This is a genomic window from Azohydromonas aeria (assembly GCF_009760915.1).
Lineage (GTDB): Bacteria > Pseudomonadota > Gammaproteobacteria > Burkholderiales > Burkholderiaceae_C > Azohydromonas > Azohydromonas aeria.
Genome location: NZ_VIDQ01000028.1, coordinates 1 through 54,448, shown reverse-complemented (window position 1 = coordinate 54,448; position 54,448 = coordinate 1). Strand labels below are relative to the sequence as shown.

Annotated in this window: 55 protein-coding genes (1 of these 55 cut by a window edge); 23 read left to right on the top strand and 32 right to left on the bottom strand. The window is 71.5% G+C overall.

Going from position 1 to position 54,448, the window contains the following annotated elements:
- The 3 genes from FJ694_RS17385 to FJ694_RS17375 form a co-directional block, all read left to right on the top strand.
- Positions 1-839, top strand: the 3' portion of a protein-coding gene (locus FJ694_RS17385) for a flavodoxin family protein (RefSeq protein ID WP_157268511.1). The gene continues 235 nt to the left of window position 1, outside the view; only the last 839 of its 1,074 coding nucleotides appear in the window; its start codon lies off the left edge, out of view; its stop codon occupies positions 837-839.
- 369 nt (positions 840-1,208) lie between these two features.
- A complete protein-coding gene (locus tag FJ694_RS17380; protein ID WP_157268510.1) occupies positions 1,209-1,412 on the top strand; it encodes a hypothetical protein in 204 nt (67 codons plus the stop codon).
- 155 nt (positions 1,413-1,567) lie between these two features.
- The gene (locus FJ694_RS17375) at positions 1,568-2,002 is read left to right on the top strand and encodes a hypothetical protein (RefSeq protein ID WP_157268509.1); all 435 of its coding nucleotides are present in this window, start codon (positions 1,568-1,570) and stop codon (positions 2,000-2,002) included.
- Between the two features lie 12 nt (positions 2,003-2,014).
- Here the strand turns inward: FJ694_RS17375 and FJ694_RS17370 are convergent, their stop codons facing one another.
- Together FJ694_RS17370 and FJ694_RS17365 are read right to left on the bottom strand one after the other, a co-directional pair.
- On the bottom strand, positions 2,015-2,479 hold the full coding sequence (locus tag FJ694_RS17370) for a DUF2269 family protein (RefSeq protein ID WP_157268508.1): 465 nt from the start codon (positions 2,477-2,479) through the stop codon (positions 2,015-2,017).
- The gene (locus FJ694_RS17365; protein WP_157268507.1) at positions 2,479-3,807 is read right to left on the bottom strand and encodes an SDR family oxidoreductase; all 1,329 of its coding nucleotides are present in this window, start codon (positions 3,805-3,807) and stop codon (positions 2,479-2,481) included. Before FJ694_RS17365 ends, FJ694_RS17370 begins: the two co-directional genes overlap by 1 nt.
- A 131-nt stretch (positions 3,808-3,938) precedes the next feature.
- On the opposite strand from FJ694_RS17365, the gene FJ694_RS17360 reads away from it, so the two are divergent.
- Both FJ694_RS17360 and htpG read left to right on the top strand, forming a co-directional pair.
- Complete coding sequence (locus tag FJ694_RS17360; protein ID WP_198320875.1) at positions 3,939-4,433, top strand: hypothetical protein; 495 nt, start codon at positions 3,939-3,941, stop codon at positions 4,431-4,433.
- A 123-nt stretch (positions 4,434-4,556) separates the two neighbouring features.
- Positions 4,557-6,428: a molecular chaperone HtpG gene (gene htpG, locus FJ694_RS17355; RefSeq protein ID WP_157268505.1), complete on the top strand. Its 1,872-nt coding sequence runs from the start codon at positions 4,557-4,559 to the stop codon at positions 6,426-6,428.
- A 244-nt stretch (positions 6,429-6,672) separates the two neighbouring features.
- Here the strand turns inward: htpG and FJ694_RS17350 are convergent, their stop codons facing one another.
- Both FJ694_RS17350 and FJ694_RS17345 read right to left on the bottom strand, forming a co-directional pair.
- Complete coding sequence (locus tag FJ694_RS17350; protein ID WP_157268504.1) at positions 6,673-7,695, bottom strand: serine/threonine protein kinase; 1,023 nt, start codon at positions 7,693-7,695, stop codon at positions 6,673-6,675.
- 73 nt (positions 7,696-7,768) lie between these two features.
- Positions 7,769-8,446 carry a GNAT family N-acetyltransferase gene (locus tag FJ694_RS17345; RefSeq protein WP_157268503.1) on the bottom strand — a complete coding sequence of 226 codons (678 nt, stop codon included), beginning with the start codon at positions 8,444-8,446 and terminating at the stop codon, positions 7,769-7,771.
- A 313-nt stretch (positions 8,447-8,759) separates the two neighbouring features.
- Here FJ694_RS17345 and rplM point away from each other — a divergent pair, with 313 nt between their 5' ends.
- From rplM to erpA, 3 genes are all read left to right on the top strand, one after another.
- Positions 8,760-9,188, top strand: coding sequence for a 50S ribosomal protein L13 (gene rplM, locus FJ694_RS17340; protein ID WP_157268502.1), 429 nt, complete (start codon positions 8,760-8,762; stop codon positions 9,186-9,188).
- A gap of 9 nt (positions 9,189-9,197) precedes the next feature.
- Complete coding sequence (gene rpsI, locus FJ694_RS17335) at positions 9,198-9,590, top strand: 30S ribosomal protein S9 (protein WP_157268501.1); 393 nt, start codon at positions 9,198-9,200, stop codon at positions 9,588-9,590.
- 245 nt (positions 9,591-9,835) lie between these two features.
- A complete protein-coding gene (gene erpA, locus FJ694_RS17330; RefSeq protein ID WP_157268500.1) occupies positions 9,836-10,216 on the top strand; it encodes an iron-sulfur cluster insertion protein ErpA in 381 nt (126 codons plus the stop codon).
- A gap of 137 nt (positions 10,217-10,353) precedes the next feature.
- Here erpA and FJ694_RS17325 read toward each other — a convergent pair whose 3' ends face one another.
- The gene (locus FJ694_RS17325; RefSeq protein WP_157268499.1) at positions 10,354-11,490 is read right to left on the bottom strand and encodes an anhydro-N-acetylmuramic acid kinase; all 1,137 of its coding nucleotides are present in this window, start codon (positions 11,488-11,490) and stop codon (positions 10,354-10,356) included.
- Positions 11,487-12,770 (bottom strand): M23 family metallopeptidase, encoded by a 1,284-nt coding sequence (locus FJ694_RS17320; protein ID WP_232540085.1) that lies wholly within the window; start codon positions 12,768-12,770, stop codon positions 11,487-11,489. Before FJ694_RS17320 ends, FJ694_RS17325 begins: the two co-directional genes overlap by 4 nt.
- Before the next feature lie 303 nt (positions 12,771-13,073).
- Between FJ694_RS17320 and tyrS the strand changes: the two genes are divergently transcribed.
- From tyrS to dtd, 3 genes are all read left to right on the top strand, one after another.
- On the top strand, positions 13,074-14,315 hold the full coding sequence (gene tyrS, locus FJ694_RS17315) for a tyrosine--tRNA ligase (RefSeq protein ID WP_232540084.1): 1,242 nt from the start codon (positions 13,074-13,076) through the stop codon (positions 14,313-14,315).
- Positions 14,316-14,419: 104 nt separating this feature from the next.
- Positions 14,420-15,325 carry a cation diffusion facilitator family transporter gene (locus tag FJ694_RS17310; protein WP_157268496.1) on the top strand — a complete coding sequence of 302 codons (906 nt, stop codon included), beginning with the start codon at positions 14,420-14,422 and terminating at the stop codon, positions 15,323-15,325.
- Positions 15,322-15,762 carry a D-aminoacyl-tRNA deacylase gene (gene dtd, locus FJ694_RS17305; RefSeq protein ID WP_157268495.1) on the top strand — a complete coding sequence of 147 codons (441 nt, stop codon included), beginning with the start codon at positions 15,322-15,324 and terminating at the stop codon, positions 15,760-15,762. The genes FJ694_RS17310 and dtd overlap by 4 nt, the downstream gene beginning before the upstream one ends.
- A 128-nt stretch (positions 15,763-15,890) precedes the next feature.
- Here the strand turns inward: dtd and FJ694_RS17300 are convergent, their stop codons facing one another.
- From FJ694_RS17300 to FJ694_RS17260, 9 genes are all read right to left on the bottom strand, one after another.
- On the bottom strand, positions 15,891-16,859 hold the full coding sequence (locus tag FJ694_RS17300; protein ID WP_157268494.1) for a tripartite tricarboxylate transporter substrate-binding protein: 969 nt from the start codon (positions 16,857-16,859) through the stop codon (positions 15,891-15,893).
- Positions 16,860-16,958: 99 nt separating this feature from the next.
- Positions 16,959-18,224 (bottom strand): phenylacetate--CoA ligase family protein, encoded by a 1,266-nt coding sequence (locus tag FJ694_RS17295; RefSeq protein ID WP_157268493.1) that lies wholly within the window; start codon positions 18,222-18,224, stop codon positions 16,959-16,961.
- Positions 18,217-18,510, bottom strand: a complete 294-nt coding sequence (locus tag FJ694_RS17290) for a hypothetical protein (protein WP_157268492.1) — start codon at positions 18,508-18,510, stop codon at positions 18,217-18,219. Before FJ694_RS17290 ends, FJ694_RS17295 begins: the two co-directional genes overlap by 8 nt.
- Positions 18,511-18,559: 49 nt before the next feature.
- Positions 18,560-19,366, bottom strand: coding sequence for an ABC transporter ATP-binding protein (locus FJ694_RS17285; protein WP_157268491.1), 807 nt, complete (start codon positions 19,364-19,366; stop codon positions 18,560-18,562).
- Positions 19,367-19,451: 85 nt separating this feature from the next.
- Positions 19,452-20,804, bottom strand: coding sequence for an ABC transporter substrate-binding protein (locus FJ694_RS17280; RefSeq protein WP_157268490.1), 1,353 nt, complete (start codon positions 20,802-20,804; stop codon positions 19,452-19,454).
- A gap of 74 nt (positions 20,805-20,878) precedes the next feature.
- Positions 20,879-21,955, bottom strand: coding sequence for a branched-chain amino acid ABC transporter permease (locus FJ694_RS17275; RefSeq protein ID WP_157268489.1), 1,077 nt, complete (start codon positions 21,953-21,955; stop codon positions 20,879-20,881).
- 27 nt (positions 21,956-21,982) lie between these two features.
- Positions 21,983-22,912, bottom strand: a complete 930-nt coding sequence (locus FJ694_RS17270) for a branched-chain amino acid ABC transporter permease (protein WP_157268488.1) — start codon at positions 22,910-22,912, stop codon at positions 21,983-21,985.
- A 60-nt stretch (positions 22,913-22,972) separates the two neighbouring features.
- Positions 22,973-23,830: an ABC transporter ATP-binding protein gene (locus FJ694_RS17265; RefSeq protein WP_157268487.1), complete on the bottom strand. Its 858-nt coding sequence runs from the start codon at positions 23,828-23,830 to the stop codon at positions 22,973-22,975.
- Positions 23,830-25,776 (bottom strand): AMP-dependent synthetase/ligase, encoded by a 1,947-nt coding sequence (locus FJ694_RS17260; RefSeq protein WP_157268486.1) that lies wholly within the window; start codon positions 25,774-25,776, stop codon positions 23,830-23,832. Before FJ694_RS17260 ends, FJ694_RS17265 begins: the two co-directional genes overlap by 1 nt.
- Positions 25,777-25,906: 130 nt before the next feature.
- On the opposite strand from FJ694_RS17260, the gene FJ694_RS17255 reads away from it, so the two are divergent.
- From FJ694_RS17255 to ydiK, 3 genes are all read left to right on the top strand, one after another.
- Positions 25,907-26,635: a Crp/Fnr family transcriptional regulator gene (locus tag FJ694_RS17255; RefSeq protein WP_157268485.1), complete on the top strand. Its 729-nt coding sequence runs from the start codon at positions 25,907-25,909 to the stop codon at positions 26,633-26,635.
- Between the two features lie 132 nt (positions 26,636-26,767).
- Positions 26,768-27,718: a hypothetical protein gene (locus FJ694_RS17250; protein WP_157268484.1), complete on the top strand. Its 951-nt coding sequence runs from the start codon at positions 26,768-26,770 to the stop codon at positions 27,716-27,718.
- An 84-nt stretch (positions 27,719-27,802) separates the two neighbouring features.
- Positions 27,803-28,915, top strand: coding sequence for an AI-2E family transporter YdiK (gene ydiK, locus FJ694_RS17245; RefSeq protein ID WP_157268483.1), 1,113 nt, complete (start codon positions 27,803-27,805; stop codon positions 28,913-28,915).
- A 19-nt stretch (positions 28,916-28,934) separates the two neighbouring features.
- Here ydiK and FJ694_RS17240 read toward each other — a convergent pair whose 3' ends face one another.
- From FJ694_RS17240 to gspG, 12 genes are all read right to left on the bottom strand, one after another.
- The gene (locus FJ694_RS17240; protein ID WP_157268482.1) at positions 28,935-29,939 is read right to left on the bottom strand and encodes an AAA family ATPase; all 1,005 of its coding nucleotides are present in this window, start codon (positions 29,937-29,939) and stop codon (positions 28,935-28,937) included.
- 208 nt (positions 29,940-30,147) lie between these two features.
- Positions 30,148-31,368 carry a type II secretion system inner membrane protein GspF gene (gspF, locus tag FJ694_RS17235; RefSeq protein WP_157268481.1) on the bottom strand — a complete coding sequence of 407 codons (1,221 nt, stop codon included), beginning with the start codon at positions 31,366-31,368 and terminating at the stop codon, positions 30,148-30,150.
- Between the two features lie 33 nt (positions 31,369-31,401).
- Positions 31,402-32,823 (bottom strand): type II secretion system ATPase GspE, encoded by a 1,422-nt coding sequence (gspE, locus tag FJ694_RS17230; protein WP_157268480.1) that lies wholly within the window; start codon positions 32,821-32,823, stop codon positions 31,402-31,404.
- Positions 32,824-32,874: 51 nt separating this feature from the next.
- Positions 32,875-35,334 carry a type II secretion system secretin GspD gene (gene gspD, locus FJ694_RS17225; protein WP_232540083.1) on the bottom strand — a complete coding sequence of 820 codons (2,460 nt, stop codon included), beginning with the start codon at positions 35,332-35,334 and terminating at the stop codon, positions 32,875-32,877.
- A gap of 2 nt (positions 35,335-35,336) precedes the next feature.
- Positions 35,337-36,221 carry a type II secretion system protein N gene (gene gspN / locus FJ694_RS17220; RefSeq protein WP_157268479.1) on the bottom strand — a complete coding sequence of 295 codons (885 nt, stop codon included), beginning with the start codon at positions 36,219-36,221 and terminating at the stop codon, positions 35,337-35,339.
- Positions 36,221-36,748: a type II secretion system protein M gene (locus tag FJ694_RS17215; protein WP_157268478.1), complete on the bottom strand. Its 528-nt coding sequence runs from the start codon at positions 36,746-36,748 to the stop codon at positions 36,221-36,223. Before FJ694_RS17215 ends, gspN begins: the two co-directional genes overlap by 1 nt.
- Positions 36,745-37,980: a type II secretion system protein GspL gene (gene gspL / locus FJ694_RS17210; RefSeq protein ID WP_157268477.1), complete on the bottom strand. Its 1,236-nt coding sequence runs from the start codon at positions 37,978-37,980 to the stop codon at positions 36,745-36,747. Before gspL ends, FJ694_RS17215 begins: the two co-directional genes overlap by 4 nt.
- A gap of 95 nt (positions 37,981-38,075) precedes the next feature.
- On the bottom strand, positions 38,076-39,083 hold the full coding sequence (gene gspK / locus FJ694_RS17205) for a type II secretion system minor pseudopilin GspK (protein WP_157268476.1): 1,008 nt from the start codon (positions 39,081-39,083) through the stop codon (positions 38,076-38,078).
- Positions 39,080-39,715 (bottom strand): type II secretion system protein GspJ, encoded by a 636-nt coding sequence (locus tag FJ694_RS17200; protein WP_157268475.1) that lies wholly within the window; start codon positions 39,713-39,715, stop codon positions 39,080-39,082. The genes gspK and FJ694_RS17200 overlap by 4 nt, the downstream gene beginning before the upstream one ends.
- 5 nt (positions 39,716-39,720) lie before the next feature.
- The gene (gene gspI / locus FJ694_RS17195; RefSeq protein WP_157268474.1) at positions 39,721-40,092 is read right to left on the bottom strand and encodes a type II secretion system minor pseudopilin GspI; all 372 of its coding nucleotides are present in this window, start codon (positions 40,090-40,092) and stop codon (positions 39,721-39,723) included.
- Positions 40,089-40,541: a type II secretion system protein gene (locus tag FJ694_RS17190; RefSeq protein ID WP_157268473.1), complete on the bottom strand. Its 453-nt coding sequence runs from the start codon at positions 40,539-40,541 to the stop codon at positions 40,089-40,091. Before FJ694_RS17190 ends, gspI begins: the two co-directional genes overlap by 4 nt.
- A 67-nt stretch (positions 40,542-40,608) precedes the next feature.
- The gene (gspG, locus tag FJ694_RS17185) at positions 40,609-41,043 is read right to left on the bottom strand and encodes a type II secretion system major pseudopilin GspG (protein ID WP_157268472.1); all 435 of its coding nucleotides are present in this window, start codon (positions 41,041-41,043) and stop codon (positions 40,609-40,611) included.
- A 42-nt stretch (positions 41,044-41,085) separates the two neighbouring features.
- Between gspG and FJ694_RS17180 the strand changes: the two genes are divergently transcribed.
- Positions 41,086-41,751 carry a type II secretion system protein N gene (locus FJ694_RS17180; protein WP_157268471.1) on the top strand — a complete coding sequence of 222 codons (666 nt, stop codon included), beginning with the start codon at positions 41,086-41,088 and terminating at the stop codon, positions 41,749-41,751.
- A 16-nt stretch (positions 41,752-41,767) separates the two neighbouring features.
- Here the strand turns inward: FJ694_RS17180 and ilvA are convergent, their stop codons facing one another.
- Positions 41,768-43,336 (bottom strand): threonine ammonia-lyase, biosynthetic, encoded by a 1,569-nt coding sequence (gene ilvA / locus FJ694_RS17175; RefSeq protein ID WP_157268470.1) that lies wholly within the window; start codon positions 43,334-43,336, stop codon positions 41,768-41,770.
- Between the two features lie 365 nt (positions 43,337-43,701).
- Between ilvA and FJ694_RS17170 the strand changes: the two genes are divergently transcribed.
- Positions 43,702-44,124, top strand: coding sequence for an OsmC family protein (locus FJ694_RS17170; protein WP_157268469.1), 423 nt, complete (start codon positions 43,702-43,704; stop codon positions 44,122-44,124).
- A 28-nt stretch (positions 44,125-44,152) separates the two neighbouring features.
- On the opposite strand, the gene coq7 is transcribed toward FJ694_RS17170, so the two are convergent.
- Positions 44,153-44,800: a 2-polyprenyl-3-methyl-6-methoxy-1,4-benzoquinone monooxygenase gene (gene coq7, locus FJ694_RS17165; RefSeq protein ID WP_157268468.1), complete on the bottom strand. Its 648-nt coding sequence runs from the start codon at positions 44,798-44,800 to the stop codon at positions 44,153-44,155.
- A gap of 241 nt (positions 44,801-45,041) precedes the next feature.
- Here coq7 and FJ694_RS17160 point away from each other — a divergent pair, with 241 nt between their 5' ends.
- Entirely contained in the window at positions 45,042-46,133 is a 1,092-nt protein-coding gene (locus tag FJ694_RS17160; RefSeq protein WP_157268467.1) for a porin, read from the top strand.
- Between the two features lie 176 nt (positions 46,134-46,309).
- On the opposite strand, the gene lysA is transcribed toward FJ694_RS17160, so the two are convergent.
- On the bottom strand, positions 46,310-47,593 hold the full coding sequence (gene lysA, locus FJ694_RS17155) for a diaminopimelate decarboxylase (RefSeq protein ID WP_157268466.1): 1,284 nt from the start codon (positions 47,591-47,593) through the stop codon (positions 46,310-46,312).
- Positions 47,590-47,793, bottom strand: coding sequence for an LPS translocon maturation chaperone LptM (gene lptM / locus FJ694_RS17150; RefSeq protein WP_157268465.1), 204 nt, complete (start codon positions 47,791-47,793; stop codon positions 47,590-47,592). Before lptM ends, lysA begins: the two co-directional genes overlap by 4 nt.
- 21 nt (positions 47,794-47,814) lie before the next feature.
- Here lptM and cyaY point away from each other — a divergent pair, with 21 nt between their 5' ends.
- Positions 47,815-48,168 (top strand): iron donor protein CyaY, encoded by a 354-nt coding sequence (gene cyaY / locus FJ694_RS17145; RefSeq protein ID WP_157268464.1) that lies wholly within the window; start codon positions 47,815-47,817, stop codon positions 48,166-48,168.
- 102 nt (positions 48,169-48,270) lie between these two features.
- On the opposite strand, the gene FJ694_RS17140 is transcribed toward cyaY, so the two are convergent.
- Positions 48,271-50,646: a penicillin-binding protein 1A gene (locus tag FJ694_RS17140; RefSeq protein WP_157268463.1), complete on the bottom strand. Its 2,376-nt coding sequence runs from the start codon at positions 50,644-50,646 to the stop codon at positions 48,271-48,273.
- Between the two features lie 202 nt (positions 50,647-50,848).
- Here FJ694_RS17140 and pilM point away from each other — a divergent pair, with 202 nt between their 5' ends.
- The 5 genes from pilM to FJ694_RS17115 form a co-directional block, all read left to right on the top strand.
- Complete coding sequence (gene pilM / locus FJ694_RS17135) at positions 50,849-51,943, top strand: type IV pilus assembly protein PilM (protein ID WP_232540082.1); 1,095 nt, start codon at positions 50,849-50,851, stop codon at positions 51,941-51,943.
- Positions 51,943-52,575, top strand: coding sequence for a PilN domain-containing protein (locus FJ694_RS17130; RefSeq protein WP_157268462.1), 633 nt, complete (start codon positions 51,943-51,945; stop codon positions 52,573-52,575). Before pilM ends, FJ694_RS17130 begins: the two co-directional genes overlap by 1 nt.
- A gap of 11 nt (positions 52,576-52,586) precedes the next feature.
- Complete coding sequence (pilO, locus tag FJ694_RS17125) at positions 52,587-53,249, top strand: type 4a pilus biogenesis protein PilO (RefSeq protein WP_157268461.1); 663 nt, start codon at positions 52,587-52,589, stop codon at positions 53,247-53,249.
- Positions 53,246-53,794 (top strand): pilus assembly protein PilP, encoded by a 549-nt coding sequence (locus tag FJ694_RS17120; RefSeq protein WP_157268460.1) that lies wholly within the window; start codon positions 53,246-53,248, stop codon positions 53,792-53,794. The genes pilO and FJ694_RS17120 overlap by 4 nt, the downstream gene beginning before the upstream one ends.
- A 32-nt stretch (positions 53,795-53,826) precedes the next feature.
- Positions 53,827-54,448 (top strand): secretin and TonB N-terminal domain-containing protein (locus tag FJ694_RS17115; protein ID WP_232540081.1); only part of this gene is annotated, 622 nt, incomplete at its 3' end.

Below are 54,448 nucleotides of genomic sequence, written 5' to 3'. Positions count from 1 at the left end.
CCGCGCACGAGCGGCTGCGGGCGGCGCAGGCGCGGCAGCAGGACGCGGCCACGCCCTCGCGCGTGCTGCTGGTGTGCGGCTCGCCGCGCAACGACGGCACCTGTCCGGGCGAGCGCTCCAAGACGCACCGGCTGGTGCTGCTGGCCAGCGAGGCGCTGGCGCGGGCCGGGCTGGAGCCCGACGTGCTCGACCTGAGCCTGCTGACCTCGGCGCCGCACTTGCGCATCTTCCCGTGCAAGGGCTGCGTCTCCACCGCCATGCCGCTGTGCCACTGGCCGTGCTCGTGCTATCCAAACCACTCGCTGCAGCAGACCGGCGACTGGATGAACGAGATCTACGAGCGCTGGGTGGCGGCGCACGGGGTGATGCTGGTCACGCCGGTGCACTGGTACCAGGCGACGAGCCCGCTGAAGCTGATGATCGACCGGCTCGTGTGCGCCGACGGCGGCAACCCGGACCCGACCAGCACCGGCGGCAAGGACGCGGAAAAGGCCAAGGCGCTGGAGCTGAAGGGCTGGTCCTACCCGAAGCACTTGGCCGGGCGCGCCTACGCGGTGGTGGTGCACGGCGACGTGGAGGGCGCCGGCGGCGTGCGCGACGCGCTGGCCGACTGGCTGGACTGGATGGGGCTGGTGGATGCCGGCGCCTTCGCCAAGCTGGAGCGCTACATCGGCTACTGGGAGCCCTACGCCACCAGCCACGACAGCCTGGACGCCGATGAGGCGGTGCAGGAGGAGGTGCGCAACGCGGCGCGCGCGCTGGCGCAGGCCGTGGCCGAGCTGCGCGCCGGACGGCTGGCGCAGCCGGGCTCGCAACTGCAGCGCCCGCGGCAGAAGTGAGCGTCCGACGAGGAGGGAAGTGACCCCGGAAGAAAAGAACCCCGGGCCCGAAGCCGCCATATTGGGGAAGGAGGGGAGGGAGACTGGCGGCGACGGTGGTGTGCCCGGGGCTGCGGGCATCGGAGCAGGGCGCGTGCCCGCGGTGGCGCTGCCCGCCGACAGCGGCCCTGTCGCGTGGGCGCCGGGTCCCGGCCACGACGCCGCGCGCCGGGGGCACGTCCCGGGTGAAGACCGGCACGCGCCCCGGTAGCGGCGCTTACCGGCGCTTTTTGCCGGCGTCGGCAAAGGCGGCGGCGTCGGGGCGGGGCGGGCCGGTCGGGCGCGTCGCTTGCAGCGCGGCGCGTCCGTCCTGGATCGGAGAGCGCCCGCATGAATGCCGCTGACATCCTCCCGCCGCCGTGCTGGCGGCTGCATGAGCTGCCGGTGACGCCGCCGCCCGAAGCCCCGCCGCGCGGGCCGGCCGGGCCGGCCGAGGCGCCCGAGCCCGACGAGGTGCCGGGCGAGATCAACGACCCGCCGCCGGGCGACGTGCCGCTGCAGGACCCGCATCCGCCGCGGCCGATGCTGCATTGACGGCCCCGCCCGCGCCGGCGTGGCGCGGGCAGATTTCACGCACTGGGACCAAACGGTGAACAGCGCCCCTGCAGGGCGGTTGTTGTTCCTACTGCCGTGCGGCAGCGGAGGGCAGACTGGCGCATCGAGTTGTCAAATTTCTGAAGTAGAGCGCGATGCAACTGCCTGCCCTGCAAGTGGACTGGGAAAGCGGCGAAGGCGAGGTTCACCTCGGCCGCCTGGAAGACATGCCCGCGGCCTTCCGCCGCGACGTGCTGCGCGACTGGCAGCGCCAGATCGAGCAGGCGCTGTTCCGCGCCGAGGACGAGCTGCAGCCCGAGAAGCGCCAGGACGCCGTGCACGACCAGCGCTTCCAGAACGCGCGCCGGCGCGCCATGTGCGAGCGGCTGTCCGGCGCCAAGGTGCTGCTGGCCGAGCCGCTGGTCAACGGCGACGTGCTGCTGCACCTGCACGGCGGCGACACGGTGGTGATGTTCGCGCGCCACGAGGACGTGAAGTTCAACGTCGTGCGCGACGCCGACCGCGCCCGCCACTTCGCCTCCACCGACAACACCGGCGACTACTACGTGCGCGAGGACTACGCGGCCTGATCCCGCGGCGCTTCAGGTCGGCTTGGCCACCATCAGGTAGAAGACGACGACCAGCGCCACGAAGGCCGGCACGCCCAGCGCGGTCCAGACCTTTAGCAGCTGGAAGTAGCGCGGCGGCAGCGGCTCGTTGTGCGTGACGGCGGCCTGCGCCAGGGCGCGCATGCGGATCTGGATCCACACCACCGGCAGCCAGCAGGCGCCGGCGACGAAGTACAGCACGAAGCTCCAGAAGATCCACGGCGTGGTCAGCGGGATGCCGGCCAGGTGCGCCAGGTACCAGCCGCTCAGAGGCTGGAAGATGATGGTCGTGGTGGTGAACAGCCAGTCGGCCAGCACCACGAAGCGCACCACCGTCGCCACGGCGCGCGGGTCGCGCGTCAGGCTGGTGAAGAACATGTAGTAGGCCGAGCCCAGCCCGGTGCCGAACAGCAGCGTGCTGGAGAGCACGTGCAGCCATTTCACGACGATGTAGTCCATCAGCGGCCCTTGGTGTCGGCGGAGTGAACGGGCCGGGCGGGTGCCGTGTGCGGCTCCAGCGCCGCCAGCAGCGCCAGCGCGGCCAGGATGGGCAGGTTCTTGCTCAGCGGCCCGTAGGGGTGCAGCCAGAACTCGGGCAGCCGCCACGTGATCAGCACGGTGTAGAAGCCGATCAACAAGGCCTGCGCCGCCCACAGCCGGCGGCGCCAGTGCGGGCGCAGCGGCCACAGCGTGAGCACGCCCAGCAGCAGGTCGAGCCCGGCGGCGCCGTAGAGCATGAGCGGCTGCAGCGCCGGCGGGATGCCGGTGCGCGCCAGCAACTCGTAGCTGCGCTCCACCGGGTACAGGCCGAAGGAGACGGCGGCCGTGATCAGCCACACCAGCGCCAGCGACAGGCGCAGCAGCGGCAGCGCCCAGCCCAGGCGGGCGCGGGTGCGGGCCGCGTCGGCGTGCGCGGGCGCGATGAACTCGCGCGGCGGGCGCGGCGCGCGGCCCAGCAGCGCGGTGACGGCGTCGGCCGGCGCGGCGTTGCCCTGCTGCAGCATGGTCCAGCTGTCGGCGTCCAGCAGCGTGCTGCCCAGGCGTCCGGCCACGCGCGCGCCCAGGGCGCCCAGCGGCGCCGGCACGGGGACGACCGGCGCGCGGCGCAGGCCCTGCGCGGCGCGCAGCGACTGCAGGTACGCCTCCAGCGGCATCGGCTGCGGGCCGACCAGCGCCACGCGGCGCCCGGCCCAGGCGCCGGGCGGGGCCTGCAGCAGCGCCAGCAGCGCCGCGGCGGCGTCGTCCACGTGCACCGGCTGCAGCGGTCCGCCGCGCGGCAGCGCCAGCAGCGGCAGGCTGGAGAGCATCAGGAAGAAGCGGGCGCTGGGGCCGTCCTCGCCGAACACCAGCGAAGGCTGCGCCACGGTGGCATCCAGCGGCAGCGCCAGCAGGGCGGTGTCGGCGGCATGCTTGCTGCGCTGGTAGGCGGTCAGCCCCGCCTCCACGCCCAGCGCCGACACCTGCACCACGCGCCGCACGCCGGCCTGGGCGCAGGCCTCGAACAGCGCGGCCGGGGCGCGGTGGTGCAGCGCCTCGAAGGTCTGGGTGCCGGACTCGCGAAAGATGCCCACGGCGTTGACCACCGCGTCCACGCCACGCAGGTGCGGCAGCCAGTGCGCGGGCGTGGTGGCCTGGGCGAAGTCCAGCGCCAGCCAGTGCTGCCCGGGCGGGTTGCCCTGCTGCGGCGCGTGGCGCGCCACGCCGACCACCTCGTGGCCGGCGGCCAGCAGGAGCGGGCGCAGGCTGCTGCCGATGAAGCCGGTGGCGCCGGTGAGGAGGACTTTCATCCGGGGTGGAAGCGGGGGAGGCGAGAGGAAGTCGCGGGGGGGTGATCCGGGGAACGGCGCTTGCCGAAACGGGCGTGCCGGTTCGGCAAGCCGCATTCCCCAATCAATCTGGAGAGGTGACATCCATGGGCGTGACCACGCAATTCATCGTCAACACGGCGCAGCGCGCCATCAAGGACGGACTGCTGGCCTCGGCGCTGTCGGGCGGGCTGATGGCCGCGCGCGGCAAGGCCGACACCGGCAGCGCCGTGGCCCCGCTGAACGCGCCCTCGCAGTGGGTGCACGGCCGGGAGGCGGTGCACCGCGAGGACGTGACGGCCAGCCACACGCTGGTGGGCGCGGCGATCCACACCGCCTCGGCCATGCTCTGGGCCGGGCTGTACGAGACGCTGCAGGCGCGGCGCGAGCGCCGCACCGTCACCGGCGCGCTGGTGGACGCCGCCGGCGTGGCGGCGCTGGCGGCGGTGGTGGACCTGAAGCTGACCCCCGAGCGGTTCACGCCCGGTTTCCAGCACCGGCTCAAGACGGAGAGCCTGTGGATGGTCTACGGCAGCTTCGCGCTGGGCCTGGCCCTGGGCGGGCTGCAGCGCCGCCACGAGGCGCCCAGGGTGTCGGACCTGGACTGACGCGGCGCCGGCGCGGCCGGTGCGAGCGGGGAAGGGCGCCCCTTGAAGCCCCGGGGGGGCGGCCCCATCTGCGGGCCGCCCCGCGGTGGAGGCGGGACTTTCTTTTCCTCGACACACAAGACCATGCACAAACAGACCCTCTCGTTCCAGGCTGAGGTCAAGCAGATCCTGCACCTCGTCACGCACTCGCTGTACTCGAACAAGGAGATCTTCCTGCGCGAGCTGATCTCCAACGCCTCCGACGCCTGCGACAAGCTGCGCTTCGAGGCGCTGAACGACAACGCGCTGTACGGCGACCAGCCCAACCTGGAGGTGCGGGTCACCTTCGACGCCGCGGCGCGCACGGTCACGATCAGCGACAACGGCATCGGCATGAGCGCCGAGGAGGCCACGGCGCACCTGGGCACCATCGCCAAGAGCGGCACGCGCGAGTTCATGGCGCGGCTGGAAGGCGACCAGAAGAAGGACGCGGCGCTGATCGGCCAGTTCGGCGTGGGTTTCTATTCCGGCTTCATCGTCGCGGACCGCATCACGGTCGAGTCGCGCCGCGCGGGGCTGTCGGCCGAGGAGGGCGTGCGCTGGAGCAGCGAGGGCGCCGGCGACTTCGAGGTCGAGACCATCACGAAGGACAAGCGCGGCACCGACGTGACGCTGCACCTGCGCGAGGGCGAGGACGAGTTCCTGTCGGCGTGGCGGCTGAAGTCGATCATCAACAAGTACTCCGACCACATCTCGCTGCCCATCCTGATGCGCAAGGAGACCTGGGACGCGGAGAAGAAGGAACAGGTCACGACCGACGAGTGGGAGACGGTCAACAAGGCCGCCGCGCTGTGGACGCGCAGCAAGAGCGACGTGACCGACGCCGAGTACAAGGAGTTCTACAAGCAGCTCAGCTACGACAGCGAGGCGCCGCTGGCCTACACGCACAACCGCGTGGAAGGGCGCACCGAGTACACGCAGCTGCTCTACATCCCGGCCAAGGCGCCCTTCGACCTGTGGAACCGCGACAAGCGCGGCGGCGTCAAGCTCTACGTCAAGCGCGTGTTCATCATGGACGACGCCGAGGCGCTGATGCCGGTGTACCTGCGCTTCGTCAAGGGCGTGATCGACTCGGCCGACCTGCCCCTGAACGTCAGCCGCGAGCTGCTGCAGGAAAGCCGCGACGTGAAGGCCATCCGCGAGGGCTCGACCAAGCGCGTGCTGTCGATGCTGGAGGACCTGGCCGAGAACCAGAAGGAGCAGTACGAGAAGTTCTGGGAGCAGTTCGGCGCCGTGATCAAGGAAGGCGTCGGCGAGGACCACGCCAACCAGGAGCGTCTCGCGAAGCTGCTGCGCTTCGCCTCCACGCACGCCGACTCGGGCGTGAGCTTCGCCGACTACGTGTCCCGGATGAAGGAGGGGCAGGAGGCGATCTACTACATCACCGCCGAGACGCTGGCCGCCGCCAAGAGCAGCCCGCAGCTGGAGATCTTCCGCAAGAAGGGCCTGGAGGTGCTGCTGCTGTCCGACCGGGTGGACGAGTGGATGCTCTCGCACCTGTACGAGTTCGACGGCAAGCCGCTGCAGAGCGTGGCCAAGGGCGCGGTGGACCTGGGCAAGCTGCAGGACGAGGAAGAGAAGAAGCACGCCGAGGAGGCCGCCGAGGCCTTCAAGCCGGTGCTGGAGAAGCTCAAGACCGCGCTCAAGGACCGCGCCAAGGACGTGCGCGTGACGACGCGGCTGGTGGAGTCGCCGGCGTGCATCGTGGTGGAGGAAGGCGACATGAGCGCGCACCTGGCGCGGCTGCTCAAGCAGGCCGGCCAGCAGGCGCCGAAGTCGCAGCCGATCCTCGAAGTCAACGCCGAGCACCCGCTGGTGAAGAAGCTGGAGAGCGACGACGGCCGCTTCGACGACCTGGCGCAGCTGCTCTTCGACCAGGCCTGGCTGGCCGAGGGCGGCCACCTCGACGACCCGGCGAGCTACGTGCAGCGGGTGACGCGGCTGCTGAGCGCCTAAGCGGCCCAGCAAGGAAGCGGCTTTGCTGGCCACCAGCGAAGTCGCCGCGCCCACTACACCGTCATTCCCGCGAAGGCGGGAATCCAGGCAGTCCCCAAGCAGGCCGCAAGCCGATGCGCAGCGCCTGCTGTGTCCCGGCCCTTGGTACGCCGGCCGTCCGGCTTTCGGCGACTTGGGGGCCGCCTGGATGCCCGCCTGCGCGGGCATGACGAACCAGACTTTCAGTCTTGAGTGGGGACTGCAATCAATACAGCTCCAGCGGCGCCTCGCCCATCGAGGCCAGTTGCTCGCGCAACTGCGTCGTCTGCTCCGACCAATAGGCCGCGGTGCCGAAGAAGGGGAAGGCGGCGGGGAAGGCCGGGTCGCTCCAGCGCTCGGCCAGCCAGGCGCTGTGGTGGATCATGCGCAGGGTGCGCAGCGGCTCGACGAGTGCCAGCTCGCGCGCGTCGAAGGGCATGAAGACGCGGTAGCCCTGCAGGATCTGGCCCAGCTGCGCGGCCATGGTGGCCGGATCGCCGGAGAGCAGCATCCACAGGTCCTGCACCGCGGGGCCGGTGCAGGCGTCGTCCAGGTCCACCACGTGCGGGCCCTCGTCGCGCCACAGGATGTTGCCGGGATGGCAGTCGCCGTGCAGGCGCAGCCGGCGCACGGCGCCGACGCCGTCGAAGGCCTCGCGCACGGCGGCCAGCGCCGCGTCGCAGCTGCTGCGCCAGGCGGGCAGCTGATCGGGCGGGATGAAGTCGCCTTCGAGCAGCCGCATGCGCGCGGCCTCGCCGAAAGTGGCGACGTCGAGCGTGCGGCGGTGCTCGAAGGGCGCCTCGGTGCCCACGGCGTGCAGCCGGCCCAGGAAGCGGCCGAGCCACTGCAGCACCATCGGGTCTTCGAGGTCGGGCGCGCGGCCGGCGCGGCGCGGGCTGACGCTGTAGCGGAAGGGCTCGCCGTCGAGGCGGATGCGCGCCAGGGTCGCCGGCACGCCCAGCAGCTCGATCTCGCCCTGGTTGCGCGGCTGCAGCGCCAGGGGGGCGACCACCGGCACGTCGGCGGCTTCAAGGGCCAGCGAGAAGGCGTGCTCTTCGAGGATCTGCGCGTCGCTCCAGCGACCCGGGCGGTAGAACTTGGCGACGACAACGGCGCCGTCCTCCAGGAAGACCTGGAAGACGCGGTTCTCGTAGGAGTTGAGTTGCAGCAGCCGGCCGTCGGGGTCGAAGCCCGCGGCGGCCACGGCGTCGAGCACGGATTCGGGGCGCAGGGCGGCGTAGGAAGTCATCCGCGCATGCTAGACCGGCGCCTGCGGCGCTCCGGGCGGCAGGGCCAAGCCGGGACCCGGGCGGGACCTCGCCTCAGTTGGCCGGGCTGGGCGCGCCGGCGCGGGGCAGCATCATGCGCCACCACTGCTGCAGGCGCAGGGCCTGGAGCTTGAGCTGGTAGTCGAACTCGCCGGCCTGCTGTGCCACCAGCGCGTCCATGCGCGAGCCGGCGTCTTCGGGCGGCAGGCGCAGCATCGCCTGGGCCTCGCCGCCGTCGCGCTCGATGCGCGCGCCGGCCTTGCGCGCGATGCGCAGCATGGGCGTGTTCTCGGTCAGGGCGTGGATCACCATGGTGTCGGCGCCCCAGTTGCGCGCGTGCAGCACGGCGCGCTCGAACAGCCGGCTGCCCCAGCCGCGGCCGCGCGCGCGCGGCAGCACCGAGACGCCGAACTCGGCCATCGGCGCGGCGCCGTTGGCGCTGGCAATGTGCGCCAGGTGCGCCACCGCGACCAGCTCCAGCGCCTCGTCGAAGATGCCCACCACCTCGTCGCGGCCGAAGTCGATGCCGTCCACGTAGCGGCGCACCTGGGCGTCGGAAGCGGCGTAGCCGAAGCGCAGGTAGCGGTCGTTGTCGCCCAGCGCCAGCAGGTGCGCCAGGATCAGCGGCCGGTGCCGCTGCGCCAGCGAGCGGATCGGCACCCAGCCCACGCGCGGCGCGGGGGCGGCGGGCGTGGCGGAACGGCGGATCGGCGTGGAGGGCGGGGCAGACATAAGATGACTCAGGGTTTTCCCGAAAGTGGGGCGGATGTTATCCCAATCAAGGGTTAACCCTGCCTCCTGGTCATGGGGAGTTCACAACGCCGTGACGTTTGCACATCCACACGGTTTTCGCTTTCTGGGCTACAATGTTCGGCTTTCCTGTCAACGGCGGGGAAGTTGTGCCTGTTTCCAGCGCTCTTTGGGCACTGCGGGACATGAGCCTTGAGGCGGCAAGGAGACTTGCGGCACCGGGGCCGAGCGCAACGCATGCAGCCGTCACCGGGTGGCCCGATTCGCGGGTGACCCTCAACCGAAAGACCCCCTCATGAAGACCTTCAGCGCCAAGCCGGCCGAAGTCGTGCACGAGTGGTTTGTGATTGACGCCACCGACAAGGTGCTCGGACGTGTCGCCAGCGAAGTGGCACTCCGTCTGCGCGGCAAGCACAAGGCCATCTACACGCCCCACGTGGACACCGGCGACTTCATCGTCGTCGTCAACGCAGACAAGCTGCGCGTGACCGGCAACAAGGCCAACGACAAGGTGTACTACCGCCACTCGGGCTTCCCGGGCGGCATCTACGCCACGAAGTTCAAGGACATGCAAGCCAAGCATCCGGGCCGCGCCCTGGAAAAGGCCGTCAAGGGCATGCTGCCCAAGGGTCCGCTGGGCTATGCCATGGTCAAGAAGCTGAAGGTGTACGCCGGTGATACGCACCCGCACACCGCCCAGCAACCCAAGGTCCTCGAGATCTAAGGAGCGGTGATGATCGGAGAATGGAACTACGGCACCGGCCGCCGCAAATCGTCGGTGGCGCGCGTGTTCATCAAGCGCGGCACGGGTCAGATCCTGGTCAACGGCAAGCCGGTCGACCAGTACTTCGGCCGTCAGACCTCGATCATGATCGTCAAGCAGCCCCTGATGCTGACGAACAATGGCGAGGCCTTTGACATCAAGGTCAACGTCGAAGGTGGCGGCGAGTCCGGCCAGGCCGGCGCCGTGCGCCACGGCATCACCCGCGCCCTGATCGACTACGACGCGGCCCTCAAGCCCGAACTGAGCCGCGCCGGCTTCGTCACGCGCGACGCGCGTGAAGTCGAGCGTAAGAAGGTCGGCCTGCACGGCGCCCGCCGCCGTAAGCAGTTCAGCAAGCGCTGATCGACTTTCGCTGCCGCTGTTGTCCCGGGGGTTCACTCCGGGCGACCGCGGCGCCAGGGCGGCGTGCCCTGCGACTCCCACGCCGTGCCAAGGCCGCTCCGCACTCCGGGCGGCCTTTGCTTTTTCGTGCCGGATTTGGCCTTTTTCGGGATGGATGAATTGGCGCCGCGATGACGGCGCGCCGTCCGCATCGGGGACAATTCCGGTGTCTTTTTCGTTTCCAAATTCCCTCAGGAGAGCTCCGCATGAGCGCTGTGGCTGAACAAAGCACCGACCTCACCACCGACGGCATGCCCGCGCCGATCATCTTCACCGACAGCGCCGCGGCCAAGGTGGCCGACCTGGTGGCCGAGGAAGGCAATCCGGACCTCAAGCTGCGCGTGTTCGTGCAAGGCGGTGGCTGCTCGGGCTTCCAGTACGGCTTCACCTTCGACGAGCTGGTCAACGAGGACGACACCCAAATGCAGAAGAACGGCGTCACGCTGCTCATCGACGCCATGAGCCTGCAGTACCTGATGGGCGCCGAGATCGACTACAAGGAAGACCTCCAGGGCGCGCAGTTCGTCATCAAGAACCCCAACGCCACCACCACCTGCGGCTGCGGCTCCAGCTTCTCGACGACCTGAAGCCCCCCCGCCCGTCGCGCACCACGCGACACCCGCTCGCGACAAGGCCGCCCCCGGGGCGGCTTTTTCATGGGCGGCGCCGGCGTGCGGCGTTCGTGCTCGGTTGAGCGCGCAACCGGCGCCGCTGCGCCCGCCGGTCAGGCCGGGTAGAGCGCGCCCAGCACCCGCGGCCCGCGCGCGCCCGTGACCTCGACCCGGTTGCCGGGCCGGCGCGCCAGGTGCGCCCATGCCAGCCAGGCAAAGGCCGTGGCCTCGACCTGGTCCACTGCCAGCCCGCGCTCGGCCGTGGTCAGCACCGCCACGCCGGGCAGCAGCACGCGCAGCCGCTGCAGCAGGTCGGCGTTGTGCGCGCCGCCGCCAGCGGCCAGCAGCTCGCGCGTGGCCGGCGCCTCGCGCCGCAGCGCATCGGCCACGGTGGCCGCGACGAAGGCGGACAGGGTGGCCTGCACGTCGCGCGCGGCCGGCGCCGCGGGCAGCGCGGCCAGCCGCGCGTCCAGCCAGGCCAGGTTGAAATCGTCGCGCCCGGTGCTCTTGGGCGGACGGCGCGCGAAGAAGGGCTCGTTCAGCAGCGACTGCAACAGCGCCGCGTCCGCGCGCCCGCCAGCGGCCCAGGCGCCGGAAGCGTCGAAAGCCTGCCCGGTGTGGCGCTCGCACCAGCCGTCGAGCAGCGCGTTGGCCGGGCCGCAGTCGAAGCCCAGGAGGCCGCCGTCGGCGCGCAGCAGCGTCAGGTTCGACTGGCCGCCCAGGTTGAGCACGGCGATGTCCGTGTCGGGACGCGCGAACAGCGCCTGGTGGAAGGCGCACACCAGCGGTGCGCCCTGGCCGCCGGCGGCCACGTCGCGGCTGCGGAAGTCGCACACCACGTCGATGCCGGCGAGTTCCGCCAGCAGCGCGCCGTTGTGCAGCTGCAGCGTGTAGCCGCGGCCGTCGTGCAGCCCGGGCTGGTGGCGCAGCGTCTGGCCGTGGGCGCCGATGGCACGCACGGCGCCGGCCGGCACGCCGGCCGCCTCCAGCAGCGATTGCACCAGCGCGGCTTCCAGCTCGGACAGCACATTGGCCGCCAGCGCGGCGCGGTGCAGTTCATCGGCGCCGCTGCGGTTGAGCGCCAGCATCTCGGCGCGCAAGGCCGGCGGCAGCGGCCGGTGCGCATGCGCGAGCACGCGCAGGCTGGGGCCGGGAGAAGCAGGGGACGCGAAATCGACCAGCACCCCGTCGAGCCCGTCCAGCGAGGTGCCGGACATCAGGCCGATGAAGAGTGCCGGCGTGTCGATCACTCGCTGCGCACGGCGCCCACGCTGCGCGCGGCGTCGATCTGCGTGCGCGCGGCCGAGGCCAGCTGCTGCAGCTCGGCGCGCGACACCGGCGGCGCGGGGTTGTAGGAGCGCGCCACCTGCAGCGGGTCCTGGTGCACGCCACGGATGCGGAATTCGAAGTGCAGGTGCGGGCCGGTGGCCCAGCCCGTGGCGCCCACGGCGCCGATGCGCTCGCCCTGCTCGACGCGTTCGCCCTTGCGCACGTCGATGCGGCTCAGGTGCGCGTAGAGCGTGCTGCGCTCGCCCTCGTGCTGGATCTCGACCACGTTGCCGTAGCCGTTCTGCCAGCCGGCGAAGTTCACCACGCCGTCGCCCACGGTGCGCACCGGCGTGCCCACGGGCGCGCCGTAGTCCACGCCCTGGTGGGCGCGCAGCGTCTGCAGGATCGGGTGCATGCGCATGGCGAAGCCCGAGGTCACGCGGGAGAACTCCATCGGGCTGGCCAGGAAGCCGCGCTTCTTGGGCTGGCCGTCGAGGCCGACGTACATGCCGCGGCCCAGCGCGTCGCGCACCCACATGCCCTGGTGCGTGCGGCCGCCGTTGACGTACTCGGCCGCCAGCAGGTGGCCCGCGCCCTCGTTCCAGTTGATGGGCTCGCCGTCGGCGGTGAGCGTCTCGTAGACGACGCTGAAGGTGTCGCCCTTCTTGATCTCGCGGTGGAAGTCCACCTCGTCGGCGAACATCTCCGACAGCTGCGCCGCGATGCCGTCGGGCAGCCCCGCCTCGTCGGTGGCCGTGAACAGCGACTTGCCCACCGTGCCGCTGCCCAGGCGCACCTGCGACTCCAGCCGCGCCAGCTGCTTGTCCACCTTCCAGCCGCCGCGGCCGTCGGGGCGCAGCGTCACGCGCGTGAAGTGCGTGTTGATCTGCTCCTTCTTCGGAGCCGGGTAGCGGGCGATGAGCTCGATGAGGCGGCCGCTCTCGTCGGCGCGGGCGCTGAACATGCGCGCCAGGCGGCCGTCGAGCAGCTCGCGCACGCCGCGGTCGCGGCGCAGGAAGGCCAGGGCCGAGGCGTCGCTGACACCCAGGCGGGAGAGGATGCTGTCGGCGGTGTCGCGGGACTGGCCCGCGGTGCTGCGGCTGAGCTCCAGGCCGTGTCCGGCCAGCGCTTCGAGCTGCTCGTGCACCGGCAGCGGCTGCACCGTCTCGCTGATCACCTGCTGCGCGATCTCGGTGCCCGGCGCGGCGGGCGTGGCCACGCCGAAGGCCGTCGCGGCGAAACCCGCCAGCGAGCACAGCACACCGGCGGCGACTGCGCGGGGGTGCCGTTGAGCAAATTTGTGCGCGTTCGCAGCCGCGCGGTCAAGCCATCCCGTCATCTGAACTTCAATGCCGGGCGCAGGCCCGCTGGTTTTGCAGCACGGAAGTGAGACTGGCTGCAAGGGTCTGAAAAAACCTCCCAGGGCCAATCGCTAGAATTGCGACTTCGGCCGGAAGTGGTACCTCTTTGGTGTGGCCATTGCGGCAACCGCGCGGAGTATACCCAGCGTCTCACCCGCTCTTACATTCAAAATCCTGCAATTCACTGCGCTATGTCAGAAAACGTGACGACTGCCACATCCGCCGCACCCGTCAACCCCCCGATTACCGATGAAGTGCGCGCCGCGCTGGCCGTGAGCCTGCGTGGCTGTGACGAGTTGTTGCCGCAGCCGGAATGGGTCGCCAAGCTGGCGCGCTCGCAGGCCACCGGTGTGCCGCTGCGCATCAAGCTCGGCCTGGACCCGACCGCCCCCGACATCCACCTCGGCCACACGGTGGTGTTGAACAAGCTGCGCCAGCTGCAGGACCTGGGCCACCAGGTCATCTTCCTGATCGGCGACTTCACCTCGACCATCGGCGACCCGTCCGGCCGCAACAGCACGCGCCCGCCGCTCACGCGCGAGCAGATCGAGGTCAACGCCCAGACTTATTACAAGCAGGCCAGCCTCGTCCTGGACCCGGCCCGCACCGAGATTCGTTACAACTCCGAGTGGTGCGACGCCCTGGGCGCGCGCGGGATGATCCAGCTCGCCGCCCGCTACACCGTGGCGCGCATGATGGAGCGCAACGACTTCGCCGAGCGCTTCAAGGCCGGCACGCCGATCAGCGTGCACGAGTTCCTCTATCCGCTGATGCAGGGCTACGACTCCGTGGCGCTGAAGTCCGACCTGGAACTCGGCGGCACCGACCAGAAGTTCAACCTGCTCGTGGGCCGCGCGCTGCAGGCCGAGTACGGCCAGGAGCCGCAGTGCATCCTGACCATGCCGCTGCTCGAAGGCCTGGACGGCGTCGAGAAGATGTCCAAGAGCAAGGGCAACTACATCGGCATCAGCGAGCCGGCCAACGCCATGTTCGCCAAGCTGCTGTCCATCAGCGACACGCTGATGTGGAAGTATTTCCAGCTGCTGAGCTTCCGCTCCGAGGCCGAGATCGCCGCGCTCAAGGCGGAAGTCGAGGGCGGGCGCAACCCCAAGGACGCCAAGGTGCTGCTCGCCAAGGAGATCACCACGCGCTTCCATTCGGCGGCCGCCGCCGACGCCGCCGAGGCCGACTTCAACAACCGCGCCCGCGGCGGCATCCCGGACGACATCCCCGAGCTCAGCCTCGGCGGCGCCCCGCTGGGCATCGGCGCGCTGCTCAAGCAGGCGAACCTCGTGGCTTCCGGCAGCGAGGCCATGCGCATGGTCGAGCAGGGCGGCGTGCGCGTGGACGGCGGCGTCGTCTCCGACAAGGGCCTCAAGCTCGACGCCGGCACCTACGTGCTGCAGGTCGGCAAGCGCAAGTTCGCGCGCGTGACGCTGGGCTGAGACCGGGCCGGCGGGCAAGGCAGGGCGCTTGCCGCGAGGCGCGCGGGCGCGGACAAGCCCGCAGCGTCGCGCGGGCGCCGCGCACGCCCCTGGACAATCGCGCCATGCAGGTCAGCAGCTACTTGAAACTCTCCGTGGGCGTGGCGGTGGTCACCATCGCGCTCAAGACGCTGGCGTGGTGGCTCACCGGCTCGGTGGGGCTGCTGTCGGATGCGCTGGAATCGCTGGTCAACGTGGCCGGCGCCAGCTTCGCGCTGGCCATGGTCACGCTGGCGGCGCGGCCGCCCGACGAGGAGCACCCGTACGGGCACCACAAGGCCGAGTACTTCTCCAGCGGCTTCGAGGGCGTGCTGATCCTGGTGGCGGCGCTGGCCATCGTCTGGGCCGCCGTGCACCGGCTGCTGCAGCCGCAGCCGCTCGAAGAGCTGGGCCCCGGCCTGGCGCTGTCGGTGGTCAGCTCCGTGCTCAACGGCGTGCTGGCCTGGGCCATGCTGCGCAAGGCGCGCGAGCACCACTCGATGGCGCTGGAGGCGGACGCGCGCCACCTCTTCACCGACGTCTGGACCAGCGCCGGCGTGGTCGGCGGCCTGGTCGCCGTTCACTTCACCGGCTGGCTCTGGCTGGATCCGGTGCTGGCCATCGCCGTGGCGCTCAACATCGTGCGCGAGGCGCTGCACCTCCTGAAACGCTCGGCCGACGGGCTGATGGACCACGCCCTGGACCCACAGGACCAGCAGCGCATCGACGAGACCCTGCAGCGCTTCCGCCACGCGGACCCGCGCGTGCGCTTCGACCACGTCACCACGCGCCGCGCCGGCGCGCGCCGCTTCGTGGACCTGCACCTGCACCTGCCCGCGGAATGGACGCTCGGCCGCGCGGCGCGCATGCGCGGCGAGGTCGAGCGCGCGCTCATGGCCGCCGTGCCGGGGCTGCGTGCCACCATCCAGCTGCTGTCCTCGGACATCGAGGCGCACGTGGACGAGCGCCACCACCCGGAGGCCGCGTCGTGATCGCGCTCATCCAGCGCGTGCGCCGCGCCAAGGTGGACGTGGACGGCGCCACCGTCGGCGAGATCGGCCCCGGCCTGCTGGTGCTGGTCTGCGCCCAGCCCGGCGACGGCGAGGCGCAGTGCGCCAAGCTGGTGGACAAGCTCCTGAAGCTGCGCGTCTTCGCCGACGCCGCCGGCAAGATGAACCGCAGCGTGCAGGACGTGACCGGTGGCCTGCTGCTCGTCTCCCAGTTCACGCTGGCCGCCGACACCTCGGCCGGCAACCGCCCCAGCTTCACCGGCGCGGCGCCGGCCGAAGCCGGCCGCCGCCTCTACGAGTGCGTGCTGGCGCTGGCGCGCGAGCGCCACCCGGTGGTCGAGGCCGGCGTCTTCGGCGCCGTCATGCAGGTCGAGCTGGTCAACGACGGGCCGGTGACGATCCCGATGAATATCCAGTGAAATGTTCGGTGTGCTTTGACAATGCGCCGTGATTTGTTCGGCACCTTGTCAAAGTCAGTGGTGATTTGTTCAGCTAAACAAAAAAGCCGCCCGGAGGCGGCTTTCGCATGCATGGCAGTCAGCCGGGATCAGTCCGCGTACTGGCCGGCGGCCTTGATGACCGGCCCCCACTTGTTGATCTCGTCGGACACGAACTTCTTGTGCTCGGCTGCGTTGGCGCGCGCGTCGCTGACGACCACGGCACCCAGGTCCTCCTGGCGCTTGACGAAGCCCGGGTCCTTGAGCGCCACCTTCAACGCGGCGTTGATCTTGTCCGTCACCGCCTTCGGCGTGCCCTTGGGCGCGTACAGGCCGTGCCAGATGGTCACGTTGAAGCCCTTGAGGCCGGACTCGTCGAGCGTGGGCAGCTTGGCCAGCGCCGGGGTGGTCAGCCGCTTGGGCGTGGTCACGGCGTAGGCCTTGACCTTGCCGCCGGCGATCTGCGCCGTGGTGTTGGTGGTCTGGTCGCACATCAGGTCCACCTGGCCGCCCATCAGGTCGGTCATGGCCGGGCCGGTGCCCTTGTAGGGCACGGTGGTCATTTCCATCTTCAGGCTCTGCTGGAACAGCAGCCCGCACAGGTGCGAGGCGGCGCCCAGGCCGGCGTTGGCCAGGAAGGTCTTGCCCTGATTGTCCTTGAGCCACTTCTGCAGCTCGGCCCAGTTGTTGGCCGGCAGTCCGGGCTTGCCGATGATCGTCATCGGCACCTCGTTGACCAGGCCCAGGTACTCGAAGTCCTCCAGCGGCTTGAAGTTCAGGCTGCGGTACAGCGCCGGCGAGGTCGCCATGCCGATGTGGTGCAGCAGCACCGTGTAGCCGTCCGGCGCCGCCTTGGCGACCTTGGCCGCACCCAGCGTGCCGCCGGCGCCGCCGACGTTCTCGATCACGATCGTGGCCTTGAGCGGGCCGCGAATCGCCTCGGCCAGGTCGCGCGCGACCTTGTCGGTCGGGCCGCCGGCGGAGAAGGGCACCACGATGGTGATGGGCTTCTCGGGATACTCGGCCAAAGCGGCCGAGGCCGCGGCCAGCGCCACGGTGGCGAACAGGAATTTCTTCATCGGTGTACTACCTCAGGGGAACGGCGGGATGCCGGGGCGGGGCATGTCACGTGCAGCCTGGACGGCGTTTCGACGCCTTTGCCGGCGACTTGAGCACCATTAAACGTAACGTCGGCCGTCCTCGATGACTTTGCCATCGTCAGGGAGGCTGCCCGGAGCGCAGAGTTCCACCTCGGCGCGCAGTTTTGTGACTTCGCGCACGCTCGCCGCCAGCTGCTGCGCGAAACCGTCGGCCGCGGGTTCGCGCGTTTCGGCGCGCAGCAGCAGCGTCTCGGCTGCCGGCTCGCCGCCGACCACCAGCCTTAGCCGCCCCAGCCCCGGGTGGCGCTGCGCCAGCTGCGCCAGTTGCGCCGGGTGCACGAACATGCCGCGCACCTTGGTGGCCTGGTCGGCGCGTCCCAGCCAGCCGCGCAGCCGCACGTTGCTGCGCCCGCTGGGGCAGGGGCCCGGCAGCACGGCCGAGAGGTCACCGGTGCCGAAGCGGATCAGCGGGTAGTCCGGATTGAGCGTGGTCACCACCACCTCGCCGATCTCGCCCTCGGCCACCGGCTCGCCCGAGCCCGGCTGCACGATCTCGACGATCACGCCCTCGTCCACCACCAGCCCGGCACGTGCCGCCGTCTCGTAGGCGATGAGTCCCAGGTCGGCCGTGGCGTAGCACTGGAAGGCCTGTACCCCGCGCGCCGCGAACCAGGCCTGCAGCGAGGGCGGGCAGGCCTCGCCGCTGACCAGCGCCTTGGTGAGCTGCGGCAGCGCCACGCCCTGCTCGGACGCGCGCTCCAGCAGGATCTTCAGGAAGCTGGGCGTGCCCACGTAGCCCTGCGCGCCCAGCTCGGCCAGCGCCTGCAGCTGCAGCTCGGTGTTGCCCACGCCACCGGGAAAGACGGTGCAGCCCAGCGCGTGCGCGCCGGTCTCCATCATCGAGCCCGCCGGCGTGAGGTGGTAGCTGAAGCTGTTGTGCACCAGGTCGCCGTCGCGAAAGCCCGCGGCGAAGAGCGCGCGCGCCATGCGCCACCAGTCGGGCGAGGCGCCCTCGGGCTCGTAGATCGGCCCGGGCGACTGGAACACGCGGCGCGCGCCGGCGCTGCGCTGCAGGCCCCTCCAGCCAATGGTGGCGAAGCCGCCGAAGGGGTCGCCCTGGGCGCGCTCGCGCTGGCGCTGCAGCAGCTCGGACTTGCGCAGTACTGGCAGCCGCGCCAGCGCGGCGCGGCTGGCCACGTCGCGCGCGTCCACGCCCGCCAGCAGCTCGGCCACGGCGGGGCTGGCGGCCTGCGCCTGCGCCACCACGCGCGGCAGTGCCGCCATCAGCGCGGCCTCGCGCGCGGCCGGGTCGCGCGTCTCCAGCGCGTCGAAGAAATCAGTCATCACGGTCTCCCCAGCGGGCCAGCTCGCGCTTGAGCTCGGCCACGAAATCGCGCAGCGCGGCATGGTCGTCGATGACGCGCTCCTGCCACTGCGGCGAGCGCGCCGGCTGGCGCACGCGCGCCGCGCGCAGGTCCGGCCCGTCCAGCGCCACGCGGGCGATGGCCTGGCCGCGGCGCTCGAAGCGCCCCTCGCGCTCGGTCAGGCCCAGCGCGCGCAGCTCGCGCTTGAGGCGCTGCAGCCCCTCGTCGGGCTTGAAAGGTGGCGGGGCAAAGAAATCGTCGCTCATGAAAGGCGCTCCTTCACGGCCGGACCGCCCGCGGGCCCGGCAAGAGAGGTCAAGCCAGCCAGCGCTTCCTGCGCTTGTAGCTCTTGACGTCCTTGAAGCTCTTGCGGTCGCCGCCGCCCATGCCCAGGTAGAACTCCTTGACGTCCTCGTTCTCGCGCAGCGCCTTGGCCTCGCCGTCCATGACGATGCGGCCACTTTCCATGATGTAGCCGTAGTCGGCGTAGCGCAGCGCCATGTTGGTGTTCTGCTCGGCCAGCAGGAAGGTGGTGCCCTCCTTGGTGTTGAGGTCGCGCACGATCTCGAACACCTCCTCCACGATCTGCGGTGCCAGGCCCATGGAGGGCTCGTCCAGCAGCACCATCCTGGGGTTGGCCATGAGCGCGCGGCCGATGGCGCACATCTGCTGCTCGCCGCCGGAGGTGTAGGCGGCCAGCGAGCCGCGCCGCGTCTTCAGGCGCGGGAAGTAGGCGTAGACCTTCTCCAGCGTCTGCGCCACGGCGGCCTTGCCGTCGCGGCGGGTGTAGGCGCCGGTCATGAGGTTGTCCTCGATGGTCAGGTGCGCGAAGCAGTGGCGCCCCTCCATCACCTGGATCACCCCGCGCTCCACCATGGCCGCGGGCGAGAGCTTCTCGATGCGCTCGCCGCGCAGCTCGATGGAGCCCTTGGTGACGTCGCCGCGCTCGCCCGCGAGCAGGTTGGAGACGGCGCGCAGCGTGGTCGTCTTGCCCGCGCCGTTGCCGCCCAGCAGGGCGACGATGCGGCCTTCGGGCACCTGCAGCGACACGCCCTTGAGCACCAGGATGACGTGGTTGTAGATGACCTCGATGCTGTTGACGTTGAGCAGCGGTGGGGACATGGCGAAGCGCTCTGGGCTGGGTGGTGCGGAGTGCCCCCGTCGCGGGCCGGGCCCGCAACGGGGGTTCTTCAGGGCCGGGGCGGTGTCAGGCGCCGCTCTGGCAGTCCTCGGGCGGACGGCGGGTGAGCTTCTTCTCCGCCGCGTACTTGTCGGCCGCGGCCTTGACCAGCGGCTTGGAGATCTGCTCGTCGGCCTGGTACCAGTCGGAGCTGAAGTTCCACTTGCTGCCGTCCCAGGTGTGCACGCGCACCCAGCTCGACCCCATGTGGTCGGCGCAGGAGGTGCTCAGCGGCCGCATCACGCCGGAGAAGCCCAGCGCGTCGAGCTTCTTCTGGTCCAGCGCCAGGTTCTCCAGGCCCCAGCGCACCTGCTCGGCGGTCATGACCTTGCCCTTGCCGAAGCGCTCCTGCGCGCGGCGCACCGCCTCCACGCCCAGCATCTGGATGATCACGCCGCGGGTGTAGAGCACCGAGCCGACCTCGTCGCGCGGGCCCGAGCCCTGGCCCTTGTCGTGCACGTGCTTGAGGATGTCTTGGATCACCTTCGGGCTGGTGCCCGACGGGTTCAGCGCCAGCGCGCTGTAGCCCTTGGCGCCTTCGCCCACGTCCTTCACGTCGGGCTCGGCGCCGGCCCACCACACGCCGAACATCTTGTCGCGCGGGTAGCCCGTGGCCTGCGCTTCCTTCAGCGCGGTGGAGTTCATCACGCCCCAGCCCCACAGCAGCACGTAGTCCGGGCGGCTCTGGCGCACCTGCAGCCAGGCCGACTTCTGCTCCACGCCCGGGGCCGTCACGGGGATGAGCTGCAGGTCGAAGCCGTGCATCTTGCTGCGCTCCTGCAGCAGCGGGATGGGCTCCTTGCCGAAGGGGCTGTCGTGGTAGACCAGGGCGATCTTCTTGCCCTTGAGCTTGTCGAGCCCGCCCTCCTTCTTGCCCAGGTGCTGGATCAGCACGTCGGCGCCGGTCCAGTAGGTGCCCATGAGCGGGAAGTTCCACTTGAACACGCCGCCGTCCTGCGAGGCCGCCAGGCCGTAGCCCAGGGTGATGAGCGGGATCTTGTCCACCGGCGCCTTGTCGGTGAGCGCGAAGGTGATGCCCGTGGACTGCGGGTCGAACAGGGTGTTGGTCCGGCCCTTGAGCCGCTCGTAGCACTCCACGCCCTTGTCGGTGGCGTAGCCGGTCTCGCACTCCTCGAAGGCGATCTTCACGCCGTTGATGCCGCCATCGCGGGCATTGATCATCTTGAGGTAGTCCTGCTTGCCGTTGGCCCAGGGCGTGCCGTTGGGGGCGTAGGCACCGGTGCGGTAGACCAGCAACGGGAAGAACTGCTCCTTGGCCTGGGCCTGGGCCTGGGCGGCCGTGCTGCCCAGCGTGCCGGTCAGGGCCGCGGACACGGCCGCGGCGGCCAGGGCGATCGAACGGAAACGGGAAAGGTTCATCACGAGTCTCCTCTGGGGTTGCGGCGCACTCTGGGGTGCGGTGGTCGAAGCCGGTGGCGGCTGCAGGCCGGCCATCAGTGCGGGAAGGGCCACAGGCGCAGCTTCTCCTTGCCCGTGGACCACAGCCGCGCGATGCCGTGCGGTTCCACGATCAGGAAGAAGACGATGAGCCCGCCAAAGATCATGAATTCGAGATGGCTCAGCAGCGCGGTGTCCACGTTGAGCCCCACCATCGCGCCCAGCGCCGGCAGCGTGTTGGTCAGCACGATGGGCAGCACGACGATGAAGGCCGCGCCGAAGAAGCTGCCCATGATCGAGCCCAGCCCGCCGATGATCACCATGAACAGCAGCTGGAACGAGCGGTCGATGTTGAACGCCGCCGGCTCCCACGAGCCCAGGTGCACGAAGCCCCACAGCGCGCCGGCCACGCCCACGATGAAGGAGCTCACCGCGAAGGCGCTGAGCTTGGCGTACACGGGGCGGATGCCGATCACGGAGGCCGCCACGTCCATGTCGCGGATGGCCATCCACTCCCGGCCGATGGCGCCGCGCACCAGGTTCTTGGCCAGCAGCGCGAACAGGCACAGCAGCGCCAGGCAGAACAGGTACTTCTGCACCGGCGTGTCCAGCGGCAGCCCGAACACGTTCAGCCCCGCCACGCTCACCGAGCCGGAGGAGGAGTCGTTGGTCACCCACTTCAGCCGCAGGCAGGCCCAGTCCACGAAGAACTGCGCCGCCAGCGTCGCCACGGCCAGGTACAGGCCCTTGATGCGCAGCGACGGGATGCCGAACAGCACCCCCACCGCCGTGGCGCTCAAGCCCCCGCCCAGCAGCGACAGCAGCAGCGGCATGCCCTCGAAGCGCACGTGGAAGTTGTAGGCCGCGTAGGCGCCCACGGCCATGAAGGCCCCGGTGCCCAGCGAGATCTGCCCGCAGTAGCCCACCAGGATGTTCAGCCCCAGGGCGGCCAGCGCCAGGATCAGGAACGGGATGAGCACGGCGCGGAACAGGTATTCCGGCGCCAGCAGCGGCACCGCCGCGAAGGCGAAGGCCATCAGCGCCAGGATGGCCCAGCGGTCCTGCGCGATGGGGAAGATCTGCTGGTCGGCGCGGTAGCTCGCCTTGAACTGGCCGTTCTCGCGGTAGAGCATGTTCGTTCTCCTTGTTCGCCCGGCGCGTCAGACGCGGTCGATGATCTTTTCGCCGAACAGCCCCTGCGGCCGCACCAGCAGGAACAGCAGCGCCAGCACGTAGGCGAACCAGATCTCGATGCCGCCGCCCAGCAGCGGGCCGATGTAGACCTCGGAGAGCTTCTCGCCCACGCCGATGATCAGCCCGCCCAGGATGGCGCCCGGCACCGAGGTCAGCCCGCCCAGGATCACCACCGGCAGCGCCTTGAGCGCCACCAGCGACAGCGAGAACTGCACGCCCAGCTTGGAGCCCCAGATGATCCCGGCCACCAGCGCCACGAAGCCCGCCACGCTCCAGACGATGATCCAGATGCGCGACAGCGGTATGCCGATCGACTGCGCCGCCTGGTGGTCGTCGGCCACCGCGCGCAGCGCGCGGCCCGTGCCCGTCTTCTGGAAGAACAGCGACAGCGCCGCCACCAAGCCGGCGGCGATCAGCGCGGCGTACAGGTCCTCCTTGTTGACCAGCAGCCCGCCCTCGAACATGTTCTCCAGCACCAGCACCGGGTCCTTGGGCATGCCCACGTCGATCTTGTAGATGTCCGAGCCGAACAGCGTCTGGCCGAAGCCGTCGAGGAAGTAGGTGATGCCCAGCGTCGCCATCAGCAGCGTGATGCCCTCCTGGTTCACCAGCTTGCTCAGCACCAGGCGCTCGATGGCCCAGGCCACCGCCGCCATCACCGCCAGCGCGCACACGAAGGCCAGCAGGTTGGCCAGCAGCCGGTTGTCGAAGCCCAGCAGCCTGGGGATCCACTCCGCGAAGCGCGCCATCGCCAGCGCGGCGAACAGCACCATCGCGCCCTGCGCGAAGTTGAAGACGCCGCTGGCCTTGTAGATGAGCACGAAACCCAGCGCGATCAGCGCGTAGAGCATGCCGGCCATCAGCCCGCCGGTGAGCGTTTCCAGAAAGAAACCCATGGTGGTGTTCCCGATCTTTTTTTGCCGATTCCGCTCGGGCCGAGCGGCGGATGGAAAGCCTCAGTGCGAGGTGCCCAGGTAGGCGCGGATCACGTCCTCGTTGGCGCGCACCGCGTCGGGCGGGCCGTCGCCGATCTTCTTGCCGTAGTCGAGCACCACCACGCGGTCGGAGATGTCCATCACCACGCCCATGTCGTGCTCGATGAGCACGATGGTGGTGCCGAACTCGTCGTTGACGTCGAGGATGAAGCGGCACATGTCCTGCTTCTCCTCGACGTTCATGCCCGCCATGGGCTCGTCGAGCAGCAGCACCGAGGGCTGCATGGCCAGCGCCCGGCCCAGGTCCACGCGCTTTTGCAGCCCGTAGGGCAGGCGGCCCACCGGGGTCTTGCGCCAGGGCTGGATCTCCAGGAAGTCGATGATGCGCTCCACCGCCTCGCGCTGCTCCAGCTCCTCGCGCAGCGCCGGGCCCAGCCGCAGCGCCTGCTGGAACAGGTTGCACTTCATGCGCAGGTTGCGCCCGGTCATGATGTTGTCCAGCACGCTCATGCCCTTGAACAGCGCGAGGTTCTGGAAGGTCCGGGCCACGCCCGCTTCGGCCACCTGCCGCGGGTTCATGTGCTTGAAGCTCTGGCCGCGCAGCGTGATCGAGCCCTCCTGCGGCTGGTACACGCCGTTGATGCAGTTGAGCATCGAGCTCTTGCCCGCGCCGTTGGGGCCGATGATGGAGCGGATCTCGTGCTCCCTCACGTCGAAGCTGATGTCGGTGAGCGCCTTCACGCCGCCGAAGCGCAGCGTGATGTTGTTCACCGCCAGGATCACGTCGCCGATGCGCTTGCCCGGCGCGGGCTCGGTCGTCTGCACAGGCAGCGTGGTGTCGGGCTGCGCGAGCAGCTCGGAGCTGACGATGGCGTTCATCAAGCGGCCCTCCGGACAGCGGGGTAGGTCTTGGCCTCGGCGATGCGCAGCGTGGCGCTGACCACGCCGCTGCGTCCATCCTCGAACTTCACCGGGGTTTCGATGTACTGGCTCTCGCGCCCCTCGTAGAGCGCCTGCACCAGCGGCGCGTAGCGCTCGGCGATGAAGCCGCGGCGCACCTTGCGCGTGCGGGTGAGCTCGCCGTCGTCGGCGTCGAGCTCCTTGTGCAGCACCAGGAAGCGGTGCACCTGGCAGCCCGCGAGCTGCTCGTCGCGCGCGAGGTCGGCATTGACCTGCTCCACGCAGCCGCGCATGAGCTCCAGCACTTCGGGCTTGCCCGCCAGGTCGGTGTAGCCGGTGTAGGGCAGGTTGCGGCGCTCGGCCCAGTGGCCCACGGCCTCCATGTCGATGTTGATGAAGGCGCACACCTGGTCGCGCCCGTCGCCGAAGGCCACCGCTTCCTTGACGTACGGGAAAAACTTCAGCTTGTTCTCCACGTACTTGGGCGCGAACATGGCGCCGTCGAAGGCGCCGCCCCTGAGGCGCCCCACGTCCTTGGCGCGGTCGATGATCTTGAGGTGCCCGCCGGCGTCGAGGAAGCCGGCGTCGCCGGTGCGGAACCAGCCGTCCTGCAGCGCCTCGGCCGTGGCCTTCTCGTTGCGGAAGTAACCCTTGAGCAGTCCGGAGGACTTCACCTGCACCTCGCCGTCGGCGGCGATGCGCAGCTCCACCCCCTCGATGGGCACGCCCACCGTGTCCGCGCGCGCCTCGTGGTCGGGCTGCAGGCACACGAACACCGCCGTCTCGGTGGAGCCGTAGAGCTGCTTGAGGTTGATGCCGATGGCGCGGTAGAAGCTGAACAGGTCCGGCCCGATGGCCTCGCCCGCGGTATAGGCCACGCGTACCCGCGACATGCCCAGCTGGTTGCGCAGCGGACCGAAGATGCACAGGTCGCCCAGCTTCCACGCCAGCCGGTCGGCCAGCGACAGCGGCTTGCCGTCCATGCGGGCCGGGCCCACGCGGCGCGCGAGCTTCATGAAGCGCTCGAACATCCAGCGCTTGAGCGCGCCGGCGTCCTCCATGCGCACCATCACGCTGGTGAGCAGCCCTTCGAACACGCGCGGCGGCGCGAAGTAGTAGGTGGGGCCGATCTCCTTCATGTCGATGGAGACGGTGGCGGCCGACTCGGGGCAGTTGACCACGTAGCCGCAGGCCAGCCACTGCGCGTAGCTGAAGATGTTCTGGCCGATCCAGGCCGGCGGCAGGTAGGCCAGCACCTCCTCGCTGTCGCTGAGCTTGTCGAAGCGGGCGCCGGCCTGCGCGCGGTCCAGCAGCGAGCCATGGGTGTGCACCACGCCCTTGGGCGTGCCGGTGGTGCCCGAGGTGTAGAACATGGCCGCCACGTCGGCGCCCTGCAGTCGCGCCACCTCGGCGTCGAAGAACTGCGGATGCTTTCTGGCGTGCTCGCGCCCGGCCTCGGCCAGCGCGTCCAGCGAGTCCAGGCCCGGCTCGCGGTAGTTGCGCAGGCCGCGCGGGTCGTCGAACCACAGCCGCTGCAGCCGCGGGCACTGCGCCCGCACCTCCAGGAACTTGTCGATCTGCTCCTGGTCCTCCGCGACCACGAAGCGCACCTCCGCGTTGTTGAGCGGGAACACGAACTCCGCCGCCACCGCGTCCTGGTACAGCGGCACCGGAATGGCGCCCAGCGACTGCGCCGCCAGCATGCTGGCGTACAGGCGCGGGCGGTTCTCGCCCACGACGATCAGGTGCTCGCCGCGCTGCAGCCCGGCGGCAGCCAGGCCGTGCGCCAGCGCGCGCACCAGCTCCGCAAGCTGGGCCCAGGTCAGCGTTTGCCAGATGCCCAAGTCTTTCTCGCGCAGTGCGGGAGCGTGCGGGCGCCGGGCGGCGTGTTCGAGCAGCAGGTGAGGGAAGGTGGCCAAGGGCATCTCCTGACGGCGCCTGACGGCGGCTTCGAACGGACTCGGTTACGAAGTGCGCGAATTCTGGGCAGCACTTTGACGCCAGGTTGTCGCGGCGGCGACAATCTTCGGGTCTGTCCCCAAAGGGGTTTCCCGCATGGCCCTTCGCGATCTGACTCCGGCCTCGGCGCTGCTGGCGCGTTCGCGCCCGCCGCGGCCGCAGGAGCTGCAAGCCATCCACTGGCTGCCGCGGCTGGAACCCGCGGTGCGCGACGTGGCGCTGTCCGCGCTGCGCGTGGTGGAGGTGCAGCCCGGCGAGCTGGTGTGCCGCGTCGGGCGCCCGCCGGTGTACTGGTTCGGCGTCGTGGACGGGCTGCTCAAGGTCAGCAACGACGACACGCGCGGCGCCAACGTGACCTACATGGGCGTGCCCTCGGGCGGCTGGTTCGGCGAGGGCACGGCGCTCAAGCGCGAGCCCTACCGCTTCAACGTGCAGGCGCTGCGCCGCAGCCTGATCGCTGGGCTGCCCATCGACAGCTTCGACGGGCTGCTGGCCAGCAGCCTGGGCTTCAACCGCTTCCTGATGCAGCAGCTCAACGAGCGGCTGGGCCAGTTCATCGCCGCGCGCGACATCGACCGCCTCTCGCAGCCCGACGCGCGCGTGGCGCGCAGCCTGGCCGCGCTGTTCCACCCGGTGCTCTACCCCGGCGTGGGCGAACTGCTGCGCATCACGCAGCAGGAGCTGGCCTACCTGGTCGGGCTGTCGCGCCAGCGCGTCAACCGCGCGCTGCGCACCCTGCAGGCCGATGGCGTCATCCGCATCGAGTACGGCGGCGTGCGCGTGCTGGCGCTGGATCGGCTGCGCCAGTACGGGCCGCGCGACTGAGGGCGCGCCGCAACGCCGATGCGCAAGGTGTGCCGAGGCCCGTTCCAACTCTGACAATCACCCTGTGCGGCTGGGGAGGCCGCACCGCGTGCCGGGAGGGCACGTGCCCGAAGAGCGAACAGGACCACATCCATGACGATCCAGACGATTTCGATGCGCCTTGCGCCGCTGGCGTGCGCGGCCGCCCTGCTGCTGGCGGGTTGCGGCGGTGGTGGAGGGGGCGGGGACACTCCCGCCACGGCCGGCTTCGATGCTTCCAGCTACCGCACGGTGGCCGAGCCGGCGGCGGCCTCGTTGCTTGCAACCGTGGGTGTCGCCGGGGCGCTGGACGGCGGATTGAGCACGGAGTTGCCGCTGGGACTCGATCAGGCTGCGGCCCGGCCCGATCCCATCGCATTGCTCAAGCGGCTGGGCGTGCAGGCCGCTGCCGCGCGCGAGCAGGCAAAACTGCTGGAGCCCATCGACGAGCGCTGCGAAGGCGGCGGCTCCATCACCGGCTCCGCCAACGTGGCCAATGCCAATGTGCCGACGGCTGGCGACACCATCAGCCTCACGGCCAACAACTGCGTGGTCGACGGCGTCGTCGTTGCCGGCGGCCTGGACATCACCGTGCGCAGCTACCGCGAGACGGCGTCGTCCGAGTCCGGCAGCCTGGCATTGAACTTCCGCAGCTTCAGTGCCGGCGGCGCCACGGTGAACGGCGGCGCCACGCTGAGCTTCAGCGCCACCGCGAATCAGACCAACGTCACGCTGGGCTTCTCGAACGCCACCATCGCCAACGCCGGCTCGACGGTGACGCTGAACTACACGACCACCCTGGCAGCGACCCCGATCGGCACCACCGTTTCCGTAACGGGCCGCCTGGCGATGAACGGCCACGAGTACACGCTGAGCCAGCCGATACCTTTCGGCATCACCAGCGACATCGGCCTGAACCCGGGTGGCACGCTGCAGATCCAGGAGGCGCTGGGCGCCCGGGTGCGGCTCGTGGCAGGCACGGACCGCTTCACGTACCAGTACTTCGCCGCCAGCAACAGCGGCGCCACGCCCGACGCCACCAGCGTCGGCAGCATGTCCTACTGATGCAGCCCGTCCCGCCCGGCCCGGCTGCGCGCGGCCGGGCTGGGTAGCATCGGCGGCGCCTTGCTACCACCCCCTGTGCCGCCCATGCCGCCACCTCCCCAGGACCTGCCCCGCGCCACGCTGGGCGTGCTCTTCATCGCCGCGCTGATCGTGGGCTCGCTGTGGATCCTGCGCCCCTTCCTGGGCCCGGGCATCTGGGCGGCGATGCTGGTGGTCTCGACCTGGCCGCTGCTGCAGCGGCTGCAGCGCCGGCTCTGGGGCCGGCGCTGGCTGGCGGTGACGGTGATGACGCTGCTGCTGGTGGTGGGGCTGGTGCTGCCGCTGACGCTGGCCGTGGGCGCGCTGGTGGCGCACATCGACCTGATCGGCGAGGCGCTGCGCGCGCTCACCGCCTGGCGCCCGCCGCCGGCGCCGCCGGCCTGGGTGTCGGAGCTGCCCTTCGTGGGCACGCAGCTGCGCCGCGCCTGGGAAGACGCGGTGCGCCTGGGCGCGGGCGGTCTGCTGGCCATGCTCACCCCTTATGTCGGCAACGCCACGCGCTGGCTGCTGGCCGAGGTGGGCAGCGTGGGCTGGGTGCTGCTGCAGTTCCTGGTCACGACCGTGCTGGCCGCCGTGATGTACGCCACCGGCGAGAACTGGGCCGCGGCGCTGCGGCGCTTCGCCCGGCGCCTGGGCGGCACGCAGGGCGAAGCCGTGGTGCACCTGGCCGGGCAGGCCATCCGCGGCGTGGCGCTGGGCGTGGGCCTGACGGCGCTGGTGCAGGCGCTGTTCGCCGGCATCGGCCTGGGGCTGGCCGGCGTGCCCCTGGCCGGGCTGCTGACGCTGCTGATGTTCATGCTGTGCATCGCGCAGCTTGGCGCGCTGCCGGTGCTGCTGCCGGCAGCGGCCTGGGTGTTCTGGCAGGGCGCCACGGGCTGGGGCGTGTTCCTGCTGGTGTGGGCCCTGATCGCCACCACGATGGACAACGTGATCCGCCCGGTGCTCATCCGCGTCGGCGCGGACCTGCCGCTGCTGCTGATCTTCACCGGCGTGGTCGGCGGGCTGCTGGCCTTCGGGCTGGTGGGCATCTTCATCGGCCCGGTGGTGCTGGCCGTGGCCTACACGCTGCTCGACGCCTGGGCGCGCGAGGCGCCGGCGCTGCAGGAGCCGGCCGCGGCGGCAGCGGCCCTGCCGCCGCGCGAGCCACCCGCGGCCTGAACGCGCTGTCTCTCCGCCGCTACTGCGCCACGAACCCGATCGGCGCGCGCTTCGGCCCCGCGCCGGGCAGGTCGGCCACCTCGATGTGTCCACGCCCGGCCAGCCGCGCGTTGCCGAAGGCCGTCATCCAGGTGCGGCGCATCTCGCGCGGCGCCAGCGCCGCCAGCTTCTCCAGCACCTCGTCGGCGGGCTCGGGCTCGAAGCGCCGGCCCCAGTCGTGCGCGGCGCGGATGCCCGCGTACAGCCGCAGCGCGATGCAGCGCGCCGCCTCGTGGTCCGGCGGCTGCACCTCGTACACGTTCATGCGGTTGAGGATCGGCTCGGGGATGCAGCGCTCGTCGTTGGCCGTGGCGATCCAGATCACCTGGCTGGCGTCGATGGGCACTTCCGCGAACTCGTCCGTGAAGCCCTGCGCCGTGTCGTGCTCCAGCAGCGAGTACAGCGCCCCGAGCGGGTCGTAGGCCTGCTCGGCACGCGCCTTGTCGATCTCGTCCACCACCATCACCGGGTTGGCGTAGGCGCCGTCCACCAGCGTCTCGAACACCTTGCCCGGGCGCGCGCCCTTCCACTGGCTCGACGCCCCGCTCAGCACCCAGCCGGCGGTGAGCGAGCTCATCGAGACGAAGCCCAGCCCCGTGCCCAGCAGCGCCGAGACCACGCGCGCGAAATGCGTCTTGCCGATGCCCGGCGGGCCCAGCAGCAGCATGGGCGTGATCTCCAGCGCGTCGCGGCTGTCCTGGCACAGCGCCAGCTGCCGGCGCACGTCGTCGAGCACCTCGCGGAAATTGGGCAGCTCCTCGTAGAGGTGCTGCATCGCCGGCAGCCCCGAGGGCTTCACCTGGAAGCGTTCCGGGCCCTTTTCGAGCATGCGCTCGTAGGTGCTGCGCAGGTGCTCGTGCTCGCGCGGGGGCAGCTTGGTCAGCCGCCGCTCCACCTCGTCGACGCGGTAGAGGCTGCGCAGGCTGGCGATCGGGATGTGGCCGCTCGCCGGCGCGGGAACGAGATCGGTGGATGGGGAAGCCATGGACACACCTCCTTGCGTTTCCGGGCTCCGCGGGGGCACACCTTCCGACATCCAGCGCGGTGGATCGTGCCGCGGCGCCTCGTTTCCCGTGGATTTAAGCAAGAGGCAGGCCCATTGGAAAAGGGCCTTGGTCGTCCCTGGACGTGACTTGATGCCGGGCCCGGCCCCGGGCCTGCCCTGAACGGGCCCGGGTGGGCCGCGCGCGTGCCTACTTGACCCAGGTGTTGAGCTGGATGATGGGCAGCAGCACCGCCAGCACGATGAGCATGACGACGCCGCCCATGGCCACGATCAGCAGCGGCTCCAGGATCGTGGCCAGCGCCAGCGCGCGGCGCTGCACCTCGGCGCCGAGCTGCGCCGCGGCGCGGCCGAGCATGGCCGGCAGCTCGCCGGTCTGCTCGCCCAGCCGCGCGAACATCGGCAACAGGCCGGGAAAGCGCTTCTTGGCCGCGATCGCCAGCGCCAGCGGCGCGCCCTCGCGCACCTGCACCAGCGCGTCCATGGCGTCGGCGCGCATGGCGCGGTTGGACAGCGTCTCGGCCGCGGCCTGCAGCGCCTTGAGGATCGGCACCCCGGCACCGGCGAGCATGGCCAGCGTGCCGGCGAAGCGTGCCGCGTTGTAGCCCCGTGACAGCCGCCCGAAGAGGGGCAGCCGCAGCCAGGCGGCGTCAAAGCGCTCCCGGAACGCCGGGTTGCGCAGCCCCAGCGCCAGGGCGCCGCCCGCCACGGCCAGCAGCGCCAGCATCAACAGCCCCCAGTTGCGCGTGAAGTCGCTGATGGCCAGCATCGCCACGGTCAGCGCCGGCAGCGCGCGCTTGGAGCTGGTGAAGACGGAGGCCACCTGCGGCACCACGTAGGTCACCAGGAACACCACGATCACCACCGCGATCAGCGACACGATGGCCGGGTAGAGCGTGGCGCCGATGAGCCGCGCGCGCAGCGCCTGGCGTTCCTCCAGGTCGTCGGCCAGGCGCTCCAGCACGGTGCCCAGCGCACCGCTTTGCTCACCGGCGGCCACCACGGCGCGGTAGACGTCGTCGAACTCGCGCGGCGCGCTGGCCAGCGCCCGCGCGAAGGCCGCGCCGGCGTTGACCTCGCTGCGCAGGTGCGCCACCAGCTCGCGCTGGCGCGGGTCCTCGGCCTCGTCGGCCAGCGCCGTGAGCGCGCGTTCCAGCGGCAGCCCCGAGGCCACCAGCCCGGCGAGCTGGCGCGTCCACACCGTCAGCGCCGTGCTGCCGAACACGCGCCCGCGCCAGCGCGCCCCGCCCGTGGGCGCGCCCTGCGCGTCGGTGGCCACCGGCACCACCTGCAGCGGCACCAGCGCCTGCGCGCGCAGCTGCGAGCGCGCCGCGCGCGCGTTGTCGGCCTCCAGCAGCCCGGTGCTGGTCTTGCCGGCGGCAGTGAGGGCCTCGAAGCGGTAGGCGGGCATGTGAAGGGTCCTTGAATGTCAGCGGCGCCGGGCTCAGCCCTCGCGCGTGACGCGCAGCACTTCCTCCGGCGAGGTGATGCCCGCGGCCACCAGCCGGTCGCCGTCCTCGCGCATGGAGCGCAGCCCCGCGGCCTCGGCCGCGGCGCGCATCTGCGCCTCGGGGGCGCGGGCGTGGATCAGGCCGCGCACCTGCTCGTCGGCCACCATCAGCTCGTACACGCCGGTGCGGCCGCGGTAGCCGCTGTGGGCGCAGTGCTCGCAGCCCACCGGGTGCCAGCGCCCGGCGTCGTCCTGGCGCCGGCATTCCGGGCACAGCTTGCGCACCAGGCGCTGCGCCAGCACGCCCAGCAGGCTCGACGACAGCAGGAAGGGCTCGACGCCCATGTCGGTCAGCCGCGTCACGGCGCTGGGCGCGTCGTTGGTGTGCAGCGTGGCCAGCACCAGGTGGCCGGTGAGCGAGGCCTGGATCGCGATCTGCGCCGTCTCGAAGTCGCGGATCTCGCCGATCATGATCACGTCCGGGTCCTGGCGCAGGATGGCGCGCAGCGCCTTGGCGAAGGTCAGCTCGATGCGCGCGTTGACCTGCGTCTGCCCGATGCCCGGCAGCTCGTATTCCACCGGGTCCTCCACCGTCAGGATGTTGGTGGTGGCCGTGTCCAGGCGCCCCAGCGAGGCATAGAGCGTGGTGGTCTTGCCCGAGCCGGTGGGGCCGGTGACGAGCACGATGCCGTGGGGCTGGTGCACCAGCCGGTCGAAGGTGGCCAGCACGTCGCCGTCCATGCCCAGGCCTTCGAGCGAGAACTTGGATTCGCCCTTGTCGAGCAGGCGCAGCACGGCGCGCTCGCCGTGCGCGCTGGGCAGCGTCGAGACGCGCACGTCGATGGCGCGCCCGCCGATGCGCAGCGAGATGCGCCCGTCCTGCGGCAGCCGCTTCTCGGCGATGTCGAGCTCGGCCATGATTTTCAAGCGCGAGATCAGCGCCGCATGCAGGGCGCGATTGGGCTGGACGACCTCGCGCAGCGTGCCGTCCACGCGGAATCGCACCGACGAGGCGCGCTCGTAGGGCTCGATGTGGATGTCGCTGGCGCCGTCCTTGGCCGCCTGCGTCAGCAGCGCGTTGAGCATGCGGATGATCGGCGCGTCGTTGGCCGCCTCCAGCAGGTCCTCCACGGCGGGCAGGTCCTGCATCATGCGGCTGAGGTCCACGGCGCTTTCCACCTCGCCCACCACCGCCGCGGCGCTGGACTCGCCGCCGGCGTAGGCCGAGGCGATGCGCTGCGACAGCGCGGCGCTGGCCTCGCGCTCGAAGTTGCCGACCTCGAACAGGCGCAGCACCTCCGACAGCGCCGCCGGCGGCGTGGCGTCGCCGCTCCACAGCGTGAACTGGCTGCCGTCGCCTTCGAGCAGCAGCTGGTGGGACTTGGCGTAGGCGTAGGGCAGGGGATAGCGGCCCATGGCGGTGTCTCTCCTTCGGTACTGCAAGGAAACGGGTGGTGTCCCGGCGCCTCAGCGCTGCGGCAGCGGCTCCACGCGCGGCTCGGGCACAGGCTGCGGCTGCGCGCCGGCGGGCGTGTCGGCGGCCGCCGGCACGGCCGGTACCACGGGGGTGACCGGTGCGACCGGCGGCGTCGGCGGCTGCGCCGGGCTCGACGGCGTGGTGCTGCCGCTGGGCGAAACCGGCACCACCGGCGGCAGCGGCGAGCCGCGCCCGGGCACCTGCGGCTGCGTGGGCAGCACCGGCGCGTCGTTGACCGGCGTGACGATGCTGGGCGAGGGCTGGCCGCCCTGCTGCATGGCGCGGATGGCGTCGTAGCGGTCGAGCGTGAGCGCCTGCGCGTCGGTCTGCGTGCGCAACACCACCGGGCGCAGGAACACCAGCAGGTTGCTCTTGACGCGACGGCGGTCACGGCTCTTGAACAGGTTGCCTACCACCGGCAGGTCGGCCAGTCCCGGCACCCGGTCCTCGCTGTCGGCGTACTCGTCGCGCATGAGGCCGCCCAGCACCAGGATCTGCCCGTCGTCCACCACCACGCTGGTCTCGATTGAGCTCTTGTCGGTGGTCGGGCCGTTGGTGGAAGCGGAGCCCGGCACCACGGCTGAGTTCTCCTGGAAAATGGTCATGCGCACCGTGCCGGCCTCGCCGATCTGGCTGCGGATGCGCAGGGTCAGGCCCACGTCGCGGCGCTCGACGGTCTGGAACGGGTTGACCGCGCCGGTGCCGGTGCCGGTGTTGGTGAATGTGCCGGTGACGAAGGGCACGTTCTGGCCGACGACGATCTTGGCTTCCTCGTTGTCCAGCGCCACGAGGTTGGGCGTGGACAGCACGTTGCCGCCAATCTCGTTTTGCAGGAAGTTGGCCATCGACACCAGCGTGATGGCGCCGTTGACGCGGCGCACGAAGCCGACGTTCAGGCCTGCGCTTACGGGTGCGGCGGCAGCGGTGGCGCTGCCGGTGGTGCCGTTGATCAGGGCGTTGGCGCCCGTGATGGTGTTGAAGATGTTGGTGCCGGCGTTGTTGTAGTTGGTGCCCGAATAAAGAAAATTCTTGTCGCCTTCCTTGCCCAGGATGCCCTGCCACTGGAAGCCGAACTGCGCCAGCTTGGTGGCGTCCACGCGCACGATCATCGACTCCACGTAGATCTGGGCGCGGCGCGAGTCGAGCTGGTCGATGACGGCGCGGATCTGCCGGTACAGCGGCTCCGGCGCGGTGATGATCAGCGAGTTGGTGGCCGGGTCGGCCTGGACGAAGCCGCCGGTGTTGACCTGCGCCGTGGCCTGCACCGGCGCCGTGGCCTGCGCCGACAGCCCGGTGCTGGTGCCGCCGGTGCCGCCGGTGACGCCGAAGCTGGTCTGCGTGGCCACGGGCTGCTGCACCGCCGGCTGGGCCGCACCGGCGCCGCCCAGTGCAGCGGCGCCGCCCGCGCCACCGGTGCCGGGCTGGGCCTGGGCCGCGAAGGCCGCGCGCAGCACGGTGGCCAGCCGCACCGCGTCGGCATTCTTGAGATAGACCACGCGGATGTTGCCCGACTCGCTGCCGCCCTCCAGGGGCCGGTCGAGCCGCTCCACCGTGGCGCGGATCTGCGCCAGCCGCGCCGGGCTGGCCGCGCGCACCAGCAGCGAGTTGCTGCGCGGGTCGGCCAGCACCGAGGTGCCGCCGGCCGCGCCCGGCACCGCGCCCGGCACGGCGCCAGCGACGCCGCCGCCGCCGTCGGCCAGGCGCTGCACCAGCTGCACCACGTCGCTGGCCACGGCGTAGCGCAGCGGGATGATCTCCACGTCGGTGCTGGCGGGCTGGTCCAGCGCGGCGATGATGCGGCCGATGCGCTGCAGGTTGTCCGCGTAGTCCGTGATCACCAGGGTGTTGGTGGTCGGGTTGGCGTTGATGGTGTTGTTCGGGCTGATGAGCGGGCGCAGCACCGCCACAAGGTTGTTCGGGTTCTCGTGGTTGAGCCGGAAGATCTGCGTGAGCACCTGGTCGCCGCGCTGCACCGGCGGCCCCACCGAGACCGTGCCGGCCTGCAGCTTGGCGTCGGCCTCGGGCACCACCTTGAGCAGCCCGCCGCTCTCCACCACCGTGAAGCCCAGCCCGCGCAGCTGCGCCAGGTAGTTCTGGTAGGCCTGGCGCACCGTCAGCGGCTGCTCGCTGTAGAGCGTGATCTGGCCGCGCACGCGCGGATCGACCAGGATCTGCCGGTCGATCATGGCCGCGATCACGCGCGTGACCGGCTCGATCTCGGCATTGACGAAGTTCAGCGTCACCGGCGTGCGCGAGCTCATCGCCGGACCACCGGGCACGGCCGCGGCCGGCGCGGAAGCTGCCCCCGCCGTGCCGCGCTGCTGCGCCCACAGCGGCGCTGCAGGCAGCAGCAGCGCCGCCGCCACGGTGCAGGCCACGGGCCGGGCCAGCGGTGCCAGGGAAAGACTCGGGCGCCGGCACGGCGCGGGAGGAGAGGGGCGCATCTTCATGCTCATCCGATCGTGATGACGGCCCGCGCGCCCTGGCGCCGGCCAATGATGTTCAGCAGGTTGTTCAACGCAGCTTCGCTGCCCTCGGCGGCGCGGGCCTCGCCCGTGAAGCGCAGCCGCGAGCCGGCCCACTGGCCCTGGCCGGAGAGCTGCAGCGCGCCCTGCAAGGTGGAGAGGTCCAGCGTCGTGGCCTGCCCCGTGCCCTGGACCTGCAGCCGGTAGCTGCCCAGCGGCCGCAGCGTGGACAGGCGCGAGGACATGCCCAGCACGTCGAGCTGGGCGTTGCCCAGCAGCGCAAGCCGGCCCTGTGCCCATTCGAGCTGCAGGCCCGACGCGCTCATGTTGAGCAGCCCGCCGAGCTGCAGCGTGTTCCACGGCGTGCCCAGCCCGGACAGCCAGGCGGCGGGCCATTGCCCGATGCGCCCGCCCGGCGGCGGCTCCAGCGTCGCGCGCAGGCGGCCGAAGCCGGGCTGCAGCCGCAGCTGCAGCGGCTGATCCATGCAGCAGTCCTGGCGCAGCGACAGCAGCGCCTGCAGCCCGGCCGGGCGCAGCGTCCAGTGCAGCCGCCCGGGCAGCAGCACCGCGTCCTGGCTGTCCGCCCCGGCGCCGACCACCAGCACGGCGCTGCCATTCCAGACGGTGCCGCGCGTCTGCACCAGCAGCACGCGCTGCTGGCTGGCGGAAGCCAGGACCTGCGCCAGCCAGGCCGCCGGTGCGAACAGCACCAGCGCCAGCAGCGCACCCGCCAGCGCGCCCCACAGCGCCCAGCGCCGGCTGGCGCGGTGCAGGCGCTGCCAAGCCTGCGCCGTCAGTGCCGCCTCGGCCTGGGCCAGCGCGTCGCCGCGCGCCGCGCCGCGCCGCGGCCAGGACAGGGCCGGACGCCGCATCAGGAGCCGCCTCCGAGCGCCAGCACCACGCTGCCGCTGAAATTCTGTCCCGCGCGCGTGAGCTGCACCTCCACCGGCCGGGCGCGCGCGCCGCTGCGCACCTCGGCCAGCCAGTCGCGCAGCTGCTGGCCGTCAATGCCGGTGAGCGTGACCGTGGCGCGCTCGCCGGCCACGGCCAGCTTGGCGCGCTCGCCCAGGCGCTCCGTGGCCGCGCGCAGCGACTCCAGGCTCTGCGCCGCCGGCACGGGCGCGGTGGCGCGCAGCTCGCGCGCCTCGGCGGCCTGGCGCTGCATGCGCTGCAGCCGGGCTTCCAGGCGGTCGATCTCCGGCGGTGCCTCCTGCAGCGTGCGCCAGGCCGGCTGCACCAGCAGCAGCCACACGAAGAGCACGCCCAGCAGCACGCCCATCACGGTGAGCAGCCGGCGCTCGCGCGGGGCCAGGGCGCGCCAGCGCGCGCGCAGCTGCTCGCGCAGCACGTGCAGGCGCTGCAATTCGCGCGCGGCCGCGGAGTGGGTCGTCGCGTTCATGCGCCGCCCTCCGGACGCAGCGTGAGGCGCCCGTCGGCCGCCTCGACCACCCAGCCGCCGGGCCGCAGCTGCGTCCTGAAGGCCTCGATCTCGGCCGGGCTCCAGCCCGCGGCGGGCAGCGTGAGCCGGCCCGGCTCGAAGCGCAGCCCATCGAGCGGCGGCCGGCCTTCCGGCCAGGCCAGCGCGGCTGCCGACAGCAGCGACTCGAAGTCCGCCTCGCCGGGGCGGCCCGCGGCGGCGCGCAGCGTCTGCATCTCGCGCTCCATCTGCAGCGGCGCGTCCAGGATCGCGCGCATTTCCGGGAAGGCCGAGCGCAGCGTCTGCTCCATCGCCAGCCGGCGCTGCTGGAGCCCCGCGCGCAGCTGCCAGGCGTTGAGGTTCATGCCGACGATCTGCACCGCCGCCAATGCCACCAGGCCCCAGCGCACCGGGCGCCAGGGCGGGCTGCGGAACTGGCGCCACGCGTCGCGCAGCGCGAGCATGCCGCGGTGCTGGGGTGCCAGGTCGAACTGGCGCAGGTTCCACAGCGAACGCGCCGCTTCGAGCATGCGCTCCTCGTCGCCCAGCAGCTGCACCGGCGCGCCGAGCCAGCGCTCGGCCTCAGCGGCGGCGGCGGGCGTGGCGGTCCAGCGCGCGTTCTGCTCCTGCCAGCGCGCCAGCAGCTGGCGCGCCATGCTGCCCTGCAGCCGCAGCGCGGCCACGCCGTCGGCATCGCTCCAGGTCAGGCGCAGCGCGGCCTGCGGATCGTCGCCCGGCACGGTGCTGAAGTGGCCGTGCGCCTGCGTGGCGTCGGGCCAGGCCGCGGGCAGCACGCGCTCCACCAGCAGCCCCGCGCCTTCGAGCACCGCCAGTTGCGACGCGAGCCAGGGGCGGTGCACGGCGGCGACCCAGGCCGACTCGCCGGGCGCGGCCTTGGGCGCCAGCGCCAGGTGCACCTGCTCCGGCTCTTCCAGCAGCGACTCCTCCAGCACGCCCAGCAGCGCCGCGCGCAGCTTGGCCGCGGGTGCCTTGGGGCAGGTGATGCGCAACCAGCTGCAGTCGGCGTCAGCCAGCAGGGCCAGCACCGTGTCGGCGCGCGGCAGCAGCGCCGCGCTGCAGCGGCCGCTGCTGCCCACGGCCAGCCCGTCGGGACTCAGCACATAACTGAACTCGCCTCCGCCGCGGGCCGGCGCGGCAGCCCCGTCGGCACCGATGCGGTCGCGGGGCGGGATCTGGACGACGAGGATGGACATGTGAGTCGAGGCTAACTGAGTTTGTTGCGTCGCCGCAATGCGGCGCGGACGGCTCGGCCGGGGCGGCAGGCTACCGCAGTTGCGTAAAGGTCACGTTAACGCGCCGGCGCGGCCGTGCCCGGCGGCGCCGTGATGGCGCTGACGCGCTCGCGCCGCTGCACCACGACCTCGTTCTGGACGCGCCTGACCAGCGAGCGCTCCTCCAGCACCTGGTCGCCCAGCCGCAGCCGGCCGCGCACTTCGAAGTAGTCGGACTTGACGTCGGTGAAGCTGAAGTCGGGTGGCGGCGTGGAGGAGAACAGCGCCGTGGCCTCGGCCACCGCCCTGAAGGGTTGCTGCTCGCGCCGCTGCACCAGGCGCTGCGCGCTGCCCAGGTCCAGCCCCTGCACGACCGCGGCCAGCACCTCGCGCGGCGCGGTGTTGAGGTTGACCTTGGTGCCTGGCACCGGCAGCACTACCACCAGCGGCGCGAGCTTGGCGAGCGTGGCCTCGTCCAGGCCCAGCCAGGTCATCTGGTCGAGGCTGCGGGGCATCAGCGGCGCCTGCGCGTCCGGCACCTCGGCCATGGCCAGCAGCAGCTGCCCGGCCAGTTGGTCCGCGAGTCCCGACGACAGCGAGGCCACGGTGAACAGCTTCTGCAGCACCAGCCGCTGCTTCGGATCGACTTCGAGCTTGCCCTGCTCGGTGGTGCGGATGAGGTTGCGCAGGTTGTAGCGCGCCTGCGCGTCGGTGATGTCCCCGGAGAGGAAAGCCTCCGGGCCGTCGTCGGCGTTGGCGCTGCGCTCCGCGGCCAGGAAGGTGGACAGCCGCGCCTCGGCCAGCGGCACGGCCCAGGGCTCGCCCAGGTGGTCCACCTGCGAGGTGCGGGTGTCCTCGCGCAGGATCAGCCGCGCCCAGTCCAGCGCACCGTTGAGGATCCAGGCCGATTGCGAGCGCGCCCGCTCGGCCGCCTCCACCTCCACCGCGCGCCACTGCTGCCACACCATGCCGGCGGCCAGCGTGGTCACCACCGTCACCAGGATCATCGCCACCAGCAGCGCGGCGCCGGACTGCGCGCGGCGGCGGCGCGGTGCGCCGAAAGCGAAGGCAGGCCGGGTCGTCATGGCGAGACCTGCGGGCCCAGCGCGATGGAGCGCGTCACCGTGCCCGGGCGCGGCCGCGTCAGCGACAGCAGCAGCCGCACGCCGCTGGGCAGTTCCGGCGCGGCATTCTGCGCGGCGCTGGCGGCCGGGTCGGCGGCGGCCACGTCGCCGCTGGACTGGGCATTGCTCCAGCCGTTGCGGCGGTAGAAATAGACCTGCAGCCCGGTGATGCCGTCGAGCAGCACCAGCTGGTTGGGCTCGTTGCCCAGCAACTGCTGGCTGCGCATCCACTGCTCCTGCAGGTCGCCGTAGCGCTGCACCACCGGGCTCGACCAGCGCAGCCAGCGCTGTTCGCGCAGCTGCCAGGCCACGAGCTGCACGCCGCCCTCGCTGGCGCGTGTCAGGCGCAGCGTGGCGCCGTCGAAGGTCAGGGCCGGCACGCCGCTCGTCTGGTAGAGCGCCTGCAGATCCGCCTCCCACTGTGCCAGCACGGTGTTGAGCCGCGCGGTGGCCTCGATGTTGGACTCGACGCCTTCGCGCGCGCGCGCCAGGCCGTCGATGCCGCGCCAGGCCAGGCCGGCCATCACCGACATCACCAGCAGCGCCACCAGCACCTCGACCAGCGTGAAACCGCCCGCGCGCGCGCGTCGCATGTCCTTCAGTACCTCGGCAGGATGGTGGAGAGCACCAGCAGGGTCAGGCCGGCCGTGTCGCTGACCACCGCGTCCACGCGCCGGAAGTTGGGGTTGGGCGTCGGGCGCACCTTGAGCAGGCCGTTGTAGCGCACGCCGAGCTGCTCGCAGGCGAAGTCGGTGTCGCCGATGCCGGGAAACTGGCGCGCCAGGCGCAGCTCGGTGAGCTGGTTCTCGGCGCACCACTGCGCGGCGCTGACCTCGGCCAGGCGCTGCGCGTTGCCGGCCAGCGAGCCGGCGGCCTTCATGCCCGCGCCCAGCGCGATGGCCACGATGGCCAGCGCCACGAGCACCTCGATGAGCGTGAAGCCCGCCGCCGCGGCGCGCCGTGGCCTCATGACGTGGGCGTCTCCACGACGGTGAACGGCCCCAGGCCGTCGGTGGCCAGCGTCAGGCTGCGCTGCTGCAGCCGCAGCACGATGCGCTGCGCGCCGATCAGCGGCTCGGGGCCCAGGCGCAGCGCGCGCGCGCCCACGATCTCGGCGCTGGTGCGCTCGTCGAGCCAGCGCGTGGGCATCTTCACCGCCGGCGGCAGCCCGACGAAGCGGAAGGCGCCGTCGGTGTTGCCCGGGCTGCCGAGCTCGAAGCGCGCGGCCAGGCCGGCGGCGCGCGCCTGGGCGCGGGCCGACTCCAGCAGCGCCGACAGCCGCGCGGCTTCCTGGTCCAGCGCCTTGGCGTCGGCGTCGCGCAGCGCCAGGCTGGTGACGCCGGCGGCGATGGCGATGATCGCCATCACCACCATCAGCTCGATCAGGGTGAAGCCGCGTTGCGCCGGGTGCCGGGTCATGGGAACAGCCGGGTGCAAGGCCGGGCGCGGCGGAGTCGGCGGCAAGCGTCGGTACGCCGCGACGGGCTTACTGCCAGGAGCCGATGTCGGCGTTGTTGCCCTCGCCGCCGGGCTGGCCGTCGGCGCCGAAGCTGAAGACGTCGATCTCGCCCTTCACGCCCGGGTTGACGTACTGGTAGGGGCGGCCCCAGGGGTCGTTGGGCAGCTTTTCCAGGTAGGGGCGCCAGTTCGGCGGCACGCTGCCGCTGGTGGGCTTGGCCACCAGCGCCTGCAGGCCCTGGCCCGCTTCGGGAAAGCGCAGGTTGTCGAGCTTGTAGAGCTTGAGCGCCTGCATCAGGTTGTTGACGTCGGTGCGCGCGGCCGTGACGCGGGCGTCGTCGGCACGGTTGAGCACGTTGGGCACGATCAGCGCCGCCAGCACGCCGATGATGACCAGCACCACCATCAGCTCGATGAGCGTGAAGCCGCGCTGGCGCCGCGGGACGGAAGAGGAAACAGGCATGGCTCACACGCAAGTCGGAAGGGGGGCCATGATAATCGGCGCATGCAAGCCCGCCTGTTCGCCTTTGTCCTCTGGGCCGCCGTGGCCGCCACGCTCGTGTTCTGGGCGTTGCGCCTGGGCCCGCGCGCACCGGCCGTGCCGGCGCAGGCGGTGGCGGTGTCCACGTCGGCGGGCGCGCGCGGCGACCTCGACCGGCTGCTGGGCCGCAACGCCCCGGTGGCGCAGGAGGAGCCGCAGGTCGCGCCCGACGCGGGCCGTTTCCAGCTCGTGGGCGTGGTCGCCGCCGGCGGCGGCGCACAGGGGCTGGCGCTGATCGCCGTGGACGGCAAGACGGCGCGCACCTACCGCGTCGGCGCGGTGGTGGACGAGCGCTATGTGCTGCAGTCGGTGCGCACGCGCGGCGCGACGCTGGGGCCGCGCGGCGGCCAGGGCGGCATCGAGCTGGAGCTGCCGCCGCTGCCCACGGCCAGCGTCGGCACGCTGCCGGCAGCCGGCACCGAGGAGCCGGCCGGCGCACTGCCCAACGGCCGCCCGCCGCTGCCGGGCGCCGCTGCCCCGCACAACCTGCCGCCGGGCCAGGCCTTCCAGGGCATGGCGAGGCAGCCGATTGCACCTCAAGACATGCCGCCGCAGGTGCAGGAGATGCCGGTGCCGCACCAGGACGTGGAGCCACCTCCGCCCGAGCCGGCGCCAGGGCAGGGCGGCTGACGCTGCCGCCGCGCCGTCAGCGCAGGAACAGCCGGTACACCGGGTTGTCGGTTTCGTCCACCCAGGGATAGTCCAGCGCGTCCAGGAAGCGCTTGAGCGCGGCGCGGTCGCCGCGCGGCACCTGGATGCCCACCAGGATGCGGCCATAGTCGGCGCCCTGGTTGCGGTAGTGGAAGAGGCTGATGTTCCAGTCCGGCTGCATCGCCTCCAGGAAGCGCATCAGCGCCCCCGGCCGCTCGGGGAAGGTGAAGCGGAACAGCCGCTCGTCGCGGGCCAGCTCCGAGCGCCCGCCCACCATGTGGCGCAGGTGCTGCTTGGCCAGCTCGTCGTCGGTCAGGTCCAGCGTCGTGAAGCCGTGGCGCTCAAAGCTGCGCGCGAGCTTGTCGGCGTCCTCGCGCTTGCTGATGCCCACGCCCACGAACACGTGCGCCTGCTGCTGGTCGGAGATGCGGTAGTTGAACTCCGTGACCTGGCGCGGATGCGCCGGCGTGCCGATCAGCTCGCAAAAGCGCCGGAACGAGCCGCGCTCCTCGGGGATCGTCACGGCGAACAGCGCCTCGCGGTGCTCGCCCACCTCGGCGCGCTCGGCCACGAAGCGCAGCCGGTCGAAGTTCATGTTGGCGCCGCAGGTGATGGCGGCGAAGGTGCGGCCCTTGAGCTTGTGCTGCTCGACGTACTTCTTGATCGCCGCCACGCCCATCGCGCCCGAGGGCTCGACGATGCTGCGCGTGTCCTGGAACACGTCCTTGATGGCGGCGCAGACCTCGTCGTTGTCCACCACCACGAAGTCGTCCACCAGCTCGCGCGCGAGGCGGAAGGTTTCCTCGCCCACGAGCTTGACGGCGGTGCCGTCGGCAAACAGGCCCACGTCGCCCAGCTGCACGCGCTTTTTCGCACGCACCGAGCGCAGCATGGCGTCGGAGTCGGTGGTCTGCACGCCGATGACCTGGATCTCCGGGCGCACCGCCTTGATGTAAGCGGCCACGCCGCTGATGAGGCCGCCGCCGCCGATGGCCACGAACACCGCGTCGAGCGGGCCCTGGTGCTGGCGCAGCAGCTCCATGGCGATGGTGCCCTGGCCGGCGATGACGTCCGGATCGTCGAAGGGATGCACGAAGGTCAGGCCGCGCTCCTTTTCAAGCGCGCTGGCATGCAGCGCGGCGTCGGAGTAGCTGTCGCCGTGCAGCACGACCTCGCCGCCGAGCTGCTGCACGGCGTCGATCTTCACGCGCGGGGTGGTCACGGGCATGACGATCACGGCCTTGCAGCCCAGCCGCTTGGCGCTCAGCGCCACGCCCTGGGCGTGGTTGCCGGCGGAGGCGCAGATCACGCCGCGCGCCAGCTGCTCGGCCGTCAGGTGCGCCATCTTGTTGTAGGCCCCGCGCAGCTTGAAGCTGAACACCGGCTGCTGGTCCTCGCGCTTGAGCAGCACCTGGTTGCCCAGGCGGCGCGAGAGGCTGCGCGCCGCATCCAGCGGCGACTCCACCGCCACGTCGTAGACCTTCGCGGTCAGTATCTTCTTCAGGTAGTCCGGCGCGGGGGCCGCGGCCTTGCGGCGCTGTGCAGGGGGTCGGCGGCCGACCATGGGATGGCTCCTTGGCTGTTTATCGACTAACGGGGCGCAAGATCATAAGCGCCGCTCATGAGTGGGCCGGCATGCGCAGCTGGCGACGAGACCGAAAAGCACCCGGCCAAAAAAAAGCCCAGGGTGTTTGCCCTGGGCTTGAATCCACCAATGGAGGAGGTGGAGGAGACAACCTTCAGTCTGCAAGCTTCGGAACTTTCTCCGGGAATGTCCCGATGCAGACAACGCCTTCAGTGTATCCACGTTTTTGCTGCACTGCAAGAACCTCATCAGCAAAAACCCGCATGCCTGCCTCAAGCCGGGCCGGGCAGCGTTGCAAAATGCGCACTTTGCAGTGAGGGGTCCCCGCTGCGGGGCTTGCGACGATGGAATGCACGATCAACTGGGTGCCGGCCAGCGGCATGGCTTTCGTGGCCGAGACGGGCAGCGGCCACCTGCTGACCATGGACGGCGCGCCCGATGGCGGCGGCCGCAACCTGGCACCGCGTCCGATGGAGACGCTGCTGGCCGGCGCCGGCGCGTGCACCGCGTATGACGTGGTGCTGATCCTCAAGCGCGGACGCCACGAGGTCAGCGGCTGCCAGCTCAAGGTGACCTCCGAGCGCGCCCCGGTCGATCCGAAGGTGTTCACGAAGATCCACCTGCACTTCATCGTCAGCGGCCGCAATCTGCCGGCCGCGGCGGTGGAGCGCGCCATCGCGCTGTCGCACGAGAAGTACTGCTCGGCCACCATCATGCTCGGCCGCACCGCCGAGGTGAGCACGGGCTACGAGATCGTCGAGGCCTGAGCCCGGACGCGCCGGGCTCGGGCCCGGTTCAGATGTAGTGCGCCGTGGTCGTCATGACTTTGGCCGCGGCGCGCATGAGCCCGCGCACGGGCGCGGGCAGCTCCAGGCCGCCGGCGGCCAGGGCGTTGTCGGCGTGGCGGGCCTCGTCGAGCTTCATCTGCTCGACGATGGCGCGCGAGGCGGTGTCGCCTTCAGGCAGGCGCTGCAGGTGGCTGGCCAGGTGCTGCTCCACCTGGCGCTCGGTTTCGACGACGAAGCCCAGGCTGACGCGGTCGCCCAGCCGCCCGGCCAGCAGCCCGATGCCGAAGGCGCCCGCGTACCACAGCGGATTGAGCAGGCTCGGCCGCGAGCCCAGTTCGTCGAGTCGCTGCTGCGTCCAGGCCAGGTGGTCGATCTCCTCGCGCGCGGCCTGCGCCATCTGCTCGCGCAACTGCGCCGAGCGTGCAGTCAGCGCCTGCGCCTGGTAGAGCGCCTGGGCGCAGACCTCGCCCACGTGATTGACGCGCATCAGCGCGCCGGCCTCGCGTTTTTGCTCATCGCTCAGCGGTGTGGCCGGTTCGGCCGTCGCGCCCGCGGCCGGCACGGGCTGGGCCGCGTGCACGCTGCTGGTCACGGTGCGCAACGCGCGGTCGAGCGAAGTCAGCCAGAGGTCGAGGGGACTGGGCGAGCGGGACATGGGTGTGGCGGCGGTCGGTGAGCCCAAAAGTATGGCATCGCGATGACCCGGGGCGCCCGTTGTGCGCAGGCAACAGGCCTGACCGCTTTTTGGCCGCTTTCCTTGGCAAGCCGAAACCCCGTCTGGTGCAATAGCGCCAGCTTCCGCTGAGGAGGTTGGCCTGATCAGCACTTCAGGCGCCTGTCGTCGAGGGCGCCGCATCGGGACCACTCGTTCACAACCCTGGATGGAGATACTGCATATGAAGAAATCCCTGATCGCCCTGGCTGCGCTGGGTGCGTTCGCCGGTGCTGCCTCGGCCCAATCGTCGGTCACGCTGTACGGCCTGGTGGATCTGAGCTATCAGTACACGAAGGCTGGTGATGACGCACCTCTGGCTGGCGACAGCGTCAGCCGCCTGACTGATGGCACTGCTTACGGCCCGGGTTCGCGCTGGGGTCTGCGTGTGTCGGAAGATCTGGGTTCTGGCCTGAAGGCCAACGTGGTCCTGGAGTCGGGCTTCAATGCCGATGACGGCACGGGTGCTCAAGGCGCTCTGTTTGGCCGCCAAGCCTTCGTTTCGCTGGCTTCCGCTGTTGCGGGCGAAGTCCGTCTGGGTCGGCAGTACACCCTGCACGATGAAGTGCAGGTCCTGAACAACCCGTTCGGCAACTCCACGGTGCTGAACCCGGGTGCTGGCGCCTTCGGCAATACCGCCGCCGGGCGCGTTCCGCTGTTCATCGACGCGGTGCGTCAGAACAACGCCATCCAGTACATCTCGCCGAGCTTTGGCGGCTTCCGCCTGCAGGGCATGGTCGCGCTGGACGAGTCGTCGGGTACGGGCACCGGCACCGATCGGTACTACGGCATCAAGGGCACGTATGGCCAAGGCCCGCTCAACGTGGCGCTGTCCTACGAGCAGAGCAAGGACAAGGACGGCGGTGCCGGCGGTGGCACGGTCAACAAGATCGCGTCGCTGGGTGCCAACTACGACTTCGGCGTTGCCAAGGTATTCGCTGGCTACCAGCAGGGCAAGGATCTGGCGGCTGGCCCCGGCTTCGCTGGCTCCCTTGCTACTCCCGACCTCGTCGGCGCGGTCACCAAGCTGAAGGCGTTCACGGTTGGCGCTTCGGTGCCTTTCGGTGCCTTCACCGTGGGTGCGAATTACACCAAGTCCAAGCTTGAGAACGCGGCGGGTGCCGACACCGACTTGGCCAAGGCTGGCCTCGTGGCGACCTACTCCCTGTCCAAGACGACCACCGTCTACACCGGCTACGCTCAAGCTCTGGGCGACCTGAAGGACGACGTCAACGAGAAGCGCGTCTTCCAACTGGGCCTGCGCAAGGCCTTCTGATCGAACGGCATCAGAACTCCCGGGCCGGCTCGTCCAGCGGCCCGAGTCTCAAGGCGTCCCTCGGGGCGCCTTTTTCATTGCCGAAGTTGCCACCGCAACGCAAGGCATGAAAAAGCCGCCGGCCCCCTCGCGGGGCACGGCGGCTTCGTGCCGCTGGTTCAGGAGGCGGCTCGGGCTCAGCCGATGAGCCGCTCCTGCGCGAACAGCTCCTCGACCTTCTCGCGCTCGCGGATGCGCCAGGCCTGCGCGCCCTCGACCATCACCTCCGCCGCGCGCGGCCGGGTGTTGTAGTTGCTCGCCATGCTCATGCCGTAGGCGCCCGCGGACAGCACCGCCAGCACGTCGCCCTCGCGCACGGCCAGCTCGCGCTCACGGCCGAGCCAGTCGCCGCTCTCGCACACCGGGCCAACCACGTCCCAGGTCTCCACCGGCACGTCGGCGCGCTCGGCGCAGGGCACGATCGCCATCCAGGCCTCGTACATGGCCGGGCGCATCAGGTCGTTCATGGCCGCGTCGACGATGCAGAAGTGCTTGCCTTCCACTTCCGAGGGCTTCAGGTACTGCACCTCGGTCAGCAGCACGCCGGCGTTGCCCACCAGCGAGCGCCCGGGCTCCAGCAGGATCTCGCGGTGCCCGTGGCCGCGCGCGTCGATGCGCGCCAGCAGCGCCGCCACCAGCACGTCGGGCGCCGGCGGCGCCTCGTCGGCGTAGGTGATGCCCAGCCCGCCGCCCAGGTCCAGGTGGTGCAGCGCGATGCCCTGCGCCTCCAGCGCCTCGACCAGGTCGAGCATGCGGTCCAGCGCGTCGAGGTAGGGCTCGATCTCGGTGATCTGCGAGCCGATGTGGAAGTCGATGCCCACCGGCTCGATGCCCGGCAGCGCCGCGGCATGCCGGTACACCTGCAGCGCGCGCTGGTGGCTGATGCCGAACTTGTTGCTCTTGAGCCCGGTGGAGATGTAGGGGTGCGTCCTGGCGTCCACGTCCGGATTGACGCGCAGGCTCACCGGCGCGCGCCGGCCCATGCCGTGGGCCACCTGCGACAGCCGGTCCAGCTCGGCCTCGCTCTCGACGTTGAAGCAGCGCACGCCGGCTTCGAGCGCCTGGCGCATCTCCGCGGGCGTCTTGCCCACGCCCGAGAACACGACCTTGGCCGGGTCGCCGCCGGCGGCCAGCACGCGCTGGAGCTCGCCGCCGGAGACGATGTCGAAGCCGCAGCCGGCCTGCGCGAACAGCTGCAGCACCGCCAGGCTGGAATTGGCCTTCATGGCATAGCACAGCAGGTGCGGCCGGCCGGCGAGGGCGCGCTCGTAGGCCGCCAGCGCCGCGCGCATCGCGCCGCGCGAGTACACGTACAGCGGCGTGCCGTGCTCGCGCGCGAGATCGTCGAGCGCGCAATCTTCGAGCTGGAGCCGGCCGTCGGCGCGGCGCTGCAGGAACGGGGCTCCGGGCAGCGCGCTCATCGCTGGGCCCCCGTGCCGGTGGCCGCCGCCGAGGCGGCGGGAGCGACAGCGCCGGCCGCCGCGGGCGGTTGCGCGGGCAGGGTCAGCGGCCCCTTCTGGCCGCAGGCCGCCAGGCTCAGCAATGCACCCACGGCCAGCGGCAGCATGGCCACCGGGCCGCCGCGGCGCGCCGCTACACTCGTTCGAAGCTTCGTAGTCATCCTGAAATTTTATAGACCGCCATGAGCGACTCCCCCGCAGACCGCCTCTCCGACGCCGACTATCACCGCCTCAGCCATGCCGTGCTGGCCGGCGTGGAGGCGCAGATCGACCGCTGGCTGCAGGACGACGTGGTCGACATCGACGGCGCGCGCACCGGCGGGCTGCTGGAGCTGTCCTTTCCCGGCGGCAGCAAGATCGTGCTCAACACCCAGCCGCCGCTGCAGGAGCTGTGGCTGGCCGCGCGCAGCGGCGGCTACCACTTCCACCACAGCGCCGGGCGCTGGATCGACCGCAACGGCCGCGAGTTCTTCGACGTCCTTTCCGAGGCCGCCACCGCGCAGGCCGGCAAGCCGCTGCGCTTCACCGCGCCCTGACCAGGCCGGCTCTGCGGAACGCGGCCCCGCACAGCAGGGCCTGATGCGACGACGCCGGCTCCCGGGCCGGCGTCGCGCCGTGAAGAGGCCGTGGTCCCGGGCTCAGCGCCGGAACAGGTCCAGGATCGAGTTGCGCTCCTCCTCGGAAGCCGCCGGCGCGGCGCTGGGCGGCGGGCGGTCGCTCAGGCCCACGCCGCTGACGCCCTCGCCGTGGGCGTATTCCTCGTAGAACCACTCGCCGCCCTGGTTCACCACGCCCGGAGGCACGTCGAACTCCTGCACCGGCGTGCCGCGCAGCGCGCGGCCCATGAACTCGATCCACACCGGCAGCGCCAGCCCGCCGCCGGTTTCGCGGTCGCCGAGCTTGCGCGGCTGGTCGTAGCCGATCCACACCACCGCCACCAGCGAGGGCTGGAAGCCGCCGAACCAGGCGTCCATCGAGTCGTTGGTGGTGCCGGTCTTGCCGTAGAGGTCCGGGCGCTTGAGCGTGGCCTGCGCCTTGGCGGCGGTGCCCGAGCGCGTGATCTCCTGCAGCAGGCTGTTCATCACGAAGGCGTTGCGCGCGCTGATGACGCGGTTGCTCTCGCTGGGCACCTGCGCCGGGCTGTCGTGCAGCACGCGGCCGTCGGCGTCGGTGATGCGGCGGATGAGCACCGGGTTGAGCAGGTGGCCGCCGTTGGCGAAGACGCCGTAGGCGCTGGCCATCTGCATCGGCGTCACCGCGCCCGCGCCCAGCGCCATGGTCAGGTAAGCGGGGTGCTTTTCCGCCTCGAAGCCGAAGCGCGTGACCCACTGCTGCGCGTTGCCCGCGCCCACGTGCTGCAGCACGCGGATCGAGACCATGTTCTTGGACTTGGCCAGCGCGCGGCGCAGCGTCATGGGCCCGTCGAACATGCCATCGTAGTTCTTGGGCTCCCAGGGCTGGCTGCCGGTGGTGCCCGCGTCGAAGAACAGCGGCGCGTCGTTGACGACGGTGGCGGGCGTGAAACCCTTTTCCAGCGCCGCCGAGTAGATGAACGGCTTGAAGCTGGAGCCGGGCTGGCGCCAGGCCTGCGTGACGTGGTTGAACTTGTTCTTGCGCCAGTCGAAGCCGCCCACCAGCGCGCGAATCGAGCCGTCCCGCGGGTCCAGTGCCACGAACGCGCCCTCGACCTCGGGCAGCTGCGTCAGCGTCCAGGCGTCCTTGGGTCCCTTGATGGCGCGCACCACCGCGCCGCGCCGGATCTGCTTCTGCGCCGCCGCCTTGTCCGAGAGTCCGGAGGCCACGGGCTTGAGCCCGTCGCCGGTGACGGTGATCGACTCGCCCGACTGCAGCACCGCCACCACCTTGCGCGGCGAGGCCTCCAGCACCACCGCGGCGCGCAGGTCGTCGTTGTCCGGGTGCTCGTTGAGGGCCTCGGCAATGCGCAGGTCCAGCTCCCTGGGATCGGCGGGCAGGTCCACGTAGGCTTCGGGGCCGCGATAGACCTGGCGCCGCTCGTAGTCCAGCAGGCCCCGGCGCAGCGCCTGGTAGGCCGCCTTCTGGTCCTCGGCATTGAGCGTGAGCTGCACGTTGAAGCCGCGCGTGTAGGCCTCGTCGCCGTACTGGCTGAAGAGCAGCTGCCGCGCGGTCTCGGCCACGTACTCGGCATGCACGGACACGTCGCGCGGCGTGCGGTAGTGCAGCTCTTCGCGCTTGGCCGCATCGTGCTGCGCCTGCGTGATGAAGCCGCCGTCGAGCATGCGCTCGATGATGTACTGCTGGCGGATCGTGGCGCGGCGCGGGTTGGCGACGGGGTTGTAGGCCGAGGGCGCCTTGGGCAGCCCGGCCAGCATCGCGGCCTCGGCCACCGTGATGTTCTCCAGCGGCTTGCCGAAGTACGTTTCGGCCGCGGCGGCGAAGCCGTAGGCGCGCTGGCCCAGGTAGATCTGGTTCATGTACAGCTCCAGGATGCGTTCCTTGGAGAGCTGCCGCTCGATCTTGAGCGCGAGCAGGATCTCGTAGATCTTGCGCGTGAAGGTCTTCTCGCTGGAGAGGTAGAAGTTGCGCGCCACCTGCATCGTGATGGTGGAGGCGCCCTGGCTGCGCGCCTCGCCGAAGTTGGCCAGGCCGGCGCGGATCACGCCCAGGTAGTCCACGCCGCCGTGCTGGTAGAAGCGGGCGTCCTCGATGGCCAGCACCGCGTCCTGCATCACCTTCGGGATCTGCGCGATGGGCACGAAGCGCCGGCGCTCCTCGCCGAACTCGCCCAGCATCACGCCGTCGGCGGAGTAGATGCGCATGGGCAGCTTGGGCCGGTAGTCGGTCAGGCCGTCGATCTGCGGCAGCTGCGGATAGGCCACCGCCAGCGCGATGACGACCAGCACCGCGGCCGACGCCGCCAGCGCCACGCCGGTGCCCAGCAGGAACAGCAGCGGGCGCAGCAGCCAGCGCGACACGGCACTGCGGCGCACGGGGGTGGAGGGGGAAGAGGAGGGCGCACGCCCGGGGTCGGTCATGGGTCGGGCTCGGCCAGGCAAAGACCGCAAATTATAGGAAGTGCCTCCCAAAGGCCCGGCGCCGCACGGCAATGCCCGGTCCCGGGCACGTGCCGCCCGCCGCCGCTGCGGGGCAACCCTTGCGCTGTTTTCCCCTAGTGATCCGTCCGGACCCCTTGCATAGGATTGGGTTACTTATGGATACAACAGGTTTCCAGTGAAGGTGTCGCGGCAAGCCTTGCTGCACTGGCTGCGGCCGGGTCGCCATCCCGCGCCCTTGCTCGGGGTGGACCTGGGCAGCCACGGCGTGCGGCTGGTGGAGCTGGGCGGCAGCGCGGGGCAGCCGGTGCTGGCGTGCGCCTTGCGCGAGCCGCTGCAGGTTGGATGGATCAGGAATGGCCAGGTCGAGGACTTCGACGCCGTGGCCGAGGCCGTGCGCCGCGCGGTGCGGCGCAGCGGCACGCGCACGCGCCGGGCCGCGCTGGCACTGCCCGCTGCCGGCGTGATCACGCAGCGGCTGCGCCTGCCCGCCGGCCTGGACGGCGCCGCGCTGGAGCAGCGGGTCGCGTCCGAGGCGCAGCCGCAACTGCCCTTCGAGCCCGAAGAGGCGTGCCTGGACTTCTGCGCGCTGGGTCCGGCCGGCGAGGGCGAGCTGGAGTGGCTGGTCGTGGCCTCGCGCCAGGACCGGGTGCAGGACCGCCAGGGCCTGGCCGAGGCCGCCGGGCTGGAGCCGGTGCTGCTCGACGTCGAATCCCACGCCGTGCACCGTGCCGTGGCGCGCCTGGTGGCACGGTGGCCGGCGCCGGAAGGGGAAGGCACCGGGACACCCGCCGCGCCGGTGGCCCTGTTCGACATCGGCGCCTTCGCCACCACGCTGAAGCTGTTGCGCGGCGAGGACGGCCTCTACGAGCGCCACCTGCCCGTGGGCGGCGCGCAGTTCACGCGGCTGATCGCGGGCCGCTGCGGCTTGGGCTTCGACGCCGCGGAGCAGGCCAAGCTGGCCGGCACGCTGCCGCCGGACCTGGCGCCCGCGCTGCAGGCCGACTTCGTGGACGGGCTGGCGCAGGAGCTGGCGCGGGCGCTGCAGATCGGCTTCGCCAGCGGCCCGTGCCAGCGCGTGCGCGGCGTGCTGCTGGCCGGCGCCACGGCCACGCTGCCCGGGCTGGCGCCGCGCGTAAGCCAGCTCACCGGCTTCGAGACGCGGCTGGCCGACCCGTTCGACGGTTTCACGATCGGCCTGGGCGCATGGCCGGCGGCGCACGAGGCCGGCGGCTTCCTCACGGCTTGCGGCCTGGCGCTGCGCCGTTTCCTGCCGTGATGGGCATCGGCATCAACCTGCTGCCGCACCGCGAGGCGCGGCGCCAGCGCCGGCGCCGTGCCTGGCGCGCGGCGCTGGCCGCGTCGGCCGGCGTGGGGCTGCTGGTGGCCCTGCTGGGATACGCCGCGCTGCAGCAGCGCACCGCGGCGCAGCAGCGGCGCAACGATCTGCTCATGGCGGAGGCGGCCGCGCTGGAGGCGCCGCTGCAGGCCGCCGCCCGGTTGCGCGCGGACATCGCCGCGCTGCAATCGCGCCGGCAGGCCCTGCTGGCGCTGCAGTTCGAGCGCCGGCGCCCGGTGCTGCTGCTGCAGGCGCTCTCGCGCCATGCCGGCGCGGGCGTGCAGCTGACCTCGCTGCGCCAGCGCGGCGACCGCGTCACCCTCGGCGGCGTCGCCCTGGGCAGCGCCGAGGTGGCAGCGCTGGTCAGCACGCTGGCCGGCGCGGCGCCGGTGCTGCGGCAGCCGACGCTTGTGGAGCTCAAGGCCGCGGCGCCGACGGCCGCGGCGCCGCGGCGCTTCGAGTTCGCGATCGAGCTGCGGCTGCAGTCCGCGGCCGAGGCCCTGTCCGACTCCGCCCCGGTGGCCGACCCGCCCGCCCCGGCCGGCGCCCGCCCGGCCGGCGCCGTCTCCTGAGCGCCATGCCCATGACCGACTCCCGCCCGGCCCGGCCCGGACTCGCCCGCGCGCTGGCGCAGTGCCGCCATCTGGACTGGCGCGAGCCCGGCCTGTGGCCGCCGCTGCCGCGCCGGGCGCTGTGCGTGCTGGTGGCGCTGCTGGCGGCGCTGCCGGCCTGGACGCTGCTGTCCGCCGGCGCCGAGGACGATCTGCAAGCCGCCCGTGCCCGCGAGCCCGCGCTGCGCCAGGCGCTGGTGGAGCGCCTCGCCCAGGCCGCGCAGGGGACGCCGCTGCAGCGCCGGCGCCAGGCGCTGCAGGACGAGGTGGCTGCACTGGAGCGTGACCTGCCGCCCGGCGTGGAACTCGATGCGCTTCTGGCCGCGCTGCACCGCGCCGCGCTGCGGCAGGGGCTGCAGGTGGAGCTGATCCGGCCCGAGCCTGCCTCCGGCAAGGCCGGCGCCGACGACGCGCCCGTCGCGCTGCGCTTGTCAGGGGGGTATCACGCGCTGGGCGCCTTTGCCGCCGAGGTCGCGGCGCTGGCGCCGCCGGTGACGCTGCATGAGCTGCAACTCGGCGCCAACGCGCGCGACGCGGCGCTGACGCTCGAAGCCACGGCGCGCGGCCACCGGCGCCCGGACGCCGCCGCGGCGGCACGCTTGGCCGCGCCGGCCGCCCGGGAGATGCGCCCATGACAACACGCCCGGCCGCCGTCCTCCTGGCCCTGCTGGGCGCCGCGCTGCTGTCGGCTTGCCAGCGCGAGCCGGACGACCTGCGCGACTGGATCGCCGCGCAGCGCCAGGCGGCTTCCGCGCCGACGCTGCCGCCCCTGGCGCTGTCCGGGCTGCCGGCGCTGCCGGCCTGGGACAGCGATGCGGGGCCGGACCCTTTCGATCCGCGCCGCCTGGAGCCAAACGCCGCCACGGCGGCGGCTGCCGCGTCCGAGCCCGGCGCGCTGCCGGCGACGGAGCAGCGCCGCACGGCTGAACCGCTGGAGGCGTACCCGCTGGAGTCTCTGCGCATGGTCGGCACGCTGCAGCGCGGCGGGCGCATCCACGCGCTGGTGCAGGCGCCGGGACTGCTGCTGGCCGTGCAGCCCGGCGACCACCTCGGCACGAACCGGGGCCGCATCACACGCATCACGGAGAAATCGGTTCAGCTGCGCGAATGGGTGCGCGACAGCGGCGGCGGCTGGAGCGAGCGCGGCGCCACGCTGGAACTGCAGGAGGCATCGCGATGAGTCCACGAGCAGTTCCCAGGGGCCTCCGCCCCTTGATCAGCCTGCTGGCCGGGCTGCTGCCTTTCACCTGCGTCGCCGTGGCGGCGCAGGAAACCCCCACCGTCGCCACCGCCGTCGCTGCCCCGGCCGCAGCGTCCGCGACGGTGGCAGCGACAGCGGCGGCCACGGCCGTGCGCCCCATTCCCGGCGCGGCGGCCAGCTACAGCGGCGAGAAGCTGTCGCTGAACTTCCAGAACATCGACGTTCGCTCGGTGCTGCAGGTCATCGGCAACTACACGGGGCTGAATTTCGTCGCCAGCGACAGCGTCACCGGCGCCATCACGCTGCGCCTGAAGGACGTGCCCTGGGACCAGGCCCTGGACACCATCCTGCAGGCCAAGGGGCTGTCGATGCGCCGCAGCGGCGAGGTGGTGTGGGTGGCACCGCGCGAGGAGGTGCTGGCGCGCGAGGCGCTGGAGCTGGAGGCGCGGCAGAAGATCGCCGATCTGGAGCCGGTGCACACCCGCGCCTTCCAGCTCAACTACGCCAAGGCCGAGGCCGTGGCGCGCGCCCTGGGCGGGCAGAACCTGGCGCCGCCGCCGGGCGGGCCCGGCACGGCCACCGCCGCGGCGCTGGCGCCGCTGCTGGCCGCGGGCGGGGCAGGCGGCCTGGGCG

Excerpts from the sequence above, each read along its gene's own strand:
- gspI (WP_157268474.1), bottom strand. The coding sequence starts at position 40,092 with ATGAGGCCACGGCGCGCCGCGGCGGCGGGCTTCACGCTCATCGAGGTG.
- gspL (WP_157268477.1), bottom strand. The coding sequence starts at position 37,980 with ATGTCCATCCTCGTCGTCCAGATCCCGCCCCGCGACCGCATCGGTGCC.
- FJ694_RS17265 (WP_157268487.1), bottom strand. The coding sequence starts at position 23,830 with ATGAACGCCATCGTCAGCTCCGAGCTGCTCGCGCAGCCCGACACCACG.
- FJ694_RS17350 (WP_157268504.1), bottom strand. The coding sequence starts at position 7,695 with ATGACTTCCTACGCCGCCCTGCGCCCCGAATCCGTGCTCGACGCCGTG.
- FJ694_RS17310 (WP_157268496.1), top strand. The coding sequence starts at position 14,420 with ATGCAGGTCAGCAGCTACTTGAAACTCTCCGTGGGCGTGGCGGTGGTC.
- FJ694_RS17295 (WP_157268493.1), bottom strand. The coding sequence starts at position 18,224 with ATGACTGATTTCTTCGACGCGCTGGAGACGCGCGACCCGGCCGCGCGC.
- pilO (WP_157268461.1), top strand. The coding sequence starts at position 52,587 with ATGACCGACTCCCGCCCGGCCCGGCCCGGACTCGCCCGCGCGCTGGCG.
- FJ694_RS17255 (WP_157268485.1), top strand. The coding sequence starts at position 25,907 with ATGGCCCTTCGCGATCTGACTCCGGCCTCGGCGCTGCTGGCGCGTTCG.
- gspN (WP_157268479.1), bottom strand. The coding sequence starts at position 36,221 with ATGCGGCGTCCGGCCCTGTCCTGGCCGCGGCGCGGCGCGGCGCGCGGC.
- FJ694_RS17170 (WP_157268469.1), top strand. The coding sequence starts at position 43,702 with ATGGAATGCACGATCAACTGGGTGCCGGCCAGCGGCATGGCTTTCGTG.
- FJ694_RS17120 (WP_157268460.1), top strand. The coding sequence starts at position 53,246 with ATGACAACACGCCCGGCCGCCGTCCTCCTGGCCCTGCTGGGCGCCGCG.
- htpG (WP_157268505.1), top strand. The coding sequence starts at position 4,557 with ATGCACAAACAGACCCTCTCGTTCCAGGCTGAGGTCAAGCAGATCCTG.
- FJ694_RS17180 (WP_157268471.1), top strand. The coding sequence starts at position 41,086 with ATGCAAGCCCGCCTGTTCGCCTTTGTCCTCTGGGCCGCCGTGGCCGCC.
- FJ694_RS17375 (WP_157268509.1), top strand. The coding sequence starts at position 1,568 with ATGCAACTGCCTGCCCTGCAAGTGGACTGGGAAAGCGGCGAAGGCGAG.
- FJ694_RS17200 (WP_157268475.1), bottom strand. The coding sequence starts at position 39,715 with ATGCGACGCGCGCGCGCGGGCGGTTTCACGCTGGTCGAGGTGCTGGTG.
- FJ694_RS17260 (WP_157268486.1), bottom strand. The coding sequence starts at position 25,776 with ATGCCCTTGGCCACCTTCCCTCACCTGCTGCTCGAACACGCCGCCCGG.
- FJ694_RS17300 (WP_157268494.1), bottom strand. The coding sequence starts at position 16,859 with ATGAAGAAATTCCTGTTCGCCACCGTGGCGCTGGCCGCGGCCTCGGCC.
- FJ694_RS17365 (WP_157268507.1), bottom strand. The coding sequence starts at position 3,807 with ATGAAAGTCCTCCTCACCGGCGCCACCGGCTTCATCGGCAGCAGCCTG.
- FJ694_RS17270 (WP_157268488.1), bottom strand. The coding sequence starts at position 22,912 with ATGGGTTTCTTTCTGGAAACGCTCACCGGCGGGCTGATGGCCGGCATG.
- gspK (WP_157268476.1), bottom strand. The coding sequence starts at position 39,083 with ATGACGACCCGGCCTGCCTTCGCTTTCGGCGCACCGCGCCGCCGCCGC.
- ydiK (WP_157268483.1), top strand. The coding sequence starts at position 27,803 with ATGCCGCCACCTCCCCAGGACCTGCCCCGCGCCACGCTGGGCGTGCTC.
- FJ694_RS17250 (WP_157268484.1), top strand. The coding sequence starts at position 26,768 with ATGACGATCCAGACGATTTCGATGCGCCTTGCGCCGCTGGCGTGCGCG.
- gspF (WP_157268481.1), bottom strand. The coding sequence starts at position 31,368 with ATGCCCGCCTACCGCTTCGAGGCCCTCACTGCCGCCGGCAAGACCAGC.
- rplM (WP_157268502.1), top strand. The coding sequence starts at position 8,760 with ATGAAGACCTTCAGCGCCAAGCCGGCCGAAGTCGTGCACGAGTGGTTT.
- FJ694_RS17140 (WP_157268463.1), bottom strand. The coding sequence starts at position 50,646 with ATGACCGACCCCGGGCGTGCGCCCTCCTCTTCCCCCTCCACCCCCGTG.
- FJ694_RS17280 (WP_157268490.1), bottom strand. The coding sequence starts at position 20,804 with ATGAACCTTTCCCGTTTCCGTTCGATCGCCCTGGCCGCCGCGGCCGTG.
- FJ694_RS17130 (WP_157268462.1), top strand. The coding sequence starts at position 51,943 with ATGGGCATCGGCATCAACCTGCTGCCGCACCGCGAGGCGCGGCGCCAG.
- ilvA (WP_157268470.1), bottom strand. The coding sequence starts at position 43,336 with ATGGTCGGCCGCCGACCCCCTGCACAGCGCCGCAAGGCCGCGGCCCCC.
- FJ694_RS17380 (WP_157268510.1), top strand. The coding sequence starts at position 1,209 with ATGAATGCCGCTGACATCCTCCCGCCGCCGTGCTGGCGGCTGCATGAG.
- lptM (WP_157268465.1), bottom strand. The coding sequence starts at position 47,793 with ATGACTACGAAGCTTCGAACGAGTGTAGCGGCGCGCCGCGGCGGCCCG.
- FJ694_RS17190 (WP_157268473.1), bottom strand. The coding sequence starts at position 40,541 with ATGACCCGGCACCCGGCGCAACGCGGCTTCACCCTGATCGAGCTGATG.
- FJ694_RS17160 (WP_157268467.1), top strand. The coding sequence starts at position 45,042 with ATGAAGAAATCCCTGATCGCCCTGGCTGCGCTGGGTGCGTTCGCCGGT.
- gspD (WP_232540083.1), bottom strand. The coding sequence starts at position 35,334 with ATGAAGATGCGCCCCTCTCCTCCCGCGCCGTGCCGGCGCCCGAGTCTT.
- FJ694_RS17370 (WP_157268508.1), bottom strand. The coding sequence starts at position 2,479 with ATGGACTACATCGTCGTGAAATGGCTGCACGTGCTCTCCAGCACGCTG.
- FJ694_RS17215 (WP_157268478.1), bottom strand. The coding sequence starts at position 36,748 with ATGAACGCGACGACCCACTCCGCGGCCGCGCGCGAATTGCAGCGCCTG.
- lysA (WP_157268466.1), bottom strand. The coding sequence starts at position 47,593 with ATGAGCGCGCTGCCCGGAGCCCCGTTCCTGCAGCGCCGCGCCGACGGC.
- FJ694_RS17290 (WP_157268492.1), bottom strand. The coding sequence starts at position 18,510 with ATGAGCGACGATTTCTTTGCCCCGCCACCTTTCAAGCCCGACGAGGGG.
- gspE (WP_157268480.1), bottom strand. The coding sequence starts at position 32,823 with ATGGGCCGCTATCCCCTGCCCTACGCCTACGCCAAGTCCCACCAGCTG.
- gspG (WP_157268472.1), bottom strand. The coding sequence starts at position 41,043 with ATGCCTGTTTCCTCTTCCGTCCCGCGGCGCCAGCGCGGCTTCACGCTC.
- cyaY (WP_157268464.1), top strand. The coding sequence starts at position 47,815 with ATGAGCGACTCCCCCGCAGACCGCCTCTCCGACGCCGACTATCACCGC.
- coq7 (WP_157268468.1), bottom strand. The coding sequence starts at position 44,800 with ATGTCCCGCTCGCCCAGTCCCCTCGACCTCTGGCTGACTTCGCTCGAC.
- FJ694_RS17345 (WP_157268503.1), bottom strand. The coding sequence starts at position 8,446 with ATGTCTGCCCCGCCCTCCACGCCGATCCGCCGTTCCGCCACGCCCGCC.
- FJ694_RS17240 (WP_157268482.1), bottom strand. The coding sequence starts at position 29,939 with ATGGCTTCCCCATCCACCGATCTCGTTCCCGCGCCGGCGAGCGGCCAC.
- rpsI (WP_157268501.1), top strand. The coding sequence starts at position 9,198 with ATGATCGGAGAATGGAACTACGGCACCGGCCGCCGCAAATCGTCGGTG.
- erpA (WP_157268500.1), top strand. The coding sequence starts at position 9,836 with ATGAGCGCTGTGGCTGAACAAAGCACCGACCTCACCACCGACGGCATG.
- FJ694_RS17275 (WP_157268489.1), bottom strand. The coding sequence starts at position 21,955 with ATGCTCTACCGCGAGAACGGCCAGTTCAAGGCGAGCTACCGCGCCGAC.
- FJ694_RS17285 (WP_157268491.1), bottom strand. The coding sequence starts at position 19,366 with ATGTCCCCACCGCTGCTCAACGTCAACAGCATCGAGGTCATCTACAAC.